Annotated in this window: 65 protein-coding genes; 52 read left to right on the top strand and 13 right to left on the bottom strand. The window is 42.3% G+C overall.

The features are described 5' to 3' along the window. The first annotated feature begins 27 nt into the window (after positions 1 to 27). The 3 genes from ATE34_RS09395 (at position 28) to ATE34_RS09385 (ending at position 4591) form a co-directional block, all read left to right on the top strand. Positions 28 to 750: a pseudouridine synthase gene (locus ATE34_RS09395; RefSeq protein WP_084911857.1), complete on the top strand. Its 723-nt coding sequence runs from the start codon at positions 28 to 30 to the stop codon at positions 748 to 750. Between the two features lie 109 nt (positions 751 to 859). Continuing rightward, the gene (gene pepC, locus ATE34_RS09390; RefSeq protein ID WP_084911855.1) at positions 860 to 2194 is read left to right on the top strand and encodes an aminopeptidase C; all 1335 of its coding nucleotides are present in this window, start codon (positions 860 to 862) and stop codon (positions 2192 to 2194) included. A 168-nt stretch (positions 2195 to 2362) separates the two neighbouring features. Next, complete coding sequence (locus ATE34_RS09385) at positions 2363 to 4591, top strand: HAD-IC family P-type ATPase (RefSeq protein WP_084911853.1); 2229 nt, start codon at positions 2363 to 2365, stop codon at positions 4589 to 4591. Positions 4592 to 4652: 61 nt separating this feature from the next. Here ATE34_RS09385 and ATE34_RS09380 read toward each other — a convergent pair whose 3' ends face one another. The 4 genes from ATE34_RS09380 to ATE34_RS09365 all read right to left on the bottom strand — a co-directional run bounded on the left by ATE34_RS09380 (position 4653) and on the right by ATE34_RS09365 (position 8551). Further along, positions 4653 to 5564, bottom strand: coding sequence for a PTS system mannose/fructose/sorbose family transporter subunit IID (locus ATE34_RS09380; protein WP_038804607.1), 912 nt, complete (start codon positions 5562 to 5564; stop codon positions 4653 to 4655). A 14-nt stretch (positions 5565 to 5578) separates the two neighbouring features. After that, positions 5579 to 6391, bottom strand: coding sequence for a PTS mannose/fructose/sorbose transporter subunit IIC (locus tag ATE34_RS09375; RefSeq protein WP_084911851.1), 813 nt, complete (start codon positions 6389 to 6391; stop codon positions 5579 to 5581). Positions 6392 to 6466: 75 nt separating this feature from the next. Beyond that, positions 6467 to 7456, bottom strand: coding sequence for a PTS sugar transporter subunit IIB (locus ATE34_RS09370; RefSeq protein WP_084911849.1), 990 nt, complete (start codon positions 7454 to 7456; stop codon positions 6467 to 6469). Positions 7457 to 7738: 282 nt separating this feature from the next. Beyond that, positions 7739 to 8551 carry a Cof-type HAD-IIB family hydrolase gene (locus ATE34_RS09365; protein ID WP_084911847.1) on the bottom strand — a complete coding sequence of 271 codons (813 nt, stop codon included), beginning with the start codon at positions 8549 to 8551 and terminating at the stop codon, positions 7739 to 7741. Positions 8552 to 8738: 187 nt separating this feature from the next. Here ATE34_RS09365 and ATE34_RS09360 point away from each other — a divergent pair, with 187 nt between their 5' ends. From ATE34_RS09360 to ATE34_RS09330, 7 genes are all read left to right on the top strand, one after another. After that, complete coding sequence (locus tag ATE34_RS09360) at positions 8739 to 10157, top strand: NCS2 family permease (protein WP_084911845.1); 1419 nt, start codon at positions 8739 to 8741, stop codon at positions 10155 to 10157. Between the two features lie 53 nt (positions 10158 to 10210). Beyond that, positions 10211 to 10918: a CPBP family intramembrane glutamic endopeptidase gene (locus tag ATE34_RS09355; RefSeq protein ID WP_084911843.1), complete on the top strand. Its 708-nt coding sequence runs from the start codon at positions 10211 to 10213 to the stop codon at positions 10916 to 10918. Positions 10919 to 10993: 75 nt separating this feature from the next. Continuing rightward, entirely contained in the window at positions 10994 to 11968 is a 975-nt protein-coding gene (gene folP, locus ATE34_RS09350) for a dihydropteroate synthase (RefSeq protein ID WP_180382697.1), read from the top strand. A gap of 1 nt (position 11969) precedes the next feature. Continuing rightward, positions 11970 to 13292 (top strand): bifunctional folylpolyglutamate synthase/dihydrofolate synthase, encoded by a 1323-nt coding sequence (locus tag ATE34_RS09345; protein WP_084911839.1) that lies wholly within the window; start codon positions 11970 to 11972, stop codon positions 13290 to 13292. Next, entirely contained in the window at positions 13273 to 13827 is a 555-nt protein-coding gene (folE, locus tag ATE34_RS09340; protein ID WP_000380916.1) for a GTP cyclohydrolase I FolE, read from the top strand. The genes ATE34_RS09345 and folE overlap by 20 nt, the downstream gene beginning before the upstream one ends. A gap of 42 nt (positions 13828 to 13869) precedes the next feature. Then, on the top strand, positions 13870 to 14691 hold the full coding sequence (gene folK, locus ATE34_RS09335; RefSeq protein ID WP_084911837.1) for a 2-amino-4-hydroxy-6-hydroxymethyldihydropteridine diphosphokinase: 822 nt from the start codon (positions 13870 to 13872) through the stop codon (positions 14689 to 14691). After that, a complete protein-coding gene (locus ATE34_RS09330) occupies positions 14684 to 15967 on the top strand; it encodes a hypothetical protein (RefSeq protein WP_084911835.1) in 1284 nt (427 codons plus the stop codon). Before folK ends, ATE34_RS09330 begins: the two co-directional genes overlap by 8 nt. Before the next feature lie 50 nt (positions 15968 to 16017). Here ATE34_RS09330 and ATE34_RS09325 read toward each other — a convergent pair whose 3' ends face one another. Further along, positions 16018 to 16335: a DUF960 domain-containing protein gene (locus tag ATE34_RS09325; RefSeq protein ID WP_084911833.1), complete on the bottom strand. Its 318-nt coding sequence runs from the start codon at positions 16333 to 16335 to the stop codon at positions 16018 to 16020. A 203-nt stretch (positions 16336 to 16538) separates the two neighbouring features. Here ATE34_RS09325 and ccpA point away from each other — a divergent pair, with 203 nt between their 5' ends. Then, complete coding sequence (ccpA, locus tag ATE34_RS09320; protein ID WP_001090635.1) at positions 16539 to 17549, top strand: catabolite control protein A; 1011 nt, start codon at positions 16539 to 16541, stop codon at positions 17547 to 17549. 53 nt (positions 17550 to 17602) lie between these two features. Here the strand turns inward: ccpA and ATE34_RS09315 are convergent, their stop codons facing one another. Continuing rightward, on the bottom strand, positions 17603 to 18565 hold the full coding sequence (locus tag ATE34_RS09315; RefSeq protein ID WP_084911831.1) for an asparaginase: 963 nt from the start codon (positions 18563 to 18565) through the stop codon (positions 17603 to 17605). A 65-nt stretch (positions 18566 to 18630) separates the two neighbouring features. Between ATE34_RS09315 and ATE34_RS09310 the strand changes: the two genes are divergently transcribed. Further along, on the top strand, positions 18631 to 20025 hold the full coding sequence (locus tag ATE34_RS09310; RefSeq protein WP_084911829.1) for a Cof-type HAD-IIB family hydrolase: 1395 nt from the start codon (positions 18631 to 18633) through the stop codon (positions 20023 to 20025). Between the two features lie 33 nt (positions 20026 to 20058). On the opposite strand, the gene ATE34_RS09305 is transcribed toward ATE34_RS09310, so the two are convergent. Further along, positions 20059 to 20511: a universal stress protein gene (locus ATE34_RS09305; RefSeq protein ID WP_061598772.1), complete on the bottom strand. Its 453-nt coding sequence runs from the start codon at positions 20509 to 20511 to the stop codon at positions 20059 to 20061. A gap of 246 nt (positions 20512 to 20757) precedes the next feature. On the opposite strand from ATE34_RS09305, the gene ATE34_RS09300 reads away from it, so the two are divergent. Together ATE34_RS09300 and rpmH are read left to right on the top strand one after the other, a co-directional pair. Next, a complete protein-coding gene (locus tag ATE34_RS09300) occupies positions 20758 to 21972 on the top strand; it encodes a pyridoxal phosphate-dependent aminotransferase (protein ID WP_000657745.1) in 1215 nt (404 codons plus the stop codon). A 144-nt stretch (positions 21973 to 22116) separates the two neighbouring features. Further along, a complete protein-coding gene (rpmH, locus tag ATE34_RS09295; RefSeq protein ID WP_000831902.1) occupies positions 22117 to 22251 on the top strand; it encodes a 50S ribosomal protein L34 in 135 nt (44 codons plus the stop codon). Positions 22252 to 22450: 199 nt separating this feature from the next. On the opposite strand, the gene ATE34_RS09290 is transcribed toward rpmH, so the two are convergent. After that, the gene (locus tag ATE34_RS09290; RefSeq protein WP_061598771.1) at positions 22451 to 24295 is read right to left on the bottom strand and encodes an APC family permease; all 1845 of its coding nucleotides are present in this window, start codon (positions 24293 to 24295) and stop codon (positions 22451 to 22453) included. Positions 24296 to 24445: 150 nt separating this feature from the next. On the opposite strand from ATE34_RS09290, the gene ATE34_RS09285 reads away from it, so the two are divergent. From ATE34_RS09285 to pflA, 12 genes are all read left to right on the top strand, one after another. Continuing rightward, on the top strand, positions 24446 to 25219 hold the full coding sequence (locus ATE34_RS09285) for a TatD family hydrolase (protein WP_084911868.1): 774 nt from the start codon (positions 24446 to 24448) through the stop codon (positions 25217 to 25219). Continuing rightward, positions 25219 to 25782: a ribonuclease M5 gene (gene rnmV, locus ATE34_RS09280; protein ID WP_000660016.1), complete on the top strand. Its 564-nt coding sequence runs from the start codon at positions 25219 to 25221 to the stop codon at positions 25780 to 25782. Before ATE34_RS09285 ends, rnmV begins: the two co-directional genes overlap by 1 nt. 203 nt (positions 25783 to 25985) lie before the next feature. Then, the gene (locus ATE34_RS09275; protein WP_061598768.1) at positions 25986 to 26699 is read left to right on the top strand and encodes a hypothetical protein; all 714 of its coding nucleotides are present in this window, start codon (positions 25986 to 25988) and stop codon (positions 26697 to 26699) included. 19 nt (positions 26700 to 26718) lie between these two features. After that, entirely contained in the window at positions 26719 to 27591 is an 873-nt protein-coding gene (rsmA, locus tag ATE34_RS09270) for a 16S rRNA (adenine(1518)-N(6)/adenine(1519)-N(6))-dimethyltransferase RsmA (RefSeq protein ID WP_061598766.1), read from the top strand. A 1-nt stretch (position 27592) separates the two neighbouring features. Next, on the top strand, positions 27593 to 28471 hold the full coding sequence (rsgA, locus tag ATE34_RS09265; RefSeq protein WP_084911866.1) for a ribosome small subunit-dependent GTPase A: 879 nt from the start codon (positions 27593 to 27595) through the stop codon (positions 28469 to 28471). 10 nt (positions 28472 to 28481) lie between these two features. After that, entirely contained in the window at positions 28482 to 29138 is a 657-nt protein-coding gene (gene rpe / locus ATE34_RS09260) for a ribulose-phosphate 3-epimerase (RefSeq protein WP_061598764.1), read from the top strand. Beyond that, a complete protein-coding gene (locus ATE34_RS09255; protein ID WP_061598762.1) occupies positions 29101 to 29763 on the top strand; it encodes a thiamine diphosphokinase in 663 nt (220 codons plus the stop codon). Before rpe ends, ATE34_RS09255 begins: the two co-directional genes overlap by 38 nt. A gap of 1 nt (position 29764) precedes the next feature. Continuing rightward, positions 29765 to 31021: a DNA recombination protein RmuC gene (locus ATE34_RS09250; protein WP_061598760.1), complete on the top strand. Its 1257-nt coding sequence runs from the start codon at positions 29765 to 29767 to the stop codon at positions 31019 to 31021. Next, positions 31011 to 31952: a 3'-5' exoribonuclease YhaM family protein gene (locus ATE34_RS09245; RefSeq protein ID WP_061598758.1), complete on the top strand. Its 942-nt coding sequence runs from the start codon at positions 31011 to 31013 to the stop codon at positions 31950 to 31952. Before ATE34_RS09250 ends, ATE34_RS09245 begins: the two co-directional genes overlap by 11 nt. 104 nt (positions 31953 to 32056) lie before the next feature. Continuing rightward, a complete protein-coding gene (gene purR / locus ATE34_RS09240; protein WP_002874197.1) occupies positions 32057 to 32884 on the top strand; it encodes a pur operon repressor in 828 nt (275 codons plus the stop codon). A gap of 66 nt (positions 32885 to 32950) precedes the next feature. Further along, complete coding sequence (locus ATE34_RS09235; RefSeq protein ID WP_084911827.1) at positions 32951 to 34207, top strand: diaminopimelate decarboxylase; 1257 nt, start codon at positions 32951 to 32953, stop codon at positions 34205 to 34207. 120 nt (positions 34208 to 34327) lie between these two features. Then, positions 34328 to 35122, top strand: a complete 795-nt coding sequence (pflA, locus tag ATE34_RS09230; RefSeq protein ID WP_084911825.1) for a pyruvate formate-lyase-activating protein — start codon at positions 34328 to 34330, stop codon at positions 35120 to 35122. Positions 35123 to 35194: 72 nt separating this feature from the next. Here pflA and yidC read toward each other — a convergent pair whose 3' ends face one another. Together yidC and ATE34_RS09220 are read right to left on the bottom strand one after the other, a co-directional pair. After that, entirely contained in the window at positions 35195 to 36124 is a 930-nt protein-coding gene (gene yidC, locus ATE34_RS09225) for a membrane protein insertase YidC (RefSeq protein ID WP_025172373.1), read from the bottom strand. Positions 36125 to 36201: 77 nt separating this feature from the next. Next, positions 36202 to 36480 (bottom strand): acylphosphatase, encoded by a 279-nt coding sequence (locus ATE34_RS09220; protein ID WP_001174619.1) that lies wholly within the window; start codon positions 36478 to 36480, stop codon positions 36202 to 36204. Between the two features lie 33 nt (positions 36481 to 36513). Here ATE34_RS09220 and ATE34_RS09215 point away from each other — a divergent pair, with 33 nt between their 5' ends. From ATE34_RS09215 to ATE34_RS09165, 11 genes are all read left to right on the top strand, one after another. Next, positions 36514 to 37254, top strand: coding sequence for a TrmH family RNA methyltransferase (locus tag ATE34_RS09215; RefSeq protein WP_084911823.1), 741 nt, complete (start codon positions 36514 to 36516; stop codon positions 37252 to 37254). 55 nt (positions 37255 to 37309) lie between these two features. Further along, positions 37310 to 37993, top strand: coding sequence for a Bax inhibitor-1/YccA family protein (locus ATE34_RS09210; protein WP_084911821.1), 684 nt, complete (start codon positions 37310 to 37312; stop codon positions 37991 to 37993). Positions 37994 to 38102: 109 nt separating this feature from the next. Then, complete coding sequence (gene asnA, locus ATE34_RS09205) at positions 38103 to 39095, top strand: aspartate--ammonia ligase (protein WP_000747987.1); 993 nt, start codon at positions 38103 to 38105, stop codon at positions 39093 to 39095. 64 nt (positions 39096 to 39159) lie between these two features. Beyond that, the gene (rsmD, locus tag ATE34_RS09200; RefSeq protein ID WP_000706949.1) at positions 39160 to 39699 is read left to right on the top strand and encodes a 16S rRNA (guanine(966)-N(2))-methyltransferase RsmD; all 540 of its coding nucleotides are present in this window, start codon (positions 39160 to 39162) and stop codon (positions 39697 to 39699) included. Continuing rightward, positions 39689 to 40177: a pantetheine-phosphate adenylyltransferase gene (coaD, locus tag ATE34_RS09195; protein ID WP_061587983.1), complete on the top strand. Its 489-nt coding sequence runs from the start codon at positions 39689 to 39691 to the stop codon at positions 40175 to 40177. Before rsmD ends, coaD begins: the two co-directional genes overlap by 11 nt. Then, positions 40161 to 41198 carry a SepM family pheromone-processing serine protease gene (locus ATE34_RS09190; protein WP_084911819.1) on the top strand — a complete coding sequence of 346 codons (1038 nt, stop codon included), beginning with the start codon at positions 40161 to 40163 and terminating at the stop codon, positions 41196 to 41198. The genes coaD and ATE34_RS09190 overlap by 17 nt, the downstream gene beginning before the upstream one ends. Before the next feature lie 55 nt (positions 41199 to 41253). Next, positions 41254 to 41484, top strand: a complete 231-nt coding sequence (locus ATE34_RS09185; RefSeq protein WP_084911818.1) for a DUF1146 family protein — start codon at positions 41254 to 41256, stop codon at positions 41482 to 41484. 23 nt (positions 41485 to 41507) lie between these two features. Continuing rightward, on the top strand, positions 41508 to 42791 hold the full coding sequence (gene murA, locus ATE34_RS09180; RefSeq protein WP_084911817.1) for a UDP-N-acetylglucosamine 1-carboxyvinyltransferase: 1284 nt from the start codon (positions 41508 to 41510) through the stop codon (positions 42789 to 42791). Beyond that, positions 42778 to 42972, top strand: coding sequence for a DNA-directed RNA polymerase subunit beta (locus tag ATE34_RS09175; protein WP_049537744.1), 195 nt, complete (start codon positions 42778 to 42780; stop codon positions 42970 to 42972). The genes murA and ATE34_RS09175 overlap by 14 nt, the downstream gene beginning before the upstream one ends. 40 nt (positions 42973 to 43012) lie before the next feature. Continuing rightward, positions 43013 to 43837 (top strand): DNA/RNA non-specific endonuclease, encoded by an 825-nt coding sequence (locus ATE34_RS09170; protein ID WP_084911816.1) that lies wholly within the window; start codon positions 43013 to 43015, stop codon positions 43835 to 43837. Positions 43838 to 43973: 136 nt separating this feature from the next. Next, positions 43974 to 45305, top strand: coding sequence for a hemolysin family protein (locus tag ATE34_RS09165; RefSeq protein WP_084911814.1), 1332 nt, complete (start codon positions 43974 to 43976; stop codon positions 45303 to 45305). A 205-nt stretch (positions 45306 to 45510) separates the two neighbouring features. On the opposite strand, the gene ATE34_RS09160 is transcribed toward ATE34_RS09165, so the two are convergent. Beyond that, entirely contained in the window at positions 45511 to 46578 is a 1068-nt protein-coding gene (locus tag ATE34_RS09160; protein WP_084911812.1) for a site-specific integrase, read from the bottom strand. 360 nt (positions 46579 to 46938) lie between these two features. After that, a complete protein-coding gene (locus ATE34_RS09150) occupies positions 46939 to 47670 on the bottom strand; it encodes a helix-turn-helix domain-containing protein (RefSeq protein WP_084911808.1) in 732 nt (243 codons plus the stop codon). 164 nt (positions 47671 to 47834) lie between these two features. Here ATE34_RS09150 and ATE34_RS09145 point away from each other — a divergent pair, with 164 nt between their 5' ends. Together ATE34_RS09145 and ATE34_RS09140 are read left to right on the top strand one after the other, a co-directional pair. After that, positions 47835 to 48047 (top strand): helix-turn-helix domain-containing protein, encoded by a 213-nt coding sequence (locus tag ATE34_RS09145; protein WP_057595487.1) that lies wholly within the window; start codon positions 47835 to 47837, stop codon positions 48045 to 48047. Positions 48048 to 48098: 51 nt separating this feature from the next. Beyond that, positions 48099 to 48605, top strand: coding sequence for a hypothetical protein (locus ATE34_RS09140; RefSeq protein ID WP_084911807.1), 507 nt, complete (start codon positions 48099 to 48101; stop codon positions 48603 to 48605). Here ATE34_RS09140 and ATE34_RS09135 read toward each other — a convergent pair. Further along, positions 48595 to 48780, bottom strand: coding sequence for a hypothetical protein (locus tag ATE34_RS09135; protein ID WP_084911805.1), 186 nt, complete (start codon positions 48778 to 48780; stop codon positions 48595 to 48597). The genes ATE34_RS09140 and ATE34_RS09135 overlap by 11 nt on opposite strands. A gap of 103 nt (positions 48781 to 48883) precedes the next feature. Between ATE34_RS09135 and ATE34_RS09130 the strand changes: the two genes are divergently transcribed. The 13 genes from ATE34_RS09130 to ATE34_RS09070 form a co-directional block, all read left to right on the top strand. Next, complete coding sequence (locus ATE34_RS09130) at positions 48884 to 49168, top strand: DNA-binding protein (RefSeq protein ID WP_084911803.1); 285 nt, start codon at positions 48884 to 48886, stop codon at positions 49166 to 49168. Between the two features lie 16 nt (positions 49169 to 49184). Continuing rightward, the gene (locus tag ATE34_RS09125) at positions 49185 to 49379 is read left to right on the top strand and encodes a hypothetical protein (RefSeq protein ID WP_084911801.1); all 195 of its coding nucleotides are present in this window, start codon (positions 49185 to 49187) and stop codon (positions 49377 to 49379) included. Further along, positions 49376 to 49573 carry a hypothetical protein gene (locus ATE34_RS09120; protein ID WP_084911799.1) on the top strand — a complete coding sequence of 66 codons (198 nt, stop codon included), beginning with the start codon at positions 49376 to 49378 and terminating at the stop codon, positions 49571 to 49573. Before ATE34_RS09125 ends, ATE34_RS09120 begins: the two co-directional genes overlap by 4 nt. Before the next feature lie 4 nt (positions 49574 to 49577). Beyond that, a complete protein-coding gene (locus tag ATE34_RS09115; RefSeq protein WP_084911797.1) occupies positions 49578 to 49919 on the top strand; it encodes a hypothetical protein in 342 nt (113 codons plus the stop codon). Beyond that, the gene (locus ATE34_RS09110; protein WP_084911795.1) at positions 49920 to 50150 is read left to right on the top strand and encodes a hypothetical protein; all 231 of its coding nucleotides are present in this window, start codon (positions 49920 to 49922) and stop codon (positions 50148 to 50150) included. A 13-nt stretch (positions 50151 to 50163) separates the two neighbouring features. Beyond that, a complete protein-coding gene (locus tag ATE34_RS09105; protein WP_084911793.1) occupies positions 50164 to 50886 on the top strand; it encodes an HNH endonuclease signature motif containing protein in 723 nt (240 codons plus the stop codon). Beyond that, the gene (locus tag ATE34_RS09100) at positions 50879 to 51358 is read left to right on the top strand and encodes a siphovirus Gp157 family protein (protein ID WP_084911791.1); all 480 of its coding nucleotides are present in this window, start codon (positions 50879 to 50881) and stop codon (positions 51356 to 51358) included. The genes ATE34_RS09105 and ATE34_RS09100 overlap by 8 nt, the downstream gene beginning before the upstream one ends. Next, on the top strand, positions 51358 to 51717 hold the full coding sequence (locus ATE34_RS09095) for a hypothetical protein (RefSeq protein WP_084911790.1): 360 nt from the start codon (positions 51358 to 51360) through the stop codon (positions 51715 to 51717). The genes ATE34_RS09100 and ATE34_RS09095 overlap by 1 nt, the downstream gene beginning before the upstream one ends. After that, on the top strand, positions 51717 to 52181 hold the full coding sequence (locus ATE34_RS09090; protein ID WP_049479651.1) for a hypothetical protein: 465 nt from the start codon (positions 51717 to 51719) through the stop codon (positions 52179 to 52181). Before ATE34_RS09095 ends, ATE34_RS09090 begins: the two co-directional genes overlap by 1 nt. Beyond that, positions 52150 to 53325 (top strand): DEAD/DEAH box helicase family protein, encoded by a 1176-nt coding sequence (locus tag ATE34_RS09085; RefSeq protein WP_084911788.1) that lies wholly within the window; start codon positions 52150 to 52152, stop codon positions 53323 to 53325. The genes ATE34_RS09090 and ATE34_RS09085 overlap by 32 nt, the downstream gene beginning before the upstream one ends. Positions 53326 to 53335: 10 nt before the next feature. Continuing rightward, positions 53336 to 53551, top strand: a complete 216-nt coding sequence (locus ATE34_RS09080; protein ID WP_084911786.1) for a hypothetical protein — start codon at positions 53336 to 53338, stop codon at positions 53549 to 53551. Between the two features lie 11 nt (positions 53552 to 53562). Beyond that, complete coding sequence (locus tag ATE34_RS09075; protein WP_084911785.1) at positions 53563 to 53877, top strand: hypothetical protein; 315 nt, start codon at positions 53563 to 53565, stop codon at positions 53875 to 53877. Between the two features lie 11 nt (positions 53878 to 53888). After that, on the top strand, positions 53889 to 54220 hold a 332-nt coding region (locus tag ATE34_RS09070), incomplete at its 3' end, for an ERF family protein (RefSeq protein ID WP_180382696.1).

Here is a 54220-nt window from a genome sequence, read left to right as displayed (position 1 = left end):
TCCTTTTGAGTATGATATAATAGTTTTATGAGATTAGATAAATTTTTAGTTGCCTGCGCTGTGGGAAGCCGGACAGAGGTCAAAAACTTGCTCAAGTCTGGGCGCGTGACGGTAAATGGTAAAAAAGAAAAATCAGCAAAGCTACAAATAAATGAAGAAAAAGATGAGATTCACTTTGATGGTCAAGTGCTAGAGTACGAGGAGTTTGTTTACTACATGATGAACAAGCCCCAAGGAGTCATTTCGGCGACTGAAGATCCCAAGCATAGAACTGTTTTAGACTTGTTAGATGACTATGCTCGCGCCAAGGAAGTCTTTCCAGTGGGGCGCTTGGATATTGATACCCATGGTCTTTTGCTTTTGACTAATGATGGTCAACTGGCTCATGCCCTTCTTTCACCCAAACGTCATGTGGATAAAACTTACTTGGCTCAGGTCAAGGGGATTATGACCCAAGAAGATGTGGAAACATTTGCCAAGGGCATTTCTATCAAAGACTTTACCTGCCAGCCTGCTAGACTGGAGCTTGTTTCTACAGATACAGAAAAGAATCAAAGTTTGGTTCGTGTAACCATTGCAGAAGGGAAGTTCCATCAGGTCAAGCGTATGGTATCCTACTGTGGCAAGGAAGTAGTGGACCTACAACGTTTGACGATGGGAACTTTAGCTTTGGACGAGAATTTAGAACGAGGAGAATGGCGTCGTCTGACCAAGGAGGAGTTAGAGGTTCTCCTTGCGAGTATTGTTTAATTTGATTTATTTTAGAAAAGGCGAGGAGAATGTCCTTGCCTTTTTATGTTTTCAGTTGCTTCCTTTGTGAAAAGAGTTATAATAGACAGTAGAATAAAAGGAGGAATCTATGAACGCGATTCAAGAATCATTTACTGATAAACTATTTGCTAACTATGAAGCAAATATCAAATACCAAGCGATTGAAAATGCTGCCAGCCACAACGGAATTTTTGCAGCCCTAGAACGTCGCCAAAGTCATGTAGACAATGCACCTGTTTTCTCATTAGATTTGACCAAGGACAAGGTTACTAACCAGAAAGCGTCTGGTCGTTGTTGGATGTTTGCAGCTCTCAACACTTTCCGTCACAAACTCATCTCTCAATACAAATTGGAAAACTTTGAATTGTCACAAGCCCACACTTTCTTCTGGGACAAGTATGAAAAATCTAACTGGTTCTTGGAGCAAGTCATTGCGACTGCAGACCAAGAATTGACGAGCCGCAAGGTTAGCTTCCTACTCCAAACACCTCAACAAGACGGTGGACAGTGGGATATGGTCGTTGCCCTCTTTGAGAAATATGGTGTCGTTCCTAAGTCTGTTTATCCTGAGTCTGTTTCATCTAGCAGCAGCCGTGAGCTAAATGCTATTCTCAACAAATTGCTTCGCCAAGATGCTCAAATCTTGCGTGACTTGATCACTTCTGGTGCAGACCAAGCGACTGTTCAAGCTAAGAAAGAAGACCTCTTGCAAGAAATCTTTAACTTCCTTGCTATGTCACTAGGGCTTCCACCACGTAAATTTGACTTTGCTTATCGTGACAAGGATGATAACTACCAAAGTGAAAAGGGCATTACACCACAAGAATTTTACAAAAAATATGTTGACCTTCCTCTAGAAGACTACGTTTCTGTTATCAATGCTCCGACTGCTGATAAACCTTATGGCAAATCTTACACAGTTGAGATGTTAGGAAATGTGGTTGGTAGCCGTGCAGTTCGCTACATCAACGTTCCAATGGAACGCTTGAAGAAATTGGCGATTGCCCAAATGCAAACAGGAGAAACTGTTTGGTTTGGTTCAGATGTAGGCCAGCTCAGCAACCGCAAAGCAGGAATCCTTGCGACAGATGTTTATGACTTTGAATCAAGCATGGACATTCAACTCACTCAAGACAAAGCTGGACGTTTGGACTATAGCGAAAGCTTGATGACCCACGCCATGGTCTTGACAGGTGTGGACTTGGACGAAAATGGCAAGTCAACCAAGTGGAAGGTTGAAAACTCATGGGGAGACAAGGTCGGTACCGATGGGTACTTTGTTGCTTCAGACGCTTGGATGGACGAATACACTTACCAAATCGTTGTTCGCAAAGAATTGCTGACAGCAGAAGAACAAGCTGCTTATGAAGCAGAACCAATCGTGCTCGCACCTTGGGATCCAATGGGTGCCTTGGCGGAATAAAGCATAAAGAAAAAAGGTTAGGGGAATCCTAGCCTCTTTTTTTCAAGCAATTTCTTAAAGTGGTGATAGATAATGCTTGCCAAGTAACTCCTTCTTAGTTTAAGTCTTTAAGTGACAGAGGAAAAGATATGTATTATTATAGTAGTACAAAAGTATATTGGAGTAGAAATGAAGTATTTAAGCAGCCAAGACATCAAGGATCGTCAACGAAACATCAGTGATATTAAACCTTATAAAACAACCAAGGAAATCGTCGTTTCAAATATCTTTACCTTCTTTAATGCCATGAACTTGGCTCTGGCAGTTCTGGTAGCCACAACCTTGCGATTTGAGAACATGCTCTTTTTAGGTGTGATTGCTATCAATACAGCCATTGGGATTTTCCAAGAAGTGCGTTCAAAAAATGCCTTGGAAAAGCTAAGTTTGCTCGGTAAAAGTAAGTACAGAGTCAATCGAGATGGTCAAACGATTGAGGTTGCTCCAGAGGACATCGTACTGGGCGAGTATCTGCATCTCAATCTGGGGGATCAGGTGCCTGTCGATGCAGAAGTTCTTGAAGGGAATATTGAAGTGGATGAGTCCTTGCTGACGGGTGAGAGTGATTCGGTCTTTAAAACAGTTGGTGACAAGCTGATGAGCGGAAGCAATGTTGTCAGCGGTACTTGTCTGGTCCTTGCTACAGCTGTGGGTCCCGATAGTTATATCAACAAACTTGCAAAATCCAGCAAGGAATTCAAAAAATACCCTTCTCAACTACGCGATTACATGGATAAGATTTTAAAAATCGTTTCCATCTTGCTGGTGCCAGTTGCCATTCTGCTCTATGTCAGAGGTTTTAGTCTAGGACGATCTTATGTTGAAATTGTCTTGGGAAGTTCAGGCGCTTTGGTCGGCATGATTCCAGAGGGGTTGATTCTCCTGGTCAGTGTATCTCTGGCGGTAGCGGCCATGAAGCTGGCTAAAAAGAAGGTTCTGGTGCAGGAGCTATACTGTGTGGAGACCTTGGCGCGTGTAGATGTTCTTTGTTTTGATAAGACTGGAACCATCACGACTGGTAATATGAAGGTCCAAGAAATAGATGATAAGCTAGCAGAGAAACTGTCTTCGTATCTGGCTTATTTTGAGGACGAAAATGCGACGTCGCGGGCTCTGAAGACTTACTTAACCTGTGAGAAAAAGTGGGACGTTCAAGAAGTTGGTGCCTTTTCAAGTAAAAACAAGTATTCCTTTGTTCAAGTAAAAGACGGTGGAACCTATTTCTTCGGGGCTTATGAGTTTCTCGGCTTTACCCAAGCGATGGATCCTTACTATGAACATCTAAAACAGCAAGGTTTTCGAATCTTATCGCTTGCTCATAGCAAGGACCAGATTACAAGCCCAGACGATATGGAACTATTAGGGCATGTCGTTCTGTCAGATGAGATCACGGATAATACCAAGGAAACCTTTGACTATTTCGAGTCACAAGGTGTTGAAGTGAAGATTATCAGTGGGGATAATCATGTGGCTGTATATGGGGTTGCTCGTAAGGCAGGATTTAAAGAATCAGCGCGAGCAATTGATATGACCAAGGTGAGTGATGAGGACTTTGAAAGAGTGGTCTTGGAACATGACATCTTTGGACGCGTGACTCCTGAGCAGAAAGAAAAGATGGTGACCGTTTTGCAAAATGCTGGTAAAACAGTTGCCATGAGCGGTGATGGAGTCAATGATGTTCTGGCCCTCAAGAAAGCAGACATCAGTTTCGCTATGAATGGTGCTACCAGCGCAGCCAAAAGCGTCTCCAACATCGTCTTTCTCACTGATGATTTTGCAGTATTTTATGATATCTTGATGGAAGGACGCCGTGTCATCAATAACATCCAAAAGGTCGCCTCTCTCTTTCTAACAAAGACCTTCTTCTCTATCGTGTTTGCGATTTTGAGTGTGATATTTGGTTTGGAATTTGCCTTTATCCCCATTCAGTTTACAATCATTTCAGCCATTACGATTGGGATTCCATCCTTCTTCCTAACCTTTGAGTCCAATAATGAAAAGGTCAGCACACATTTTATGCGAGATATTTTGACCAATGCTGCGATTGGTGGAGGCATTCTAGTTGCTAGTGTTCTCCTGACTAACTTCTTTATCACTGTCCCAGGTCAGGTCAAATTTATTTGCTTCCTCCTTGCTTTGATCAATGGTCTATGTCTGGTTGCCAAGGTCAGCCTGCCCTTTAATCGATATAAACTGGTCTTGCTCGCGTTTTTGAGCCTTGCAGCCCTTTTAGGAGCGCTTGCCAATACTTTTATCCTGCAAGGAGCTTTTGTGCCTTTAGAAACCAGCCAAGTCGTCTATGTAGCCATCCTAGCAGTGGTGATTGGGGGCTTGCATTATCTGACTAGGAGAAAAAGTTGATACACAAAAAGAATCAGGTTTAATCCTGATTCTTTTTTATCTATATTCTCGATGGCTTGGATTACATGATACCGAAGAAACGAGCTGCGATACCTACTGCAAAGAGCGCAAGAATGATTGTGATTGGTGATACTTTTTTCTTAAGCAACCACATGCAGAGGAAAGTAAGGAGAAGTCCCATCAATCCTGGGATCAATGAGTTCAACTGGCCTTGAAGAGTTTGTGGTTGAATCTTATCTAAGCTCAATCCACCAAGTGCTTGACCAAGGATACCTTTCAATTCAGCACCTGATACAGGACCTTCTGGGAAGTTGATGTAGGCACCTTCAGCCAATTGTTTACCTGGAAGGTTCACAGTAAAGTTGATAGACACCCAACGTTGTACAAGAACGGCAAGGATGAACATACCAAGGATAGATGCTCCTTTAGTGATGTCTTTCAAGATACCACCAGACATGTCTTTAGTGATTTCAGATCCAGCTTTGTAACCGAACTCTTGTGTGTACCATAGGAAGGCCATACGGATAGCATTCCATCCGAAGAAGAAGAGAAGGGGACCAACAAGGTTACCAGATGCAGCAAGTGATGCACCAAGGGCTCCAAGGATAGGACGAACTGTAAACCAGAAAACTGGGTCACCGATACCAGCAAGAGGTCCCATCATACCAATCTTAACCCCTTGGATAGCCGCGTCGTCGATTTCAACACCGTTAGCGCGTTCTTCTTCAAGTGCAAGAGTAACTCCCATGATTGGAGCAGCGACGTATGGGTGAGTGTTGAAGAACTCAAGGTGACGCTCAAGAGCAGCCGCTTGGTCTTCTTTTTTAGTGTACAATTTTTTGATAGCTGGGATCAATGAGTAAGCCCAACCCAAGTTTTGCATACGTTCGTAGTTCCAAGAACCTTGAAGGAATTGTGAACGCCACCAAACTTTTTGACGATCTGATTTTGATAATTGAATTTTTTCAGCCATGATTGTTCCCCTTTCTAGTAGTCTTCTAGGATATCACCGATTGGGTCGTTAGAAGTCGCAGCTCCGCCGCCACCGTTTCCACCTTGTTTTGAAAGGTTAAGGTAGATGAAGGCAAGGGCAACACCGATGACACCAAGGGCAATCAAAGTCAATTGTGAAATCGCTGCAAGAGCAAAACCGATGGCGAAGAATGGCCATACTTCACGAGTTGCCATCATGTTGATAACCATAGCGTAACCAACGGCAACGACCATAGCACCACCGACAGCCATACCACCATTCAACCAGTCTGGCATCAATTTAAGAGCATCTTGAACGGCAGAAGCTGGGATAGCGATAAGGAAGGCAGCAGGGATTGCAATACGAAGACCTTGAAGAAGAAGGGCGATAAAGTGAGCACGTTCAACAGCCGCAATATTTCCGTCTTTAGCAGCAGCATCAGCAGTGTGAACCAAAGCAACTGAGATTGTACGAACAATCATAGTCAAGAAAAGTCCAGCTACGGCAAGAGGGATAGCTGTTGCTGTTGCAACGGCGATACCTTCAGTAGTAAAGTTACCACCTTTGATTAAGATGATTGCTGCGGCAACAGAGGCAAGAGCAGCGTCAGGAGCTACGGCAGCTCCGATGTTTGCCCAACCAAGGGCGATCATTTGAAGAGATCCACCAAGCATAACACCTGCTTCGAGGTTACCAGTTGCAAGTCCGATAAGGGTACATGCGACGATTGGTTGATGGAATTGGAATTGGTCGAGGATACCTTCAAGACCTGCAAGGAAGGCAACAACTACAACCAAGATAGCAGAAATGATTGAAATATCTGACATGGTTTTATTCCTTTTCTATTTAGTTTTAATAAAGTATTTAATCCTGTTTTCAAAAATGATAGAAACAGATTAAAATTATTGAACGTTTGCTTTCTTAATCAAGTCAAACAAATCTTTTTTCGTGTCGTTTGGTACTTTACGTACGTCAAATTCAACACCGAGGTCACGCATTTTTTCAAAGGTTGCAACGTCTTCTTTGTCCATAGACAAAACGTTGTTGATCATTGTTTTACCTGTTGAGTGAGCCATAGAACCAACGTTAAGGGTCTTGATTGGCACGCCACCTTCGATAGCACGAAGTGCATCTTGTGGAGTTTCAAACAAGATAAGGGCATGAGTTTCGCCGAAACGTGGGTCTTTTGCAACGTCGATCAATTTCTGGATTGGGACAACGTTAGCTTTTACTCCGTTTGGAGCTGCTTGTTTAATCAATTCTTTACGCAATTCGTCGTTTGCAACGTTGTCTGAAGCAACGATGATACGGTCTGCTTTTGAATCAGGAGTCCAAGCAGTGGCAACCTGACCGTGAAGGAGACGAGTGTCTAGACGAGCAAGGTTGATTTTCAGTTTACCGTCACCGATAACTGTTCCTTCTGGAATAGCAGCTTGGGCAACTGGAGTAGCTGCAGCAGTTGCAACTTCCTCAACTGGGTTAAGCTCTTCTGGAAGAGCCTTGATGCCATCTTTGGCTTCTTTAATGATATTCGCAGCGACTTTATCCACACCTGCATTCGCGTCCATAAGGCGCTCTGTGTAGGCTTGGATCAACATCGGCAAGTTCAGTCCTGTGATGATGGCAAACTTACGTTCTGGATTTTCTCCCATTACGCGGCTAGCTTGGTTGAATGGAGATCCACTCCAAAGGTCAGCCAATACTAGAACCTCATCTTCTGCGTCAAATGCAGCCACAGCGTTGTTGAATTTAGCGTAAAGGTCATCTGGACCTTCATTTGGCATAAAGGTTACAACTTGAACCTTTTCTTGTTCACCAAAGATCATAGATCCTGACTGATGAATACCCGCAGCAAATTCGCCGTGGCTCGCAATAATGATTCCGATACTCATTATTGTCATTCCTCCTTATAAAATGTTTGACTATATGTTTAAGAAAACTTTAAGCCTAACTTTAAGTATAAACCGTTTTCATATAAAAATCAACTACTTTTTCGAAAATTGTAAAAGTTTTCAATGAAAATAGGCTTACAAAATGTTAATATATAGATAATTTTAAAAAATATATGAAAATAGCAATAGAAAATTTAATATAAAAATACTGAAAATGAGTTACCTTTATGAAAATAGAATGAAAATAAAAAAGAAAAGATTGCAGGGCAGCAATCCTCCTTTTTATAGGAATAAAGTTTGTAAAGCGTGGGCTACCCCGTCTTCTTCGTTGGTCAGAGGAAGTTGCTCGTCTGCATATGGAAGGAGAGCAGGATTGGCGTTTTTCATAGCATATCCCTTGCCTGCAAATGCCAACATTTCCGTATCATTATGCTCATCACCAAAGGCGATTAAGTCTTTTTTATCACGATTCATAACATTGAGCAAGTACTCTAGAGCAAAGGCTTTGTTTACCCCCTTGGGTGTACATTCGAGGATGTTGAGAGGGCCACCCCAGGTATTGATAGCTAGTTGATGCTGATAAAAACGATTCATCTCGTCTGCTAGAGCGTATTTGTCCTCAACCCCTGTTTGCAAGAGAATGCAGTTAGGATTCTTGGTTACTCGTTCGGGTTTGAATTGATTTTCCGGTTGGAAGTTCTCTACACCAAATAGTTTAGGGTCCGCAATTTCTTCATTCGGAGCTGTAATGTAAAATTTCTTACGGTATTCTCCTGCAATAAAGTCGGCCTGAATATCCTCTTTACGTTTGACCATATCTAGGAGATATTTTTTGTCCAAGGTTAAGCATCTTTCGTGCTCCCAAGTCTGTCCTGGTAGATGGGTGAGGGAACCATTAAAGTTAATCATAGGAGTATGTAGCTCTAGTTCGCGGTAGAAGTCTTTTGCCATGCGATACGGACGCCCTGTCGTGATGATGACATGGTGTCCTTTTTCTGAAATTTTTTTGATTGTCTCTTTGGTGAAATCGGAGAGCTTGCTTTCGCTATTAAGCAGGGTTCCGTCCAAATCGACTGCAATAATTTTTTTAGTCATATAAACCTTCCTAGTCGTTTCCAGATAAGATGTCTACTATTATATCAAAAAGAAAGAAGAAAAGCAGACAAGAACAAAAAACTCAGTCGCTTTGATTTATTAAATAAATCAAACAAACATATTGAAAAGGTGAATGATAAATGATATAATACTCATATTGTTCGTAAAAAATAAAAGGAGATTAAAGATGGACAAACTATTTAAACTAAAAGAGAACGGGACGGACGTTCGTACGGAGGTTCTCGCTGGTTTAACAACTTTCTTTGCAATGAGTTACATTCTCTTTGTAAACCCACAAATGCTTGCGCAGACAGGGATGCCTGCTCAAGGTGTCTTCCTAGCAACGATTATTGGTGCAGTAGCTGGTACCCTGATGATGGCCTTCTATGCGAACCTGCCATACGCTCAAGCACCAGGTATGGGACTCAATGCCTTCTTTACCTTTACAGTCGTATTTGGGCTTGGTTATTCATGGCAAGAAGCCTTGGCTATGGTCTTTATCTGTGGGATTATTTCGCTAATCATTACCTTAACAAATGTTCGTAAAATGATTATTGAATCCATTCCCAATGCGCTTCGTTCGGCTATTTCAGCAGGTATCGGTGTCTTCCTTGCCTATGTAGGGATTAAGAATGCTGGCCTTTTGAAATTCTCTATTGATCCAGGAAGTTATACAGTTGCTGGTGAGGGTGCTGATAAGGCCCAAGCAGCCATTACAGCAAACTCTTCAGCAGTTCCAGGTCTGGTTAGCTTTAATAATCCGGCTGTTTTAGTAGCTATTGCAGGTTTGGCTATTACGATTTTCTTTGTTATTAAGGGCATCAAGGGAGGAATCATTCTTTCTATCTTAACAACGACAGTTCTTGCTATCGCTGTTGGTTTGGTTGATGTATCAAGCATTGATTTTTCTAATAACCATGTAGGTGCAGCCTTTGAAGATTTGAAGACAATCTTTGGTGCAGCACTTGGCTCACAAGGATTGGGTGCTATAATCTCAGACACTGCTCGTCTACCGGAAACACTTATGGCTATTCTGGCCTTCTCGTTGACAGATATTTTTGACACAATTGGTACCTTGATTGGTACAGGTGAAAAAGTCGGTATCGTAGCGACAAATGGTGAAAATCACCAATCAGATAAGTTGGATAAGGCTCTTTACTCTGACTTGATTGGTACTTCGATTGGTGCCATCGCAGGTACTTCAAACGTGACAACCTATGTTGAGTCTGCAGCGGGTATCGGTGCGGGTGGACGTACTGGTTTGACTGCCTTGGTAGTTGCGGTTTGTTTTGCAATTTCAAGTTTCTTTAGTCCACTTTTGGCAATTGTTCCATCAGCTGCGACGGCTCCAATTTTGATTATCGTTGGGATTATGATGCTCGGTAGCTTGAAAAACATCCATTGGGATGATATGGCTGAAGCTGTCCCTGCCTTCTTTACGTCTATCTTCATGGGATTCAGCTACTCTATCACACAAGGGATTGCAGTTGGTTTCTTGACTTATACGTTAACAAAAGTTGTCAAAGGTCAAGCCAAGGATGTGCACGCGATGATTTGGATTTTGGATGCCTTGTTTATCCTTAACTATATCAGTATGGCGCTTTAAATGATATAATAATAAGAAAGGGGATCCCCCTTCTTACTATAAGGAGGTATATCATGAAAGAAAAGACGATCTGGCGAGAGGTTTGGGACAGAGGGAAGTGGATCCTCATCCTTTTAGCAGCTTTTGTCCTATCACAATTTCCCATAGGACTTGCTTTGTTTTTAGCAGACAAACAGTTTCCGATTTTACAGTCAGGGCTCTTAGTAGGTTCCCTATCCATAGTCGTTTTGATTGTATTCATTATTGGTGCACGAAAAACACAGCTGGCTACTTTTAATCTATCCTTTTTTAAGGCAAAAGACTTGGCTCGCTTGGTGTTGAGTTATCTGGTGATTCTTGCGACAAATCTCTTGGGTTCACTCCTGCTTCGACTAACAAATGAGGTGACAACCAATAACCAATCAATACTGAATGGTATAGTTCAGAATAGCTCCTTGATTTCAACTTTCTTCCTGCTAGTCTTGATTGCACCGATTTGTGAAGAAATTTTGTGTCGTGGAATTATTCCAAAAAAGATCTTCCGTGGAAAAGAAAAACTTGGTTTTGTTGTTGGTGCAATCGTCTTTGCCTTGCTCCATACGCCAACCAATCTACCTTCTGTGATTATTTATGGAGGAATGTCAACGGTTTTGACTTGGACAGCCTATAAGACTGAGCGTTTGGAGATGTCCATTTTGCTTCATATGATTCTCAATGGTATTGCATTTTGTTTGTTGGCCTTATTGGTATTGATTAGCAGAAATCTAGGCCTATCATTCTAAGCCATTGACCTACTTGGAAAAGATGAATACTAGCGTGTCCATCTTTTTCTTTTTATGGTAAAATAGAGAGATAATATGGTAAAGAACCTTAAGGAAGTGACCGTTATGTCCAATAAAGTCAACCACGTAAAAACAGCCATTTGCGGCATTATCAATGTAACCCCAGATTCTTTTTCAGATGGTGGTCAATTTTTTGCTGTTGACCAGGCGCTCCAGCAAGCTCGTAAATTGATAGCTGAAGGAGCGAGCATGCTAGATATCGGTGGGGAATCGACTCGCCCGGGTAGTACCTATGTTGAGATAGAAGAGGAAATCCAGCGTGTTGTTCCAGTTATCAAAGCTATTCGCAAGGAAAGTGATGTCCTCATTTCCGTCGATACATGGAAAAGTCGGGTGGCAGAGGCTGCTTTGGCTGCTGGCGCCAATCTGGTCAATGATATCACTGGTCTCATGGGAGATGGGAAAATGGCGGATGTGGTTGCTAAGGCTGGAGCGAAAGTGGTTATCATGTTTAATCCAGTCATGGCTCGACCTCAGCATCCTAGCTCGCTCATCTTTCCTCATTTTGGTTTTGGACAAGCTTTTACAGAGGAAGAGTTAGCTGACTTTGAAAAAATACCAATCGAAGACTTGATGGAGGCTTTCTTTGAACGAGCTCTAGAGAGAGCGGAGGAAGCTGGGATTGCACAAGAAAATATTCTGCTGGATCCAGGAATTGGCTTTGGTCTGACCAAGAAAGAAAATCTACTCCTTCTACGTGATTTGGACAAGTTACACCAGCAAGGCTATCCAATCTTTCTTGGAGTTTCGCGCAAGCGGTTTGTCGTCAATATCCTGGAAGAAAATGGTTTTGAAGTCAATCCTGAGACAGAACTTGGTTTCCGCAATCGGGACACGGCCTCTGCTCATGTAACCAGTATCGCTGCTAGACAGGGTGTGGAAGTGGTGCGCGTGCATGACGTAGCCAGTCACAAGATGGCGGTTGAAATTGCCTCCGCTATTCGTTTGGCAGATGATGCAGAAAATCTAGATTTAAAACAATATAAGTAAGATGAACGAAATTCAAAACAATCAGTGGATTGCCCACTATCGGACGGACCAACCACATTTTGGTTTGGAGCGAATGGTAGAACTCCTAGCTTTACGTGGCAATCCCCATCTCAAACTCAAGGTTATCCATATCGGCGGAACAAATGGTAAAGGTTCGACCATTGCTTTTTTGAAAAAGATGCTGGAAGGGCTAAGCCTGAGAGTTGGGGTGTTCAGCTCGCCCTATCTCATTCATTATACGGATCAGATTAGCATTAATGGGGAATCCATTCCCGAGGCTAGGCTAGAAAACCTCATGGCAGACTATCAGTCTTTGCTTGAGGGGGAATCTGCTGACAATTTGCAGGGAACAACCGAGTTTGAGATTATCACAGCTCTAGCTTATGATTACTTTGCCTCAGAACAAGTAGATGTGGCTATCATGGAAGTCGGCATGGGTGGTCTTTTAGATAGTACTAATGTCTGTCAGCCAATTTTGACAGGGATTACGACCATTGGACTGGACCATGTAGCCCTACTTGGGGATACCTTGGGGGCCATAGCAGAGCAGAAGGCTGGTATTGTCAAACAAGGTATTCCCTTGGTGACAGGTCATATTGTTCCTGAAGCCTTGACTGTGATAGACCCTATTGCAGAAGCTAAAAATGCGCCTAGACTTGCCTATGGGAAAGATTACCAGGTCAGTCACCAAAAGAGTGTGGTGACAGGCGAAATCTTTGATTATACCAGTTCTGTCAGACAAGGTCGCTTTCAAACAGGTCTGCTTGGTTTGCACCAGATAGAAAATGCGGGGATGGCGCTTGCTCTCTTAGACACTTATTGTCAGGAGACTGGGCGAGAATTAGCAAGTAATGACTTGGTTGCTCAAGCTTTGAAAGAAACCAGATGGCCAGGGCGTTTGGAGGTCGTGTCTAGCGACCCCTTGATGATTTTGGATGGGGCCCACAATCCCCATGCTATCAAGGCTTTACTAGCAACCTTGCAAGAACGCTTTGCGGATTATCATAAGGAAATCCTCTTTACCTGCATCAAAACCAAGGCCTTGGATGATATGCTGGACTTGCTAGGGGAAATGCCAGATACCGAGCTTACCCTGACACATTTTGACGATAGTCGAGCGACGGATGAAAGCGTGCTGAAAGAGACAGTCAAGTCTAGAAATCTCAATTACCAAGGTTGGCAGGATTTTCTAGAGCAGAAATTGACAGATAAAAATGAAGAGAAACAAACAGTTAGGATTATCACAGGTTCCTTGTATTTCTTGAGCCAAGTGAGAGCCTATCTGATGGAGAGGAAGAACGAGAATGGATACACAAAAGATTGAAGCAGCTGTAAAAATGATTATTGAGGCTGTTGGTGAGGACGCTAACCGCGAGGGCTTGCAGGAAACACCTGCTCGTGTAGCCCGTATGTACCAAGAGATTTTTTCAGGTCTTGGCCAAACTGCTGAGGAACACCTGTCAAAATCCTTTGAGATTATTGATGACAATATGGTAGTGGAAAAGGATATTTTTTTCCATACTATGTGTGAGCACCACTTCTTGCCATTTTATGGGAGAGCGCACATTGCCTACATTCCAGATGGACGTGTAGCAGGCTTGTCCAAGCTAGCTCGTACGGTTGAAGTTTATTCTAAAAAACCACAGATTCAAGAACGGCTGAATATCGAAGTGGCCGATGCCTTGATGGACTATCTGGGGGCTAAGGGAGCCTTTGTTGTCATTGAGGCTGAGCATATGTGTATGAGCATGCGTGGTGTCAGAAAACCAGGTACTGCGACTTTGACAACAGTAGCTCGTGGTCTATTTGAAACAGATAAGGACCTCCGAGATCAGGCTTATCGTTTAATGGGACTATAAAAAGAATCCGCTTTAAGCGGATTTTTCTAGAAAGGACTAGTTATGGATCAACTGCAGATTAAAGATTTGGAAATTTTTGCCTATCATGGTCTTTTCCCTAGTGAGAAAGAATTGGGGCAGAAGTTTGTTATTTCCGCAAGATTATCCTATGATATGACCAGGGCGGCTACAGAATTGGATTTAACAGCCTCTGTCCATTACGGAGAACTGTGTCAGCAGTGGACGACTTGGTTTCAGGAAAGCACTGAGGACTTGATTGAAACGGTAGCCTACAAACTAGTTGAACGTACCTTTGAGACCTATCCTCTTGTCCAAGAGATTGAGTTGGAACTAAAAAAACCTTGGGCGCCAGTGCATTTACCGCTAGATACCTGCTCGGTGACCATTCACCGTCGTAAGCAACGGGCCTTTATCGCTCTAGGAAGCAATATGGGAGACAAGCAAGCAAACTTGGAACAAGCCATTGACAAACTTCGAGCTCGAGGTATCCATATTCTCAAAGAGTCCAGTGTCTTGATGACGGATCCTTGGGGTGGCGTGGAGCAGGATAGTTTTGCCAATCAGGTGATTGAAGTGGAAACCTGGCTACCAGTACCAGACTTGTTAGAGACCTTGTTAAGTATTGAATCAGAAATGGGACGGGTTCGAGAAGTGCATTGGGGGCCTCGTTTGATTGATTTGGACTTGCTCTTTGTGGAGGACCAGATCATTTATACAGACGAACTCATCTTGCCTCATCCTTATATAGCAGAACGCCTCTTTGTCCTTGAACCGTTAGTGGAAATAGCTCCCCATTTTATCCATCCAATCTTAAAGCAACCAATTCGATACTTGGTTGACCAGTTGGAGCAAGGAAATGCCTAAGCTTTCTGAGACCTATAGCAAGTGGAAGAGCACTGGGGAGGGACTTCTTGCTATTACTTTAGGGCTTCTCCTGATTCGCTTTGGACAGGTTATTCCGCGGATGGGGTACCAGTTGCTGATGGGCTACTTTTCCTTGTCAGCAGTTTGGCACTTGTTGACTCGCTGGTTTCAGGATAAAAATCGTCGGGAAAATATCTTTGTAACCTTGGGCAAGCTGGTGGTTGCGGCTCTGGTGTTTGACTCTATCATCTTGCAAGACCTTGCCCTCTATCTCCTGGTTTTTATCATTGCGAGCTACCAGCTGTTTACGGGCATCATTAGTCTTGTGACCTGGTCTCTCTATCGAAAAAATGCTATTCATCCTCGGTTCCATCATCTCTTCGATGCTGTATGGATGATAGGATTCGGGCTTTATAGCATCTCTCCTTTTCACGATGCAGCGAATTTTGAATTGCTCTTGCTTGGATTTTACTTGCTCATGCTAGGAGCCAGCAGTCTTCGGGACGGTTTCTTTTTTGAGAGGATAGAAAGCAATCCCAAGCTGAAACGGCGAATGCGAATGACCTTGCCAATCTTTGTGACGGCTCTGATCCCTATCAGCACCTTGCGTAAACTGAATGAGTGGTTATCAAATCATGAAATCCAAGAAGGGGAAGTTCATTCAGAAAGAAAAAACGACCAGACGGTTGATTTAGAAATTTTTGTCCATACTTCTGAAACCTCTTTTTTCCTCGCCATGGGGCATGTGGATATTTGTTATCAGGGGAGGGTTATTTCCTATGGTTCGTATGATCCCCAATCGGAGCGTTTATTCGGTATGGTTGGAGACGGTGTTTTATTTAAAGCCAATCGGGAAAAATACATCGAACTTTGTAAGAGGGAGAGTCAGAAGACCTTGTTTGCTTATGGTCTGAGTTTGACAGAACAACAGAAAGCTGCTATCCAAGCTCGTTTGGCAGAGATAGAAGACCTGTTAATTCCTTGGGAGCCAAGCTCGCAGTTGATGAAAAGAAGAGAGGGCGAGGTCAAGCATACCTACTCCTACCAACTGAAACAGGAAGCAGATGCGACCCTCTATAAATTTAGCTCATCTGAGTTTAAGACCTACTTTGTTCTCAGTACCAATTGTGTTTTGCTGGCAGACTCTATCGTAGGAAAAGCTGGGACTGATATATTGAGTCCCCAAGGTTTCATTGTGCCAGGGACCTATCAGGATTATCTTGACTTAGAATATACAAAACCAAACGGTCTAGTTGTCAGTCGCTCCATTTATTAGAAAAAGAAAGCTCTAGTTCCTCAGCAGTTTGCGCCGAGAAGCTAGAGCTTTTAAAATAGGTCATTTTCTTCTGGAAGGAGGATGGTTTCCCTGCCGTCAATGTCTAAAACAAGTACCCTAGGAGGGTAAAGCGGATCGAAAGGATGATTGAAATCAAAATCGATCCTAGTCGGAAGGTGCTGGCTAGAAAAATGGAAGGTGATGGCCCCCTTATTGTTGAGCAGTTGAAACTCAAGCTCTTCTTCTAATTCAAAGACATTTTTCAGGAAATGATCAATAATATACCATAAAGAGTCAATGACATCGTCAGGCAGGCTGGTAACGACACCAAAACTAGCGGAACGTCTCTGTGTATTTGTAAAAGCCATGTTTTCATCCCCCTTTTTTTTCCTTATCATACAGCAAAATGTCTTAAAAATCAAGAAATCGTAATTGCTTTTTCAAAATGGGAATAAACTGTGAAATTTTTTCAAAGTTTCTCCTAAAAATACTTGAAAGTGTTTACAATAAGTGATAAAATGAAGTAAGTAGATGCGTGAAAGCGAAATTTTCAATATAGAAAGGAAACGGAATGAACACAGATGATACAGTAACGATTTATGACGTTGCCCGTGAAGCAGGAGTTTCGATGGCAACAGTTAGCCGTGTCGTTAATGGCAACAAGAATGTTAAAGAGAACACTCGAAAAAAAGTCCTCGAAGTGATTGATCGCTTGGATTATCGTCCAAATGCGGTCGCTCGTGGTTTGGCTAGCAAGAAGACAACGACAGTCGGAGTTGTGATTCCTAACATTACCAATGGTTATTTCTCAACACTTGCTAAGGGGATTGACGACATTGCTGAAATGTACAAGTATAACATTGTCCTAGCAAATAGTGATGAGGATGATGAAAAGGAAGTTTCAGTGGTTAACACGCTCTTTTCAAAACAAGTCGATGGGATTATCTTTATGGGCTATCACCTGACTGAAAAGATTCGTTCAGAGTTTTCTCGCTCACGGACACCGGTTGTTCTTGCTGGTACTGTGGATGTAGAACACCAACTTCCAAGTGTGAATATCGACTACAAACAAGCAACGATTGATGCTGTGAGCTACCTTCTCAAAGAAAATGAGAAAATTGCTTTTGTGAGCGGACCACTCGTCGATGATATCAATGGCAAGGTTCGTTTGATTGGTTATAAGGAAGCCTTGAAAAAAGCTGGACATTCTTATAGCGAGGGCTTGGTCTTCGAATCAAAATATAGCTATGACGATGGCTATGCCTTGGCAGAACGCTTGATTTCATCACAAGCTACAGCCGCAGTTGTAACAGGTGATGAATTGGCAGCAGGTGTCCTAAATGGTTTGGCTGACCACGGTGTGTCTGTACCAGAAGAGTTTGAAATCATTACGACAGATGACTCTCAGATTGCACGATTCACTCGTCCAAACTTGACGACTATTGCCCAACCTCTTTATGACTTAGGTGCTATCAGCATGCGTATGTTGACTAAGATTATGCATAAGGAAGAGTTGGAAGAACGTGAAGTTCTCTTGCCTCACGGTTTGACAGAACGTCGCTCTACACGAAAACGTAAATAGAAAAAATCAGGAAATCTTCACGATTTCCTGATTTTGTGTTCTAGAGAAGAGGATTAGCCTTCCATATAGTCTTTTAAGGCTTGTCCTTTTAGTCCAGCATTAAGGGCAATTAATAATTTGAGGCGAGCTTTTTGAGCGTTGAGTTCTTTGACAAAGAGAACACCAGACTCTTGCAACTGAACCCCCCCACCTTGGTAGGCGTAAACAGGTTCAGCAATGCCATTAAAACAACGTGAGACCAAGGCAACTGGGATTCCTTTTTGGAGGAGATTTTCCAACTTTTGAGCTGTTTCTTTGGGGATATTACCTGCTCCGAAGGCCTGAATGACTAAACCATCCAGCTGTTTCAAGTCTAACATATCGATCAGCTCGTCTGTCATACCGGCATAGGCTGAGATGATGGGAACCAGACCCTGAATATGTTCGAGATCAAAACGGACACGAGGCTCAGCTGTTTTGAAGTAGAGGATTTCTTGCTTCATGATGAGGCCAAGTGGTCCATGTGTTGGGGTTTGAAAGGTGCTGACGTTGGTTGTATGAGTTTTGGTAACATACTTGGCTGCATGAATTTCATCGTTCATGACGACCAAAACGCCCTTGTCGGCTGCTTTATCATCGCTGGCAACTCGTAAAGCGCTCAGATAGTTGTATACACCGTCACTACCAAGTTCGTTGGAACTACGCATAGCTCCTGTTAGAACGATGGGCTTGTGTGGGATTTTCATGGTATCAAGGAAGTAAGCTGTTTCTTCTAAGGTATCTGTACCATGTGTGATGACAACTCCATCGTAGTTATTAGCTTCCTCTTTGATTTTATGATAGAGTGCAAGCATATGCTTGGGTTTGATATGGGGACTTGGCAGATTAAAAAAGTCTAGGGCATGAACCTCAATCCCTTCAAGCGGATTGGGAACATGGTTCATGGGATTGTCCTGACTAGTTACAACGGCACCAGTGGCGTCTGCTTGCATGGAAATGGTCCCACCTGTATGCAAAACAAGGATTTTCTTAGGCATGATTTAGTCACTCTTTCTGAAATGTGGTATAATCATTGTAACACAAAAGGGGAGAATGGGATAGGATGGAAGTCAAGGCTGTTTTTTTTGATATCGATGGAACGCTAGTCAACGATCGCAAGAGTGTTTTGAAATCCACTAAGGACGCGATTAAGATTGTTAAAGAGCAAGGGGTACTTGTTGGAGTAGCGACAGGACGAGGGCCGTTTTTTGTCAAGGAATTGATGGAAGACTTGGACCTAGACTTTGCAGTGACCTACAATGGCCAATACATTTTTAATAAAGAAAAGGTACTCTTTGCAAGTCCGATTGCTAAATCAAGCCTGCGTCAACTGATTGCTTATGCTAAAAAGGAGCGTAAAGAAATCGCTCTTGGAACCGAGCATGCCGTTGTTGGTTCGAAAATTATGTCATTTGGTCTCGGATCCTTTTCCCAACTGGTTAGTCGTTTTATCCCGACAGTGCTGACAAGAACCGTTAGCCGCTCTTTTAATCGGATGGTCAGCAAGGCAGTTCCTCAAAAAGAAGACGACCTACTTAACTTGATTAACCAACCCATTTATCAAGTTTTGATGCTGATGACGCCAGAAGAATCTGAGAAGGCAGCAGCTGATTTTCAAGACTTGAAATTGACTCGAAGCAATCCTTTTGCCGCAGATATCATTAACCAAGGAAATTCCAAACTAGAAGGCATTTGTCGGGTCGGGAAAGAATATGGCTTTGCTCTCAACCAAGTCATGGCCTTTGGTGATTCCGACAACGACCTGGAGATGTTAGCAGGTGTCGGTATGTCAGTCGCTATGGGAAATGGCAGTAGCAGTGCCAAAGAGGTTGCTAAACATATTACGGCAAGTAATCAACAAGATGGCATCCACAAGGCGCTTGAGCACTTTGGTGTTTTGGCTTCAGAAAAAGTGTTTGTCAGTCGGGACTACCACTTTAATAAAGTCAAGACCTTCCACCACATGATGGATGAACGAACTCAAGAAGAACCACAAGCATGGGATGTTGAAGGTGCAACCCACCGCGCAGACTTTAAAATTGAAGAATTAGTAGAGTTTGTTCGCGCGGCAAGTTCTTCGGAGGAAGAATTCCAAGAGTCCCTTGCAAGCATGCATGAAGCACTTGATAAGGCAGCAGAGAAAGTGGCGAAAAAGACACCTGCTAAGCAAAACTTGGTCGGTCAAGTGGATGCTTTGATCGACACACTGTATTTCACATACGGTAGTTTTGTTTTGATGGGAGTAGATCCAGAACGTATTTTTGATATTGTCCATGAAGCGAATATGGGGAAGGTCTTCCCTGATGGAAAAGCTCATTTTGACCCAGTTACACACAAGATTTTAAAACCAGATGACTGGGAAGAAAAATATGCTCCAGAACCTGCCATTAAACAGGAGCTACAACGTCAGCTTAAGGCTTATGAGCGACATAAAGAAAGAAACAGAAATAATAAGTAATAAAAAGGAGCTCTAGGCTCCTTTTCTTACTATTTACAATGTTTTTTCACTTTCTCTCACGACCAGCAAATCGACTTTTGCATGGCGGAGAATATATTCAGATGAAGAACCGACTAAGAGGCGTTCAAAGGCATTGAGACCTGTAGCACCAACTAAAATCAAGTCAACATTTTCTGCGTCCGGAATCGTCCGAGCGAGGAGAGTTTTGGGATTTCCCATTTCGATGACGATGTGGATATCCGTTAAACCAGCATCTTTTGCACGCTTTTCGTACTCTTTCATCATACTTTCAGCATCGGCTTGGAGTTCTTCGTAAACTTCAGCATCAAAGGTAGATACGCTTTGAAGAGCGCGTGTGTCAATAACATGGGCAATGGTGAGCCTGGATTCATTGCGTAGAGCAGTGTAAACACCTTTGACGAAAGCCAAGTCCGCTTCTTTAGAACCATCAATTGCGACCATAACATTTTGGTAACGTTGTGCCATAATGAAACCTCCTGAAATTTTCTTGCTTTTATTGTAACCCTTTTCACTAAAGAAGTAAAGTAAAAATCATATTTTAAACCATATTGTTGGTCATAGACTTAGTGCGTATATAGAAATAAAAGAAAAGAGAATTAGTGAGGATTCTCTTTGTCAATGTTTTTTCTTTTGTTTCCTTGTTTATGGAAGCTTGTCGCAGCGACTTTCTAGTGGTATAATGTTACTATCTCGATGAATTGAGGAAAAAAGATGAAAGAATTTAACAAGTCTAGCAAGCTAGAGCATGTTGCTTATGATATCCGTGGTCCTGTTTTGGAAGAAGCCATGCGTATGCGAGCAAACGGAGAAAAGATTTTGCGCCTGAACACAGGGAATCCAGCCGAATTTGGTTTTACAGCGCCAGATGAGGTCATTCATGACTTGATTATGAATGCGCGTGATAGTGAAGGTTACTCTGATTCTAAAGGGATTTTCTCAGCTCGTAAGGCTATCATGCAGTATTGCCAACTGAAGAAATTTCCAAATGTGGATATTGATGATATTTACCTTGGAAATGGTGTCAGTGAGTTGATTGTCATGTCCATGCAGGGGCTTTTGGACAATGGTGATGAGGTCTTGGTACCGATGCCAGACTATCCTCTCTGGACAGCAGCTGTCAGCCTAGCTGGAGGAAATGCCGTTCACTATATCTGTGATGAAGCTGCAGAATGGTACCCTGATATTGACGATATCAAGTCAAAAATCACTTCAAATACCAAGGCTATTATTCTCATCAATCCAAATAATCCGACAGGAGCTCTTTATCCCAAGGAACTCTTGTTAGAGATTATCGAGATTGCACGTCAAAACGACTTGATCATCTTTGCGGATGAAATTTACGACCGTATGGTCATGGATGGTCATGAGCATGTCTCAGTAGCTAGTCTGGCTCCAGATGTCTTCTGTGTCAGCATGAATGGTCTTTCAAAATCTCACCGTATCGCTGGTTTCCGTATAGGATGGATGGTCTTATCTGGACCTAAGACACATGTCAAGGGCTATATTGAAGGTCTCAATATGCTGTCCAACATGCGCCTTTGCTCTAACGTTTTGGCCCAGCAAGTCGTACAAACCTCGCTAGGTGGGCACCAGTCAGTGGACGAATTGCTCCTTCCTGGTGGACGGATCTACGAGCAAAGAAACTTCATTTACAATGCCATTCAAGATATTCCTGGTTTATCTGCTGTTAAACCCAAAGCCGGACTTTATATTTTCCCTAAAATTGACCGCAATATGTATCGCATCGATGATGATGAACAGTTCGTTCTTGATTTCTTGAAGCAGGAAAAGGTTCTCTTGGTTCATGGTCGCGGTTTTAACTGGCAAGAACCAGACCATTTCCGTATTGTTTACCTCCCTCGTGTAGATGAGTTAGCACAAATCCAAGAAAAGATGACTCGTTTCTTGAAACAGTATCGTAGATAGAGCTTACATGAGAAAAAGCTGGAAACATTTGCCTAGAGCTATTGACAAAAGTATCAGAATCAGATAGAATAGTAAAGTATGTTTAGTAACTGATCACTTTATAGCCGGCTAAACGAATACAAAATCTATGAGGAGGTATTCATCGTGAAACGTACTTATCAACCAAGTAAAATTCGTCGTGCGCGCAAACACGGATTCCGTAACCGTATGTCAACTAAAAACGGTCGTCGCGTATTGGCAGCTCGTCGTCGTAAAGGACGCAAAGTTTTGGCTGCATAATCCAAACAAATTTAGCAAAGAAGCCAGTAGGAACTCGAGTCTACTGGCTTTTGTTTTGCTCAACAAGTATAGATAGTGAAAGATTCATACATTTCCGTATGAGTTTTGTATCATGGAATAAGTCTCTGATCTATGAGAAAATTTGAGAAGTTCAGATAAAAAAGCTCAAAATCAAAAACAAATGATTTTGAGCTTTTGTTTATTCTTTTAAGTGATAAGAGTAGCTAGCGACAACGACGTCTTCATGCCATCTGAGAGCGTATTTTAGTTTGAGGCTCATTTGATTGTGCAGGATATTTTGCCAAGGCTTGTTTGGGATGAACTGTGGTACAAGGACAGTAACGGTATAGTTTTTTTGCTTAGCTTCTTGGGCGATTCGTTTGACATACTTAACGCTAGGGGTGATGATGTCGCGGTAGCTGGTATTGATATTCTTCAGAGTGATATTTGGGAAGTAGTCGGTAAATTCCTGAAGAATTTCTTGGTCTTTCTCTTCCGTTTCTTTAGTAGAAATGTGCATGGCCAACACTTCGTCACCGATACTTTGAGCGTAGTTAATGGCTCCCACGCTTACCCGAGTGACATTTCCTACTAGGACAAGGACAAGGTTGCCGTCATAAGTGCGTTTTTGGATTCCTTCGTAGAGTCGTAGTTGTTTTGCTACTTTTTGATAATGGCTGTGAATGGACAAAAAGAGGAAAGTTAAAACTAGGATAATTGGGAAGAATGGCCAGATATCACCTAGTCTGAAGAGGAGTAAAATGAGGACAATGGCATAACAAATGATGGCCCCAAGGATATTAGCGAAGGCAGATTTTAAGAAGTTTGCTCCTTTTTCCTTTTTCCAATGATGAATCATCCCAGTTTGAGATAGGGCAAAGGGAACGAAGACCCCGATAGTATAAAGGGGAATCAAGCGTTCAGTATTCCCATTAAAAATGAGAAGAAGGATCATAGCCCCAAAAGCCAGAGTTAAGATACCATTGGAGTAGCCAAGACGATCCCCTTTTTCCATAAAGAGATGGGGCATGTACTTGTTTTTTGCCATATTGTAGGCCAGCATAGGGAAGGCTGAAAAGCCAGTATTTGCAGCTACAGCTAGAATCAAGGCTGTCGAGAACTGGAAGAGATAGTAGCTAGCATGACCAAAGAATGAATCACCAAGAATGCCCTTGGCCATTTGCGAGAGGATGGTTTCTCCGTGTTGAGGCGTGATACCCATCCAGTAGTTTAGGAAGGTAATGCCTGCAAAAAGAAATCCTAAAATCAGCGACATGATGGTCAAAGTCTGAGCAGCATTCTTTTCTTTTGGAGTTTTGAAAAATGGGACTGCATTTGAAATAGCCTCAACCCCAGTTAGAGAGGCAGAACCGCTGGTAAAGGCTCTCAATAGGAGAATGATGGAAAGGCTCGGAACAGTTTGTCCAATGGTTGAAGTTGCCTGATAGTTTAGGGAACCTGTAAACAGTTGAAAGACCCCATAAAGCAAGAGAAAGACGGTACTGAAGATAAAGAGGTAGACGGGAATCATCAGAGAGCTGGCAGATTCTTTCAATCCTCTTAAATTCAAGAGCATGAGCAGGCAGACTAGGAAAATAGAGATATGAAGATTGTAGGGATGGAGGGCAGGTATGGCTGCTGTAATAGCATCAGCTCCAGAAGCGACGGATACGGCTACTGTCAGCATATAGTCAACAAGGAGACTGCCTCCTGCAATCAAGCCCAGTTCAGGGGAGAGGTTTTCCCGAGTGACCATATAAGCCCCTCCACCTTGAGGATAGGCATGAATGATCTGACGATAAGAAATGGTCAAACTAGCGAGCAGTAAGAGGACAAAAATACCAATAGGGAGGCTCCACCAAATAGCGAGAGGAGACAGACTGACTAATACGAGAATGACTTGTTCAGGTCCATAGGCGATGGAAGACAGGGCATCACTGGATAACATTGCAAGTGCCTGCATTTTTCCTAATAAGCCCCCTTCGCTGTCTGTGAGAGACTTGAGTGGCCGACCGATAAAGGTATATTTTAATTTTCTAAACATTTTTTTTCCTTTACTAAAAATTTCAATAAGTGTTATTATACTGCTTTGAAAAAAGGCAGTCAAGGGAGAACGATTGATATTAGAATATTTTTACAAGCCGAGGGATGCTATTTTTGGTATAATAGAGGGAAGAAAATGAGGTTAGAAGAGATGATTTTTGATACACACACACATTTGAATGTAGAGGAATTTGCAGGACGTGAGGCAGAAGAAATCTCCTTGGCTGCTGAGATGGGTGTGACACAGATGAATATTGTTGGTTTTGATAAACCGACTATTGAACGTGCCCTAGAGTTAGCAGATGAGTATGAGCAACTCTACGCAACTATTGGCTGGCATCCGACTGAAGCAGGTACATATACTGATGAGGTCGAAGCTTACTTGCTTGAAAAGCTCAAACATCCCAAGGTTGTTGCTTTGGGCGAGATTGGTCTGGACTACCATTGGATGACAGCACCTAAGGAAGTGCAGGAACAGGTTTTTCGTCGTCAGATTCAGTTATCCAAGGACTTGAATTTACCTTTTGTGGTCCATACCCGTGATGCGCTAGAAGATACTTATGAGATTGTCAAGAGCGAGAGCGTTGGTCCACGAGGTGGGATTATGCATTCATTTTCAGGCTCTTTGGAGTGGGCTGAGAAGTTTGTCGAACTTGGCATGACCATTTCTTTCTCAGGAGTGGTGACCTTTAAAAAAGCGACGGATATTCAAGAGGTTGCTAGGGAACTTCCTTTGGATAAGATTTTGGTAGAAACGGATGCACCTTACCTGGCTCCTGTTCCTAAACGTGGTCGTGAAAACAAAACAGCCTATACTCGCTATGTGGTAGATTTTATCGCGGATTTGCGTGGGATGACGACTGAGGAGTTAGCCGCAGTAACAACTGCAAATGCAGAGCGTATCTTTGGATTGGACAGCAAGTGATGAAAGAAAAAATTTCCCAAGTTATCGTGGTCGAAGGTCGCGATGATACGGTCAATCTCAAACGCTACTTTGATGTAGAGACCTACGAAACAAGAGGTTCCGCAATAAATGACCAAGATATAGAGCGCATTCGTCGTTTGCATGAACTGCATGGAGTCATTGTTTTTACAGATCCAGATTTTAATGGGGAGCGGATTCGGCGCATGATTATGACGGCCATTCCAACTGTGCAGCATGCCTTTCTCAAGCGAGATGAGGCTGTTCCCAAATCCAAGTCCAAGGGACGTTCTCTGGGAATTGAACACGCCAACTATGAAGACCTAAAAACAGCGCTGGCCCAGGTGACAGAGCAATTTGAAAACGAGAACGAGTTTGACATCAGTCGTGGTGACTTGATTCGCCTCGGTTTCTTAGCGGGAGCAGACAGTCGTAGGCGTAGAGAGTATCTAGGCGAACAGCTCCGCCTCGGCTATTCCAACGGCAAGCAACTCCTTAAGCGCTTAGAGTTGTTTGGCATTAGTCTAGCTGAAGTTGAAGATGCTATGACCAGTTATGAGGATTGAGAAACCGTCCCAAAATGTAGGCGGAATGTGTTACAATAGAAGTGAATAGATTGAGATGCTGGCTGTATGGGAACTGGTGTCCTACCTCATAAGATAGAACTTGAAATTTCTGAAGATATGTTGAAAGTCTATATAGATTTATCTACGGAAGAGGGATGAGTAGAATTCCATATCTTACTTTTAAAAAATTGAAAGGAAACAACATGGCCAATAGAAGCCACATTTACTTAAAAAACGGAGATGAAGCCCGTATTCTAACAGAGGGAATTTACATAATACCTTATTTTTGGCAATTGTTTTGGGATGAAGCAGATTTAAAAGCTCCTATTGCTCTCTGGGAAACAGCAGAAAAACTCGAAGAAGATGAAGAGGAAGCAGAAAAGTTTTACCAAGAGCAGAATGTAGATATCTTACTTTCTATTGAAAAATTCCAGCAAAATGCCCTCCAAAATCGGTCTTTTTTAGAAGAAAATGCCCCGCAAGCCTTGCAACTATATGATGCCTTTGTTCGTTATATTCTTGCAAATGTCAAAGACGGTGATGTGCTTGGATTTGATGTTTTGGATGTAGTTTTTATGAATCAAGTGTCTGTAGTTTCTGATAAACTGTTAAAAAATATCCGAGCTATTCAGGAAAATCAACCAGAAGATTTGGATTTTTCTCTAACGGATAAGAATCTAATTGGCCTTGCTATGGGTTTTCCTGATTATTATGCTTCAGAATTATTGCCAGAAGATAATATTCTAGATTCGGTTGCCTATCATGATGAGTTGAAGAAAATGGATCCCCAAGAAAATAAAAAAGCACTTGATATGACTGGAGCTGATTCAAAAGGGAACAAACATCGTGTTCTTTTTGTATTTTGGATTTTGTTGGTACTAGGAATTGTGTGGCTTCTATATATTATTTTTAGCTAATAATTAGAAAAGAGAATAAATGAGAATTGCAGATTATAGCGTGACTAAGGCAGTGCTGGAGCGTCACGGTTTTACCTTTAAAAAGTCCTTTGGGCAAAATTTCCTGACGGATACTAATATCCTTCAAAAAATCGTGGATACGGCTGAAATTGACGACCAGGTCAATGTCATTGAAATTGGACCAGGAATTGGTGCCTTAACGGAGTTCCTAGCGGAGCGTGCAGCAGAAGTCATGGCTTTTGAGATTGATCACCGTTTGGTGCCAATCCTAGCTGATACCTTGCGTGATTTTGATAATGTAACAGTGGTCAACGAGGACATTCTCAAGGTTGATTTGGCGCAACATATCCAGAATTTTAAAAATCCTGATCTGCCAATCAAGGTAGTAGCCAACTTGCCTTATTACATCACGACACCTATTCTCATGCACTTGATTGAAAGTGGCATTCCTTTTAGTGAGTTTGTGGTCATGATGCAAAAAGAAGTGGCAGATCGTATCTCCGCACAGCCAAATACTAAGGCTTACGGTAGTTTGTCGATTGCTGTCCAGTATTACATGACAGCCAAGGTTGCCTTTATCGTGCCTCGTACGGTCTTTGTACCAGCACCAAACGTGGACTCAGCTATCCTGAAAATGGTGCGCCGTCCAGAGCCAGCTGTAGCAGTGAAAGATGAACAGTTCTTCTTTAAGGTTTCTAAGGCTAGTTTCACTCATCGTCGCAAGACCTTGTGGAACAACTTAACAGGCTACTTTGGCAAGACCGAAGAAGTCAAGGATAAGCTGACCAAGGCTTTGGACCAAGCAGGCTTGTCACCAAGTGTGCGTGGGGAATCACTAGGCTTGGAAGAATTTTCTAGCCTTTCAGATGCGCTTAAAGGACAAGGATTCTAAGATGCAGGGACAAATCATTAAAGCCTTGGCAGGATTCTACTATGTGGAGAGTGAGGGTCAGGTCTATCAAACACGCGCGCGTGGGAATTTCCGTAAAAAAGGTCATACACCCTATGTTGGGGATTGGGTAGATTTTTCTGCGGAGGAAAATTCTGAAGGTTATATTCTCAAGATTCACGAACGGAAAAACAGTCTGGTCCGTCCACCTATTGTCAATATTGACCAAGCTGTGGTGATCATGTCCGTCAAGGAACCGGACTTCAACAGCAATTTGCTGGATCGTTTCTTGGTTCTTTTGGAGCACAAGGGTATCCATCCTATCGTCTATATTTCTAAAATGGACTTGCTGGAAGATAGAGGAGAACTGGATTTTTACCAGCAGACTTACGGTGCCATTGGCTATGACTTTGTGACCGGTAAGGAGGAACTCCTGCCTTTGTTGACAGGAAGAGTGACGGTCTTTATGGGGCAGACAGGTGTTGGAAAATCAACCCTTCTCAATAAAATCGCACCGGACCTCAATCTTGAAACAGGAGAAATTTCAGATAGTCTAGGTCGCGGTCGTCATACCACTCGGGCTGTTAGTTTTTACAACCTCAATGGAGGTAAAATCGCAGACACGCCAGGATTTTCATCGCTGGATTATGAAGTGTCAAGTGCTGAAGAGCTGAACCAGGCCTTTCCAGAGATTGCTAGTGTCAGTCGCGACTGTAAATTCCGTACCTGTACCCATACCCATGAGCCGTCCTGTGCCGTCAAGCCAGTTGTAGAAGAGGGCATCATTGCCAGCTTCCGTTTTAACAACTACCTACAATTCCTCAGCGAAATTGAAAATCGCAGAGAAACCTATAAAAAAGTCAGCAAAAAAATTCCAAAATAAGGAGAAACCCATGTCTCAATACAAGATTGCTCCGTCAATTCTGGCAGCAGATTATGCCAACTTTGAACGTGAAATCAAACGCCTAGAAGCAACTGGTGCAGAATATGCCCATATCGATATTATGGATGGTCACTTTGTACCTCAGATCAGCTTTGGTGCAGGTGTAGTCGAAAGTCTTCGACCTCATAGTAAGATGGTCTTTGACTGCCACTTGATGGTAGCAAATCCTGAGCACCATTTAGAAGACTTTGCGCGTGCAGGTGCAGATATTATCAGCATTCATGTCGAAGCAACGCCTCATATCCATGGTGCTCTTCAAAAGATTCGTTCGCTCGGTGTTAAACCTTCGGTGGTTATCAATCCTGGTACGCCGGTTGAAGCTGTCAAACACGTACTTCACCTAGTTGACCAAGTCTTAGTCATGACGGTTAACCCTGGCTTCGGCGGGCAAGCTTTCCTACCTGAAACCATGGATAAGATTCGCGAGTTGGTTGCCCTTCGTCAGGAAAAAGGCTTGAACTTTGAGATCGAAGTCGATGGCGGTATTGATGACCAGACCATTTCTCAGGCTAAAAAAGCTGGAGCGACCGTTTTTGTAGCAGGATCCTATGTCTTTAAGGGAGATGTCAATGAACGAGTGCAAACTCTCAGAAAACAATTGGACTAGGGTTGCCGTTTTTGCAGGCGGAGATCGCGGTCATTATCGGACAAATTTTGATTGCTTTGTCGGTGTGGATCGCGGCTCGCTCTGGGTCTTGGAAGAAGGCCTTCCTCTCAGACTAGCCGTCGGAGATTTTGATTCTGTGACTGTAGAAGAGCGTCAGTTGATTCAAAAACGTGCTCTGCGCTTTGTCCAAGCCCAGCCAGAAAAAGATGATACCGATCTGGAACTAGCTCTCTTAACCATCTTTTCGCAGAATCCCCAAGCTCAGGTCACTATTTTTGGTGCTCTTGGCGGCCGCATTGATCATATGCTGGCTAATGTTTTTCTACCTAGCAATCCTAAGTTGGCACCCTATATGCGCCAGATAGAAATTGAGGACGGGCAAAATTTGATTGCCTATTGTCCAGAAGGGACCGGTCAGCTAGAACCCCGTTCGGACTATGATTATCTAGCCTTTATGCCGGTTCGGGATAGTCAGCTGACCATTCTTGGTGCCAAGTATGAGTTGACAGAGGAGAATTTTTTCTTTAAAAAAGTTTATGCTTCTAACGAATATATAGATAGGGAAGTTTCGGTAACTTGCCCAGATGGCTATGTAGTCGTACTGCATAGCAAGGACAGGAGATAGGATGGAAAGTTTACTTGTTCTATTATTGATTGCTAACCTAGCTGGCCTCTTTCTCATTTGGCAAAGGCAGGATAAGCAGGAAAAACACCTAAGCAAGAGCTTGGAAGATCAAGCAGATCAGCTGTCTGACCAGTTGGATTATCGCTTTGAACAAGCTCGACAAGCCAGTCAGCTGGACCAAAAAGACTTGGAAGTAGCTGTCAGCGACCGTTTGCAAGAAGTGCGAATGGAGTTGCACCAAGGCCTGACGCAAGTCCGTCAAGAAATGACGGATAATCTCATCCAAACCAGAGACAAGACCGACCAACGTCTTCAAGCCTTGCAGGAATCAAATGAGCAACGCCTAGAGCAAATGCGTCAGACGGTCGAGGAAAAGTTGGAAAAGACCTTGCAGACGCGCTTGCAGGCTTCCTTCGAGACAGTTTCCAAGCAACTAGAATCTGTCAATCGTGGCCTTGGAGAAATGCAGACAGTTGCCCGTGATGTCGGTGCCCTCAATAAGGTTCTATCAGGTACTAAAACGCGAGGAATTCTGGGTGAATTGCAACTGGGCCAAATCATCGAGGACATCATGACACCTGCCCAGTACGAACGAGAATACGCAACGGTTGAAAACTCCAATGAACGAGTGGAGTACGCCATTAAGTTGCCTGGGCAAGGTGACCAGGAATATGTCTACCTGCCGATTGACTCCAAGTTTCCACTGGCAGATTATTACCGCTTGGAAGAAGCCTATGAAGCAGGTGATAAGGACGAGATTGAACGCTGTCGCAAGTCACTCTTGGCAAGCGTTAAGCGCTTTGCCAAGGATATCAAGAGCAAGTACTTGGCGCCACCTCGGACGACCAATTTTGGGGTCTTGTTTGTTCCGACAGAAGGTCTCTACTCAGAAATCGTTCGAAATCCGGCCTTCTTTGATGATTTGAGACGGGAGGAACAGATTATTGTTGCTGGTCCAAGTACCCTATCAGCCCTGCTTAACTCTCTATCAGTTGGCTTCAAAACTCTCAATATCCAAAAGAGTGCTGACCATATCAGCAAGACTCTTGCCAGCGTTAAGACCGAGTTTGGCAAGTTCGGAGGCATTCTGGTCAAGGCACAAAAACATCTCCAACATGCCTCTGGCAATATTGATGAATTATTAAACCGTCGTACTACAGCTATCGAGCGGACGCTCCGTCACATTGAGTTGTCAGAAGGTGAGCCTGCGCTTGATTTACTCCATTTCCAAGAAGATGAGGAAGAATATGAAGATTAGTCACATGAAAAAAGATGAGCTGTTTGAAGGCTTTTACCTGATCAAATCAGCTGACCTGAGACAGACAAGAGCTGGAAAAAACTACCTGGCCTTTACCTTCCAAGATGATAGTGGCGAGATTGAAGGAAAACTCTGGGATGCCCAACCTCATAACGTTGAGGCCTTTACAGCAGGTAAGGTTGTTCACATGAAAGGGCGCCGAGAAGTTTATAACAACACTCCTCAAGTCAATCAAATTAATCTCCGCCTGCCTCAGCCTGGCGAACCCAACGATCCAGCTGATTTCAAGGTCAAATCTCCAGTTGATGTCAAGGAAATCCGTGACTACATGTCGCAAATGATTTTCAAAATTGAAAATCCTGTCTGGCAGCGTATCGTTCGCAGTCTCTACACCAAGTATGATAAGGAATTCTACTCCTATCCAGCTGCTAAGACTAACCACCATGCCTTTGAAACGGGTTTGGCCTATCATACAGCAACCATGGTGCGCTTGGCAGATGCCATTAGCGACATCTATCCTCAGCTCAACAAGAGCTTGCTCTATGCCGGGATTATGTTGCATGACTTGGCCAAGGTTTTAGAACTCAGCGGTCCTGATCAGACGGAGTACACAGTGCGAGGCAATCTCATCGGTCATATAGCCCTCATCGATAGTGAAATCACCAAGACAGTTATGGAACTCGGTATCGATGATACCAGAGAAGAAGTGGTGCTACTGCGCCATGTGATTCTCAGTCATCATGGCTTGCTGGAGTATGGAAGTCCGGTCCGACCACGCATTATGGAGGCAGAGATTATTCATATGATTGATAATCTGGATGCCAGCATGATGATGATGTCAACGGCTCTAGCTTTGGTGGACAAAGGAGAGATGACCAATAAAATCTTCGCTATGGACAATCGTTCCTTCTATAAACCAGATTTAGATTAATAATTTAAGAAAAACGAGCATTTTTTACGCAATAATGTTCGTTTTTTTATGTGAATGTGGTATAATGGATAAAATATCAAAATTAAATGGAATGGTAAATAAAAATGAAATTAAGAAGAAGTGATCGGATGGTTGTCATTTCCAACTATTTGATTAATAATCCATACAAACTAACAAGTCTCAACACCTTTGCAGAAAAGTACGAATCTGCTAAATCATCGATTTCGGAGGATATCGTGATTATCAAGCGTGCCTTTGAGGAAATTGAAATCGGCCATATTCAGACTGTGACTGGAGCAGGTGGTGGCGTTATCTTTACACCATCAATTTCGAGTCATGAAGCCAAAGAAATGATCGCAGACTTGCGTGACAAACTTTCAGAAAGCGATCGTATCTTGCCAGGCGGCTATATCTACCTGTCTGATCTGCTTAGTACGCCTGCCATTTTGAAAAATATTGGTCGTATCATTGCCAAGAGCTTTATGGACCAAAAAATCGATGCGGTTATGACAGTAGCAACAAAAGGTGTGCCACTTGCAAATGCAGTTGCCAATGTCCTCAATGTTCCATTTGTCATTGTGCGCCGTGACTTGAAAATTACCGAAGGTTCAACGGTCAGCGTCAACTATGTTTCAGGTTCAAGCGGTGACCGCATAGAGAAAATGTTCCTTTCAAAACGTAGCCTCAAGGCAGGAAGCCGTGTCTTGATCGTGGATGACTTCTTGAAAGGTGGAGGAACTGTCAACGGGATGATCAGTCTCTTGCGTGAGTTTGATTCAGAATTGGCTGGTGTTGCAGTCTTTGCAGACAATGCTCAAGAAGAACGTGAAAAGCAGTTTGACTACAAATCACTCTTGAAAGTAACCAATATTGATGTCAAGAACCAATCCATCGATGTCGAGATTGGAAATATCTTTGACGAAGACAAATAAGAGATAGAACTAAAGGTTGGAACGATTGTCCCAGCCTTTCTTTGCAAATAGAATAGAAGGACGCTTATGAAAACACCATTTATCAACCGTGAAGATTTAGAAACGATTGTTGCAGAGTTCCCGACTCCTTTTCACTTATATGATGAGAAGGGAATTCGCGAAAAAGCGCGAGCAGTCAACAAAGCTTTTTCCTGGAACAAGGGATTTAAGGAATATTTTGCAGTCAAGGCCACCCCAACCCCAGCCATCTTGAAAATCCTCAAAGAGGAAGGCTGTGGTGTGGACTGTTCTAGTTATGTGGAGCTTTTGATGAGTCATAAACTGGATTTTCCCGGTTCTGAGATCATGTTCTCTTCTAACAATACCCCGGACCAAGAGTACGCCTATGCGCGTAAATTAGGTGCGACCATTAATTTGGATGCCTTTGAAGATATTGAACATCTAGAGAGAGCTGCAGGTATCCCAGAAATCATTTCTTGTCGTTACAATCCAGGTGGAGTCTTTGAATTAGGAACAGACATCATGGACAATCCTGGAGAGGCCAAGTTTGGGATGACCAAGGATCAGCTTTTTGAAGCCTTTGCGATTTTGAAGGAAAAAGGAGCCAAGACATTTGGGATTCATTCCTTCCTAGCATCCAATACCGTCACCCATCTCTACTACCCAGAGTTGGCGCGTCAGCTCTTTGAATTGGCTGTTGAAATCAAAGAAAAGTTAGGCATTTCACTAGACTTCATCAATCTTTCTGGTGGAATCGGAGTCAACTATCGTCCTGAGCAGGAGCCAAATGATATCGCCTTGATTGGTGAAGGGGTGCGTAAGGTGTATGAAGAAGTCCTTACGCCGGCAGGTCTTGGTCAGGTCAAGATTTTCACTGAATTGGGCCGTTTTATGCTGGCACCTCACGGAGTTCTTGTCACCAAAGTCACTCATAAAAAGAAAACCTACCGTACCTATCTGGGCGTGGATGCCTCAGCAGTTAACCTCATGCGCCCAGCCATGTATGGAGCCTACCACCATATCACCAATCTGACCCATCCAGATGGACCTAATGAGGTGGTAGACGTGGTCGGTTCACTCTGCGAAAACAATGATAAATTTGCCATTAATCGCGAACTACCTCATACAGAAATCGGTGATTTGCTGGTTATTCATGATACAGGTGCACATGGATTCTCCATGGGTTACCAGTACAATGCCAAGCTGCGTTCTGCAGAAATCCTCTATACCGAAGAAGGCAAAGCCCGTCAAATCCGCCGTGCAGAGCGTCCTGAGGATTATTTCGCAACCTTGTATGGTTTTGATTTTGAATCAGATCACTAAGAGGGAATGAAAATGAAAGTGAAAAACAGATTGCTTTCTAAAAAATAGACAAAAAACCTTGTTTTTCATCTCACTCGTGATATAATAAAACTATAAAACGGTTTCAAGGAAGGTGACGATATGTCTGAAGAAACAATTGACTATGGACAAGTGACAGGAATGGTGCATTCGACAGAGAGTTTTGGGGCGGTAGATGGCCCCGGGATTCGTTTCATTGTCTTTTTGCAGGGTTGTCACATGCGTTGCCAGTACTGCCATAACCCTGATACATGGGCTATGGAGACCAATAAATCACGCGAACGGACAGTAGACGATGTCTTGACAGAAGCCCTTCGCTACCGTGGTTTCTGGGGAGACAAGGGGGGAATTACTGTTAGTGGAGGAGAAGCCCTCTTACAGATTGATTTCCTAATTGCCCTCTTTACCAAGGCCAAGGAAAAAGGAATCCACTGTACCTTGGATACCTGTGCCCTTCCATTCCGTAACACACCACGTTATCTCGAAAAGTTTAATAAACTCATGGCGGTGACAGATTTGATTCTCTTGGATATCAAGGAAATCAACGATGAACAACACAGGATCGTTACCAGCCAAACTAATAAAAATATCTTGGCTTGTGCAAAATATCTATCAGATATTGGGAAGCCTGTGTGGATTCGCCATGTGCTGGTTCCAGGCTTGACAGATAGAGATGAGGACTTGATCGAACTTGGTAAATTCGTCAAAACCCTCAAAAACGTTGATAAGTTTGAAATTCTACCTTATCACACTATGGGAGAATTCAAGTGGCGTGAACTTGGAATTCCATACTCACTTGAAGGGGTAAAACCACCAACAGCAGACCGTGTCAAGAATGCCAAAAAACTCATGGATACAGAAAGCTATCAAGACTATATGAAACGTGTACATGGATAAAAAAGAAGCCTGATGGAAACATCAGGCTTTTGTGATGCAAAAAAGGCCTAGCCTTTCAGCTAAGCCGTTACTTTATTTTCTAGAATGTTGTTTACCAGCATTACGTTTTTTATGTTTCTTAGTAGTCGTAATTGCAGTTACTTGGTTAGGAGTGATATCTTTTCGCCCGCCTGTAGTTGATGCTGAACTTGCTTTTGGTGGATTTTTGGCAAATTCTTCACGTACTTTTTGACGAAGTTTTGGACGAACAACATAGTTAACGATGAACTGTTGGAGAATCATCATGAAACCACCGACAACCCAGTAAAGTGTCACACTGGCTGGTGCGAAGAGGGAGAAGACGACAATCATGAGTGGGCTCATGTAAATCATTTTCTTGAGTTGATCTCTTTGCATCTCGTCTTCTACTCCGTGAAGTGAAAGGAGTGATTGGAGATAGTAGAGGATACCAGCGAAGGCGACAAGGATCATACTTGGGGAACCGAGATTGATACCCAAGAAGGTAGAGCTAGATACTCCATCAGTATACTGGGCTGCAAAGTAGATAGCAGAGAAGAAAGGCATCTGAATGAGGATAGGGAAGCATCCTACACCACCGAACATGCTGATGCCGTTTTCTTTTTGTGCAGCAAAGAGAGCCTGTTGTGCTTCTAGTTTTTCTTCCTGAGTTGTTGCCTCTTTAAGGCGTGTTTGATGTGGTTCGAGCACATGTTTGAGAGCATTCATCTTTTCAGAGTGAAGCGTTGCCTTCCATGATTGGTAGATACCAAGTGGCAAAATAATCAAACGTACGATAATGGTTACGATAATGATAGCCACACCAAAGCCTAGACCTTTATCAGTAGCGAAGTATTTGATAGCCTCTGCCATAGGCGATCCGATAGTGTTCCAGATAAAACCAGTAGGTTGTCCTGTTGCTTTGTCTACTTGGACACAGCCTGTCAAGACGAGTAGCATAGCCACTCCCATAGCAGAGAGGGCAAAACGTTTAATAGATTTCAATGTTTTCATTCCTTCTTTAAAAATTATACCTTTCTATTCTACTGTTTTTTTGTAAAATATACAATAGTTCTAGAGACCTAATTTGCGACTTTGAAGTCTGGATAGGATGAAAAGTTGCTCATTTGTACATCTAGATAGGTAACTTTTGAAAAGGGTGTCGGACCTTTTCGGATTTCTTGTATAAATTTTGCCATGGTGGCAGAAGAGTCTGCCTGAGCGAGAATTTCCACTGTGCCATCGTCATTATTCCAGACACGACCGGTGATGCCACCAATTTCAAGCGCTAAAGTATAAACGCCCCAGCGAAAACCAACACCCTGCACCCTACCTTGGGCAATCATTCTAACCTTTTGCATACCAAACCCCTTTGATTGTGTTATAATACTTCTATGACTATTATAACCTCAAAAGCCAATTCTGTGGTAAAAAATGCCAAGAAATTGCATCAAAAAAAATATCGAAAGTCTACCTATTTGATTGAAGGCTGGCACTTGTTTGAAGAATCTGTTCAAGCAGGAGTGACGATTGAGAAGATTTTTGCCTTAGAAAGTTACCGAGATCAGCTAGCCACTTTTCCTCAAACTGTCTGGGTTTCAGAGGAGATTTTGCTGGATTTGGCAGACTCTCAAACACCACAGGGAATCGTAGCAATCGTCCAAAAAGAAGAAGTGGGTCTGCCCGATCTCCATCAGGGCAAGTTTCTATTTTTAGAAGATGTCCAAGATCCAGGTAATGTTGGCACCATGATTCGGACGGCAGATGCGGCAGGTTTTACAGGGGTTATTGTTTCAGATAAGTCAGCAGATATCTACAGTCTTAAGACCCTGCGTTCCATGCAAGGAAGTCATTTTCACTTGCCCATCTATCGTATGCCCGTTGCCGCTTTTGTAGAAGGGGCAAAGAAGAGTAACTTGCCCATTCTGGCAACGACTTTATCGAGAGATTCCAAGGATTATCGTGATCTTTCTCCCCTAGAAAACTTTGCTTTAGTTATGGGAAATGAAGGACAGGGGATTAGTTCTGTCATGGTTGAGAGTGCTGAACAGCTGGTTCATATTGGCATGAAAGGTCGAGCAGAAAGTCTCAACGTGGCAGTTGCCGCAGGTATATTGATGTTTTATTTTAGCTGATTTATAAAATCTTTGTTATAATCAAGACATATTTATAGAGAAAAGGAGAATCAGAATGAATCAAACGATTATTCAAGAACGTTCAGGTCTCAATCAATTTTACGCTAAGGTTTATGCCTTTGTGGGACTTGGGATTGGTCTATCGGCTCTCGTGTCAGCTTTGATGTTGACAGTCTTTCAGTCCCAATTGGTCTACTTTTTAATGCATGGCCGTCTCTGGCTGATGATTGCAACTTTTGCAGAACTTGCTCTGGTCTTTGTTGCAAGTAGCATGGCTGCGAAGAACAGCCCAGCAGCTCTCCCAGTATTTTTAGTTTATTCTGTTTTAAATGGATTTACGCTTAGTTTTGTCGTAGCCTTCTATACACCTGGGACCGTCTTATCAGCCTTTGTATCTAGTGCCCTTCTCTTCTTTGTCATGGCGGTAATCGGAATTTTCACCAAGAAAGATTTGAGTGGAATGGGACGAGCTTTGATGGCGGCGCTTGTTGGCCTCATCATTGCCATGATTGTGAATATTTTCTTAGCTAGTGGTTTTTTTGACTACATGATTAGTATTGCCATGATCTTGGTCTTCTCAGGTTTGATTGCTTGGGACAACCAAAAGATTCGCTATGTTTATGAGCAGTCACGAGGACAAGTAGCGACAGGTTGGGTCATCTCAATGGCACTCAGCATCTACCTAGACTTTATCAACCTCTTCCTTAGCATCTTACGAATCTTTGGTCGAAACGATTAATGAATGACAGAGTCAGTGTTCGAGAGAGCACTGACTTTTTCTTATTTACTCTTTTCTTTTCTTGGAAATAGGTGTATAATGCTTTTAACTAATTTTTGAGGAGCCGTTTATGAAGAAAAGTTTTATCCATCAGCAAGAAGAGATTTCCTTTGTCAAAAACACCTTTACCCAGTATTTGAAAGATAAGTTAGAAGTTGTTGAAGTTCAAGGTCCTATCTTGAGCAAGGTTGGTGATGGGATGCAGGACAACTTGTCCGGTGTCGAACATCCAGTATCCGTAAAGGTCTTGCAGATTCCAGATGAAACTTATGAAGTCGTTCACTCACTAGCCAAATGGAAACGCCACACCTTAGCTCGTTTTGGTTTTGGAGAAGGTGAAGGCCTATTTGTTCATATGAAGGCCCTTCGTCCAGACGAAGATTCACTTGATGCGACTCACTCAGTTTATGTGGACCAGTGGGACTGGGAAAAAGTGATTCCAAATGGTCAACGCAATATCGCTTATCTCAAAGAAACCGTCGAGAAGATTTACAAGGCTATTCGTCTGACAGAGCTAGCCGTAGAAGCACGCTACGATATTGAATCCATCTTGCCAAAACAAATCACCTTTATCCATACAGAAGAGTTGGTGGAACGTTATCCAGACCTAACACCGAAAGAGCGTGAAAATGCGATCTGTAAAGAGTTCGGGGCAGTCTTCTTGATTGGTATCGGTGGCGAGTTGCCTGACGGGAAACCTCATGACGGCCGTGCACCTGACTACGATGACTGGACAACAGAGTCTGAAAATGGCTACAAAGGGTTGAATGGCGATATTCTCGTTTGGAACGAATCTCTTGGTTGTGCCTTTGAACTTTCTTCTATGGGGATTCGGGTAGATGAAGACACCCTTCGTCGCCAAGTGGCTCTTACCGGAGACGAAGATCGTCTCGAGCTGGAATGGCATAAAGCCCTGCTTAACGGCCTTTTCCCATTGACAATCGGTGGAGGTATCGGACAGTCTCGGATGGCCATGTTCTTACTTCGTAAGAAACACATTGGAGAAGTTCAGACCAGTGTCTGGCCTCAAGAAGTCCGCGATACGTACGAAAATATTTTGTAGAGAATCGAACCGCAAGGTTCGGTTTTCTTTCTCTTTTTGCCTATAATTTGGTATAATAAACGGTATGAAAATCGTATCAGGAATCTACGGAGGGCGCCCCCTCAAGACGCTAGAAGGCAAGACGACGAGGCCGACATCAGATAAGGTGCGTGGAGCTATCTTTAACATGATAGGCCCCTATTTTGAGGGCGGTCGTGTCTTGGATCTCTATGCTGGCAGTGGTGGTCTGTCTATTGAAGCTGTGTCAAGAGGGATGTCCCATGCTGTCTTAGTGGAACGGGATAGAAGGGCACAAGCTATCGTCGCTGCAAATATCCAAATGACCAAGGAAGTTTCCAAATTTCAGCTCTTAAAGATGGAGGCTGAACGGGCCTTGGAGCAGGTGACAGGTCCCTTTGACCTGGTCTTTTTAGACCCTCCCTATGCCAAGGAACAAATCGTTGCAGATATCGAAAAAATGGCAGAAAGAAACCTATTTTCCGAAGAAATCATGGTTGTCTGCGAAACCGATAAGTCTGTAGAACTTCCAGAAGAAATCGCCTGCTTAGGCATCTGGAAGGAAAAAATATATGGGATTAGTAAGGTGACAGTCTATGTCAGATAAAATTGGATTATTTACCGGTTCATTTGATCCGATGACAAATGGACATCTGGATATCATTGAACGTGCCAGCAGACTCTTTGATAAGCTCTATGTCGGGGTGTTCTACAATCCCCACAAACAAGGTTTTTTCCCTGTTGAAAACCGCAAACGGGCAGTCAAAAAAGCTGTGGCGCATTTAGATAATGTAGAGGTCCTAGCTTCTCATGACCAGCTAGTCGTCGATGTTGCAAGAAGACTGGGTGCTAAGACCCTTGTTCGTGGCTTGCGGAATGCCACAGACTTGCAATACGAGTCTAGTTTTGATTACTACAATCATCAACTGGCTCCAGAAATCGAAACCATTTACTTATATAGTCGCCCAGAGCATCTTTATATCAGCTCTTCAGCCGTGAGAGAACTTCTGAAGTTTGGTCAGGAGATTCAGCAATATGTCCCAAACAGTGTTGTGGAGGAATTAGAACATGAAGAAAAAAACTAGATGGCCCTTATATGTCATCCTAGCACTAGTATTGACTTTTTTAGCCTTTGTAGTACCTTTACCTTACTACATAGAAGTTCCGGGTGGAGCGGAAGATATTCGTCGCGTTTTGAAAGTCAATGAAACAGAAGACACAGAAGCAGGAGCTTACCAGTTTGTAACAGTCGGTATTCGACACGCAACCCTATCGCATCTTGTCTATGCTTGGTTAACACCTTTCACAGATATAAGAAGTGCCAAGGAGACTACGGGTGGCTCTACTGATGCGGAGTTTATGCGGATCAATCAGTTCTACATGCAAACGTCCCAAAACATGGCCAAGTATCAAGGATTGAAGACGGCTGGGAAAGATATTGAACTCAAGTATCTGGGGGTTTATGTCTTGACCGTGACGGACAATTCAACTTTTAAGGGCGTTCTGAACATTGCAGATACCGTGACGGCTGTTAATGACAAAACATTTGACAGTTCAAAAGACTTGGTCGACTATGTCAATTCTCAACAATTAGGGGATACGGTCAAGGTAACCTATGAAGAAGACGGAAAAGTCAAGTCTGCAGAAGGTAAAATTATCACTCTCGAAAACGGAAAAAACGGGATTGGAATTGGTTTGATTGACCGTACAGAAGTGACCAGTGATGTTCCCATTCGCTTTTCAACAGCTGGTATCGGGGGACCAAGTGCCGGTCTTATGTTTAGTCTAGCTATTTACACCCAGATAGCAGATCCAGAACTTCGTAATGGCCGTATCGTTGCGGGAACGGGAACCATTGATCGGGACGGAAATGTTGGCGACATTGGTGGAATTGACAAAAAAGTAGTTGCAGCCTCTCGTCAGGGAGCCAACGTCTTTTTTGCCCCTGACAATCCAGTCACCGAGGAAGCAAAAAAAGCAGATCCCAATGCGAAAAGCAACTATGAAACAGCCCTAGAAGCTGCCAAAACGATCAAAACAGAGATGAAAATCGTTCCCGTTAAAACCTTGCAGGATGCGATTGATTACCTTAAAAACAACCCCTAATTCGTAGAAAAATCGAAAACTAGCGCGCAAGCGGATAAGATGGTATAATAGTCAAATGGTTCAATTATTATTCACTCTAAGTAGTCATATACTCTTTATTTATTTGAGTTTTTACCTTTTGAAAGATCTTGTGAGATGGGAAAAGGTTTTAAAAGTGACCTCTACTAACACAAAAAAAGTTCGTTTGTTGGTAGGTTTCTTTAGTATTGTAATGGGCTACATCTTGAGTTCATTCTTTATCAGTTTATACCAACTGTGGCAAGAAGCGCTTAGAGGACTATTATAAAATCAAAAGTAAAGGAAACAACTATGGAAAAAATTGTGGTTCAAGGCGGGGATAATCGTCTGGTCGGGAGTGTGACGATCGAGGGAGCAAAGAATGCAGTCTTGCCCTTGTTGGCAGCGACTATTCTAGCAAGCAAGGGTAAGACAGTCTTGCAGAACGTTCCAATCTTGTCAGATGTTTTCACCATGAATCAAGTAGTTCGTGGTCTGAATGCCAAGGTGGACTTTGATGAGGAAGCTCATGTTGTCGAGGTTGATGCGACTGGTGATATCACTGAGGAAGCTCCATACAAGTATGTCAGCAAGATGCGTGCATCCATCGTTGTCTTGGGACCAATCCTTGCTCGTGTAGGCCATGCCAAAGTTTCTATGCCAGGGGGATGTACCATCGGGAGTCGTCCAATCGACCTCCACCTCAAAGGTTTGGAAGCTATGGGGGCAAAAATCACTCAGGCAGCTGGTTACATCGAAGCCAAGGCAGACCACTTGCATGGCGCTCATATCTATATGGACTTCCCTAGTGTCGGCGCAACACAAAACCTCATGATGGCAGCAACTCTAGCTGATGGTGTGACGGTCATTGAAAATGCTGCGCGTGAGCCGGAAATTGTTGACCTCGCTATCCTTCTTAATGAAATGGGAGCCAAGGTCAAGGGAGCTGGTACAGAAACAATCACAGTGACTGGTGTTGAGGAACTCCATGGTACGACCCACAATGTGGTACAGGACCGTATCGAAGCCGGAACCTTTATGGTGGCTGCAGCTATGACTGGCGGAGATGTCCTCGTTCGTGATGCAGTCTGGGAACACAATCGCCCCTTGATCTCAAAACTACTTGAAATGGGTGTTGAAGTGACAGAGGAATCAGAAGGCATTCGTGTTCGTTCTCGACTTGAAAATCTCAAGGCTGTTCATGTAAAAACCTTACCACATCCAGGATTCCCAACAGATATGCAGGCGCAATTTACAGCTCTGATGACAGTCGCAAAAGGGGAATCCACCATGGTGGAAACGGTGTTTGAGAATCGCTTCCAACACTTAGAGGAAATGCGCCGTATGGGCTTGCATTCAGAGATTATCCGTGATACGGCTCGTATTGTAGGGGGACAGGCTTTACAAGGGGCAGAAGTTCTATCAACGGACCTTCGCGCTAGTGCTGCTTTGATTTTGACAGGTCTGGTGGCGCAGGGAGAAACAGTTGTTGGTAAGTTAGTCCACCTTGATAGAGGTTACTACCGTTTCCATGAGAAATTGGCTCAGCTAGGAGCGAAGATTCAGCGAATCGAGGCAAATGATGAAGAAGAATAAAAACTTACGTTATGTACTCCGTCGCTTACTGTTGATTTTTATTGTACTCTTGCTGGGATTCCTTGCCTTAGGAATCGGTTTGATGATTGGCTACGGGATTCTAGGAAAGGGACAGGATCCATGGGCGATTTTGTCTCCAGCAAAGTGGCAGGAATTGATTAGCAAATTTACAGGAAATTAGACTGGGAGACCAGTCTTTTTCTAAAGAAATAAGGAGAAAAATGGACAAAAAAACAAGACAAGCTCTGATAGGGTTGCTTATATTCTTACTATTGGCTGCTGGTAGCTACTACATTAAGCAGATGCAGACGGCGCAAAACGCCCCTAGAACAAAGGTTAGCCAGAAAAGACAAGCCTCAGAAGCTCCTAGTCAGGAGTTGGCAGAAAGTGTCTTAACTGAGTCAATCAAGAATCAAATCAAGGGGGGGCTGGAGTGGAATGGAGCAGGGGCCTTCATTGTCAATGGCAATAAGACCAATCTAGATGCCAAGGTTTCTAGCAAACCCTATGCGGATAATAAGACAAAGACAGTGGGAAAAGAAACAGTTCCAACTGTTGCCAATGCCATCTTATCCAAAGCGACTCGGCAGTATAAGAATCGTGAAGAAACAGGAAATGGATCCACCTCTTGGACGCCACCAGGATGGCATCAGGTTAAGAATCTAAAGGGAGCCTACACACATGCAGTTGATAGAGGACACCTGCTGGGCTATGCCTTGATAGGTGGATTGGATGGTTTTGATGCCTCTACCAGCAATCCCAAGAACATTGCAGTCCAGACAGCTTGGGCGAACCAAGCACAGGCTGAGGATTCGACAGGTCAGAACTACTATGAGAGTTTGGTCAGAAAAACCTTAGACCAAAACAAGAGGGTCCGTTATCGGGTGACGCTCCACTATGCGACAAATGAGGACTTAGTTCCATCCGCTTCACAAATCGAAGCCAAGTCTTCAGATGGCGAATTGGAATTCAATGTCCTAATCCCCAATGTTCAAAAGGGAATCCAGCTTGATTACCGAACAGGGCAAGTAACAGTGACAGATTAGAAACAATAGATACAATAAAAATAGCTCCTTTGTCTTCTAGAGACGGGGGGAGCTGTTGTTTAAATGAAAAATAATGTGAATCCTGATGGATTTTATGATATAATGGGACACAAGATACTATTTTAGGAGAAGGACTATGGAAGACCCGAGCAGTCAGAATTTGTTGCTACAGTTTGTATTATTATTTATCTTGACCTTGTTAAATGCTTTTTTCTCAGCCACTGAGATGGCAATGGTGTCACTAAACCGTTCCCGAGTAGAACAAAAGGCAGAAGAGGGAGACAAACGTTACATTCGTTTGTTAAAGGTACTTGAAAATCCTAACCACTTTTTATCAACAATTCAAGTCGGTATCACCTTGATCACGATCTTGTCAGGGGCAAAATTGGCAGATACACTTGGACAAGTAATTGCCTCTTGGATGGGGAACGGAGAAACAGCTTATGCCATTGCAAGTTTCCTCTCTTTGGCATTCTTGACCTACATCTCTATTGTTTTTGGTGAACTATATCCTAAACGGATTGCCCTCAATCTGAAAGATGCTTTGGCAATTCGAACAGCGCCAGTCATTATTGGTTTGGGAAAAATTGTCAGTCCCTTTGTCTGGCTGTTATCTGCTTCAACCAATTTGTTAAGTCGTTTAACACCAATGACCTTTGATGATGCGGATGAAAAGATGACTCGAGATGAAATAGAGTACATGCTCACCAATAGTGAAGAAACACTGGATGCAGATGAGATTGAAATGCTACAGGGAGTCTTTTCTTTAGATGAACTAATGGCTCGTGAGCTAATGGTGCCCCGAACAGATGCCTTTATGGTAGATATTCAGGATGACAGTCAAACGATTATCGAGAGTATTTTAAAGCAAAATTTCTCACGTATCCCTGTTTATGATGGGGATAAGGACAATGTGATTGGTTTGATTCACACCAAGCGCTTGTTGAATGCCGCTTTTGTGGATGGCTTTGACAATATTGTCTGGAAACGAATTCTCCAAACGCCACTGTTTGTTCCTGAGACTATCTTTGTGGACGATCTCCTTAAAGAACTTCGAAATACCCAAAATCAAATGGCCATCTTACTAGATGAATACGGTGGAATGGCTGGTTTGGTAACTCTGGAGGACCTCTTAGAAGAAATTGTTGGTGAGATTGATGATGAGACTGACAAGGCTGAAATTGAAGTCCATCAAATAGGAGAAGACACCTATATCGTTCAAGGCACCATGAATCTTAATGATTTTAATGACTACTTTGATGTAGAATTGGAAAGTGATGATGTTGATACCATCGCCGGTTATTATTTGACGGGTGTGGGAATGATTCCAACGACTGAAAAACTCAGTTATGAATTGGTCAGCCAAAACAAACAAATCATCCTAACCAATGACAAGGTGAAAAACGGACGTGTTACCAAGGTAAAAGTCCAAATCACTGAAATAGAGACTGAAGAAGAAACAGAATAAAGCAGTGACTTGAGTCACTGCTTTTTGTAAATCTATATTGTAGATACAGTTATCCCTATCTATTTGGAATAACAAAAAAGCCCGATTGTCCGGGCTTTTTATTCGGTTAATTCCTGTTAATTCAGGTACTGAAAGGCGGTAGACGGATTAAAAGCTATTGATTTATCGGGCTTTGTGGGTGTTTCGCCCCAAATCCGCCCCAAATTTAAGCAGTTAGGAATATTTCTTTTATTTGCTCAAAGTTTTTATCCGCTAGTGCTTCCATCTGGTGTGAGTAGACCTTTAAGGTTATATCTGGACTTTCGTGACCTAGTAGCTTTGATATGGTCACGATGTCAATTCCTTTGAATATCAGGTAAGAAGCGTAAGTGTGTCGCAAGCTATGATTTCTTACTGGACGGCCCACAAGCTTTTTTATCAGCTTGTTACACGCTGAGTTTGAAACTCCAAAACATACCCTATTTTTAATGTTTGCTTGCCAGTGTTGCTTTCTATAAGCTTTTAAAGTTTCAATCGTGATCTTATCAATTGGGATTTTTCTTTTTGAGCTTTCGTTTTTCAAATCTCCAAAATCTTGAGCCTTTGAATAGTCAAAGCTCTTGTTTATGTCAATGATTCCATTTTTGAAATCGATATCATCCCAGGTAAGCCCCAGAGCCTCAGAGAAGCGCATACCAGTCACTGAAAGGATGTAGAGGGTGAAATAGGACACGTAGTGTATATTCGAGCGTGTGGACGAAATTAGAGCCTTATACTCGCTTTCCTCTAAAAAGTCGTTATCCTCTGACCTGGTTTCTATTTGAGACTTAACCTTGGCATCTTCAGCAAAGTTGTAGCTGATCACTTGCTCTCTGACTGCAACTTTTAGAGCGCCTTTTATCTGATAGTGGAATTTCTCAAGTGTTTCCTGGGCATATTTCTCACCAAACTCATTGAGTCGTTTTTGGTAATACAAGGGAGTAATATCCTTTACTTTCAAATCTCCAAAATAAGTTTTGATATGCTTTAGATTTTTTGTATAAGTGTCCCAGGTCTTATCCTTGACGTGCGGTCGCTTGTATACATCTGACCATGTTTTAACAAAATCATAGAGCGTGACGTCTTTGTCTGTCAGTATATTCTCGGATAGATTATCCTCTATCTCTCTTGCTGCAGCTTGAGCTAGTTTCTTGGTCTTAAATCCGCTTTTTGATTTCTGCTTATATTTGCCGGCTGTATCTTTGTAAGATATTCGGTATTCCCAACCGTTATCCCTTTTTCTAAAGTATGCCATTGATTTTTCCCCTTTATTTTGGTAAAATGGGCATAGTAAAGAGGGCTTTTTAATGCCTCTTACTACACCAATCGCCTCACGCTCGTAGTCGCCAAACTTTGAGAGCGTGGGGCTTTTTTTATTTCTTGGACTTAAAGACACAGCCACAGTTTCGACAGTGCCAGTTGTGTTTCCCTTTTTTCCCCACAAATCCAAGTAGAACGAATGGCCAAGCGATAAGCCACCCAATACATCCTACACAACCGTTGAAACTTTTACGTTCCTGCATCATGTATTCAATTTGATCACTGCCACATTTTGGACAACGTCTTACATATTTAGCCATTATTATATATTCCTTTCTTAATTCCGCTAAATTTTTTAAACCTTATAAATATCTACGACTTCCCCGATTGTTCGGATGTCGTCGTTTTTTGACAAGTGGATTTCTTCGTATCCGCTATTTAGACTCTGCAAGTACCAGGAACCGTCATAATCTCTTTTCAGTTTCTTGACGAAATTCTTACCATTTACCTGGAAGATGCCGATTGAGTTGACATCAATTTGACTAGCTACTCTGATAAATAATAAGTCATTATCTTCTATGAGTGGCTCCATGCTATCACCTGCCACCTTAGCTATCGTGTCATATTCCTCTGGTACGTCTTCAGCTCTGAGCTTGACTTCCATGTGTAAATTATCTTCCTGAAACGTTCCATGACCTGCTGCAACCAGCCCCTCTACATAATCAGTAATGTAGTTCTCGTCATCTTGAGGCTTATTGAAAATAGAAATATTATTAGAGCTTTCTTGCTCCTCAAGTTGGTCTTTAGCATAGCTAAGGACTTTTTCTTGTCTAGGTTTCTCTAACTTATTGTAGATAGGTAAGATTTCAACCTCATTGCCGTTGAAATAATCTAAAGGTACATCGAAATAATCAGCAAGGATTTTAACAGAAGAAAGTCTTGGCTCCTCTTTGTCATTTTCCCATTTAGAAATCTTCCCTTTATTAAAGTTCATAGTATCAGGATACCTATTATTTAAATTGTTAGCTAACTCATCAAGAGTTAAGCCATGTTTCTTTCTAAGTTCTCTGATTTTGTTTCCAATCATTTTTCTACTTCCTCATTTCTTAATAATCATTATACTACAAAAGTTTCGTTTTCGCAAATATTTTTTAAAAAAATAAAAAAAGTTATTGACAACGAAACAAAGTTAGTATATACTAGAACCATAAAACAAAGTTGCGAAATCGACAACTTGGAAAGGAGAGACCTATGAGCGGTGTGATGGTGCTAGATAAGCCATATCTAAATTTAAAAAGCATTATTGTTTCAAAAGGAATGAAACAAAAAGAAATTGCTGAACAGCTGGATATGGACAAGTCAACTTTTAACATGAAAGTCAATCGTTACCGTGGACGTGATTTCACATTTTCGGAAGCTAGCAAACTTTCAAAACTACTAGACATCAAAATGGAGGATTTCTAGTATTTTTTTAGAAAAAAAGTTGCGAAAACAATAACTTGGAAAGGAGCAAACATGAAGCAATTAAAACTAAGTATTAAGCCTAAGCAAGAACCTACTGAGGGTCAATCTCTTAATTCTTCAGGATATTCAGTAAAAATCAATGACTGGGAGCTTGGTAGGAGGGTAACTGATTTTAAATTAGAAATGTCAGCAGACAAAAAACCAAAAGCCACAGTCACATTTACACCAGATATCCTTGAAGTCGACAATGTAGCAGTGGATCTTCAAATTTTAGAAGCGTTTGACCGAGCCTACTCAGACTTTATTGCCAAAACTCAAAACGAGAAAGAAAAATCTGAGCAGAGGCTGCAGGATATTGCAAAATCACTGACTATTATCGAACGCTATATTAGCTTAAGACAGTCTTTAACTCGAGAAGGATGGGAAGAGCTAAACAGCCTTTACGATTACCAACTGAACGAAAAAGAGCGTAATTTGTCAAAAGACATAACACTGGATGACAGTGAAACCAATGTCTTTCACAAACACGCTCAGATGGTTCTGGGGCTTATCGAATAATCCCCTGCATTCTATCTGCAAGTCTATTCTGCTCATTGATAGACTTAGACAGATTGCTAGCTACACGGCTATCTCTTGAAAATTCATCTAGGACTTTGGCGAGTGCTTTAGACAAATTTTCAGAGTTATCAATGCCGTACTCATCAAGAATCATCTTGATAACTAGATCATGCATAACATCACCTCCTTTCTAGCTTTATTATAGCAGAAAAGGGGGTAGCAAAAAAGCACCTGACGGCAATCAGGCGCTCAACAAAATTATTCAAGGAAATTATAACATGAATGACTTAATGAATCAACTATTAGATCAGTTTGAAGCTGGCTTGATGGATAGGACTTTAAAAGTGATGAACGTCATTACAGATGAAAAGAAACGTTATCCAATGGAACTGAATAAGTCGCAATGTTCCGAGATGCTCCTGGGAACAAAGGATACGACGACATTCGACGAGCGCTTCAATCGACACGCAGACTTTCCACGAATTGAGGGCAAGCGTGAGAAATATCCAAGGGATGCTGTTATTGAATGGTATCACGAACATTGGCAGAAAACAACTATATAAATCAAAAGGAGAAAATATGAAACTATTTACTCAAATCAAACTCAAACTTGAAGGAGTTATAAAATCGGTCAATCTCAACTGGAAAGAGGTCGCTCTGGACCTCAATCAATCACTGATTGAAACACAAGAAAAACTTCAAGAAGCGAATCAAGAAATCGCAGACTTGGAGAAAATCGTAGCAATCTATAAAGAAAAGGAAAATACAAAATGATGGAATACATTTACCTGGCAACAATCGTAGGGATTGGACTATGGTCGCTAGTAAATAAACTGGATGACCACGCTGAAATGAAACAAAAAGAGCGTCAGCAAATAGCGAGTAATGTCGCACGGATGAACCTGAGAAATTCAGACAAACAATTTACTTATGATGTAGAACCGCCTGTAGGGCTAGTTAAGGAGTAGAAACATGACTCAAGCTGAACGAATCAGGGAATATTATAGAGAGCACCCTGCTGCCTCATATGATGAAGTGGCCGAGGTTGTTGGTACAACAAATAGTAATGTGAGAGCGAACTTAGCCAAAGACATCAAGGCAGGTAGATGCGTTCGCTTGGAAGATAAGTCATACGACTACTCGCCTTACTATAACCATACACAGGCACTCACTGAGTTGGTTGATTGGAAGAATGATACTAGACGTGAGTGGGTGGATATGTTGACAAGAGCAGCAGAAAAAGAAACGGATAGCAACGTTATGCGTTTGCTAATCAAAGAAGCTAATAAATTGATGAAAGTGGTGACTAAGTAGATGGTACGAAATAAATTGACAGATTTAACCAATACTCTTTTTGCCCAACTAGAAACGTTGGACGACAGGGATCTTACAGCAGATGAATTAAAGGTAGAATTACAGCGCTCGAAACAAATGGTCGCTATCTCAGGTCAAATCCTACAAGCTGGCCAGTTGGCGTTAGATGCTGAAAAATTCAAAGACAAGGTAGGTGAAGTCAATGCCCCGATCGCTATGCTGGAAGGATGAGTACACGGAGTACATGCATGAAATATGCCCTGGTCGATTAACTCCCGAAGTAACTAGGTTACTAAATGAGAAATTTGGGACAAACTATACCAAGACTCAAATAGGCGGCGTACGCAAACGCCTTGGATTACCAGTTGGGAAAATCTATCAAGGCCGATTGCTGACGAGGGAGCAACATGATTATCTTGTGTCAATTCAAAAAAATAAGATTTCTCGTGATGTCGCAAATAAAATGAACCAAAAATTTGGCTTATCACTAACTGAGAAACAGATTAAGAGTTATCGGAGAAATAATAATCTACATAGTGGTTTGACGGGAAGATTCGAGAAAGGTCAGACTCCCCACAATAAGGGGAAGAAATACCCCAATATGCCAAAAAACAGCGGGCAGTTCAAAAAAGGTAATCGACCTCCGAATTATGTTCCTGTCGGTACTATCAACTACACAACAGATGGGTACCCAAAAGAGAAAATTGGAGAACCTAATCAATGGGTTTTGAAGCATCGCAAGGTCTGGGAGGACCATCACGGACCAATACCAAAAGGGTACTCAATCGTTTTTCTGGACGGTGATAAAACAAACTATGATATTTCTAACCTGGCATGTTTATCTAAGAACGAAATTGCTAGAATGAATCAAAATCATTTATTTACGTCCAACGCTGATTTGACTAAATCTGGTATTGGACTAACAAAACTTACAAATAAAATTAGAGAGGTAGAAAAAAATGGCTAGTTTATACGAACTAACAGGGATTTTTAAACAAATCAATGATATGGAAGGGCTGGACGAAGAAACAAAAGTTGACACTCTGGATTCGATTGATTGGACTGATCAGTTCGAGGAGAAAGTCGAAAATACGGTCAAGGTTATCAAAAATAAAGAAGCTGATAAGAAACAGCTCAAAGAAGAGATTGACCGTCTGACTGCACGATACAAGTCGATTGATAATGACATCATACGGCTTAAAACTGGCTTGCAAGGTGCTTTTGAAATCACCGGACATGACAAGGTTAAGGGGTTACTTTTTACTGTTTATCTGGCAAAAAATCAACCTTCAGTCATTGTGGATGAGGATCTGCTGCCTAAGAAATATTTTGTAATTGCAAAAAAACCTGACAAAAATGCTATCAAGGAATTGCTGAATGCAGGTAAGAAAGTCAAGGGTGCTACCTTGCAAGAAAGTAGAAGTTTGAGGATTAAGTAATGGAATTGATGAATAAAACACGAGTAACAGATTCACTAGCAGTTGTGATTGGACCGGAATCAATTGAAGTACTTGTTACTGAAGGTTTTCTATTCGATGTTGCGATTCGTTTTGTGAAAGTGGATGAAGCAAATCTTGATCAGGGAAATGAAAAGCAAGTATTCACTCCGGAATACAAGCTTGTCACAGTCGCTAAATATAAGGAAAAACCTATCTTTGAATCGGAGGAAGATATTCGAAAATTTGAGAAGCAAGCAAAAGAAGTTAAATCGCTATTTGCTTTTGCAAAAGTGAATAAACAAAATTGGTTTAACACGGCCCTTTATCCAGGAGTGCTAACAGAGAAAGTTGGTGTTTGATGAAGATTTTAGCTATTGATCCAAGTAGTAATAAAATCGAAACTAGTACAACAGGAATTGTACTCTTGGATAATGCGAAACTGGTCGATTATTGGGTAGTCCCTTATGGCGCTCAAAACTTCAAAGCCTGGTTTAAAGAGATTGGTCGCAGTCTTGAATTTGACATAGTGGTCGTTGAAAAATTTGAGGTTAGGGACAATGATTATTCCAGGGACAACTCGGTTGTAGAAACTATTGCAGCCATTGAGCTATGCTATCCGAATTTGGTTCTGCAAAGAAATGCTGGCTATCAGACAGATATACCTAACGACTTACTAAAAGCCTTAGGACTGTGGACCTTTGACAAGAGCCATCACAACGATGTGAGGGCAGCTGCAAGGCTCGGGCTCTTCTATGCCCAACGGAATGACATCGAGGAGGTGATTGTGGACATTGGCAATCGAATTACGCAAATGGCAAGCTGAAGCAGTTAAACGAAGCGACCGTAATTGCCCTGGTATTTTCCTTGAGGCATACGGTGGACGTGGTAAAACCATCTGTGCTTTTGAAATAGCAAAGCACAAAGGAGCAAAAAAGGTCCTGGTTATCAATAATCGGTTGGCCATTCTAGATGGCTGGAGTAGTACCTATCAAAATTTAGGCTATAATACTGATTTTGAATTAGAAACCATGACGGACCGCAGATTGCAGAACAGACTTGCAAGCGGTGAGTCTATTGAGTGCGATGTGTTCATTATTGACGAGTGGCAGAATATGTCTAGCGATTCCAACGTGAAGGCCTATCGCAAGGTCAAACGTGGCTATACAGTTGGACTATCTGCAACCCCGATCAGGAAGAAGGGGCAAAACTTCTATCCGCTTGAAAAAACATTTTTTGGAATGGCTGATCCTAATCAAAGGGAAAACTGGCAACTAGCTCACGGCAAGATGAAGTATTCCAAGTTCAGCTATTCTAAGCAAGAGTGGGATGACTTCCGAGATTATGAAAGCTATGTAAGTAATCTGCCCAACTTCTTCCGCTGGGAAGAAGTAGAAACTATTGAGGAAGCCGAAGAAAACAACGGATTTGAGGTTGTCTTTGAACCTATCTGGTGTCTAACAGCTAACCCGAACGAATTGGAACAATTTAGGAAATTGAATATTGTTGGAAAAGATGGTAAGTACGCCATGGCCAAACAAACATTTGGTCGAAAGACTTTTGAACGATATTTAATCCAGACAGGATTTGAGGTTGACTTTCCGAAGTTGAAGGCTGTCAATGCAGATACTCCAATGCTACTTCAATTGGATCTTCTACTAGCAAGTAGGACAGAAATGTTGATAGTTAGCAAATCAAAGCAGATTGTAGAGGTCATCAGAGAGCGGCACCCGGAAATTGGTATTTGGACTGGAGACAAGAAGGACTCTCTTGAACAGACAAATGTGGTTGCTACAAGCCAGGTTTTGGGTGTAGGAGTTGATGGCCTTCAGCATAAATTTAAAACTATTGTGGTCTTAGACCCCGTTAATCCATCTGATGGAGATTATGACGATTATCGCCAACTTTTATGGCGAGTAACAGGCAGCCGTCAACAACATGATGTGCGTGTCATTGAATTTTATTTTTAAGGAGAAACAAATGCGAATTAAAAAAATTATCAGTCAATACCGAAGAGATTTCACAGCAGAATATGAATGTGAACATTGTGGCTTCATGAAAACTAATAGCGGATATGATGACGCAAACTTTCATAATAACGTGGTCCCAAATATGGAATGCGAGAAATGTGGAAAGAAAGCAGATTCTAATTACAGACCTCTTGCTCCAAAATACCCAGAAGATTATCAAATTTAAGGAGAATCAAAATGAAACTTTCAAGTGATTATATTGTAATGCGTGACAAACAAAGCGGGCACTTTTTAAATGAACTCAAGAACAATCGTTCTTCATTAGCTACCAAGGCCAGTTTTGTAGACGATATTCGAGGTGCTCTTACAATGCCATACAATTCTTATCTCGAACAGAAAACAGCGGTAAAATCATTGGCCAAAGTACACGGATTGGAGATTATTCGGGTTAAGGCTACATTTGAACTTACTTATCCAAATGGTGGCGATGTTCAAAAAATCGAGCGTCAAAATACTAAGCCTGATTTGTTTGATCTATTGAGAAGTTTATAAAGGGGAACTGTATGGTAACAAAACAACAATCCCCAATCTTTGTCACTTTACAGAGCATCCAGCAGAGTTTAGTTGCTCCCAAAGGACAGTATAACAGTTTTGGTAAGTACAGCTATCGAAGCGCAGAGGACATCTTAGAAGCGCTGAAGCCAATACTGAAGGAACATGATGCGGTATTGGTTTTACAAGATGGAATTGTACAAATCGGTGACAGGTACTATGTTGAAGCAACTGCGACTCTTTATGCGGTTGGTGAAACTATTGGGACTACAGCCTATGCTAGAGAAGATGATAGCAAAAAAGGGATGGATGGTAGTCAAGTTACAGGTGCTGCATCCAGCTA

The sequence above is a fragment of the Streptococcus oralis subsp. tigurinus genome (assembly GCF_002093545.1).
Taxonomy (GTDB): Bacteria; Bacillota; Bacilli; order Lactobacillales; family Streptococcaceae; genus Streptococcus; species Streptococcus oralis_C.
This window is presented reverse-complemented; position numbering and strand designations above follow the sequence as displayed.

What these genes read in the sequence shown, in the direction of transcription:
- ATE34_RS09090 (WP_049479651.1), top strand. Translation starts at nt 51,717, where the DNA reads ATGAAGATTTTAGCTATTGATCCAAGTAGTAATAAAATCGAAACTAGT.
- ATE34_RS09075 (WP_084911785.1), top strand. Translation starts at nt 53,563, where the DNA reads ATGAAACTTTCAAGTGATTATATTGTAATGCGTGACAAACAAAGCGGG.
- ATE34_RS09185 (WP_084911818.1), top strand. Translation starts at nt 41,254, where the DNA reads ATGGTTCAATTATTATTCACTCTAAGTAGTCATATACTCTTTATTTAT.
- ATE34_RS09095 (WP_084911790.1), top strand. Translation starts at nt 51,358, where the DNA reads ATGGAATTGATGAATAAAACACGAGTAACAGATTCACTAGCAGTTGTG.
- ccpA (WP_001090635.1), top strand. Translation starts at nt 16,539, where the DNA reads ATGAACACAGATGATACAGTAACGATTTATGACGTTGCCCGTGAAGCA.
- ATE34_RS09315 (WP_084911831.1), bottom strand. Translation starts at nt 18,565, where the DNA reads ATGCCTAAGAAAATCCTTGTTTTGCATACAGGTGGGACCATTTCCATG.
- ATE34_RS09330 (WP_084911835.1), top strand. Translation starts at nt 14,684, where the DNA reads ATGCCTAAGCTTTCTGAGACCTATAGCAAGTGGAAGAGCACTGGGGAG.
- ATE34_RS09125 (WP_084911801.1), top strand. Translation starts at nt 49,185, where the DNA reads ATGAAACTATTTACTCAAATCAAACTCAAACTTGAAGGAGTTATAAAA.
- ATE34_RS09290 (WP_061598771.1), bottom strand. Translation starts at nt 24,295, where the DNA reads ATGTTTAGAAAATTAAAATATACCTTTATCGGTCGGCCACTCAAGTCT.
- rsmA (WP_061598766.1), top strand. Translation starts at nt 26,719, where the DNA reads ATGAGAATTGCAGATTATAGCGTGACTAAGGCAGTGCTGGAGCGTCAC.
- ATE34_RS09100 (WP_084911791.1), top strand. Translation starts at nt 50,879, where the DNA reads ATGGCTAGTTTATACGAACTAACAGGGATTTTTAAACAAATCAATGAT.
- ATE34_RS09255 (WP_061598762.1), top strand. Translation starts at nt 29,101, where the DNA reads ATGAACGAGTGCAAACTCTCAGAAAACAATTGGACTAGGGTTGCCGTT.
- ATE34_RS09135 (WP_084911805.1), bottom strand. Translation starts at nt 48,780, where the DNA reads ATGCATGATCTAGTTATCAAGATGATTCTTGATGAGTACGGCATTGAT.
- ATE34_RS09310 (WP_084911829.1), top strand. Translation starts at nt 18,631, where the DNA reads ATGGAAGTCAAGGCTGTTTTTTTTGATATCGATGGAACGCTAGTCAAC.
- ATE34_RS09375 (WP_084911851.1), bottom strand. Translation starts at nt 6,391, where the DNA reads ATGTCAGATATTTCAATCATTTCTGCTATCTTGGTTGTAGTTGTTGCC.
- ATE34_RS09150 (WP_084911808.1), bottom strand. Translation starts at nt 47,670, where the DNA reads ATGATTGGAAACAAAATCAGAGAACTTAGAAAGAAACATGGCTTAACT.
- ATE34_RS09160 (WP_084911812.1), bottom strand. Translation starts at nt 46,578, where the DNA reads ATGGCATACTTTAGAAAAAGGGATAACGGTTGGGAATACCGAATATCT.
- folE (WP_000380916.1), top strand. Translation starts at nt 13,273, where the DNA reads ATGGATACACAAAAGATTGAAGCAGCTGTAAAAATGATTATTGAGGCT.
- folP (WP_180382697.1), top strand. Translation starts at nt 10,994, where the DNA reads ATGGTAAAGAACCTTAAGGAAGTGACCGTTATGTCCAATAAAGTCAAC.
- murA (WP_084911817.1), top strand. Translation starts at nt 41,508, where the DNA reads ATGGAAAAAATTGTGGTTCAAGGCGGGGATAATCGTCTGGTCGGGAGT.
- ATE34_RS09215 (WP_084911823.1), top strand. Translation starts at nt 36,514, where the DNA reads ATGACTATTATAACCTCAAAAGCCAATTCTGTGGTAAAAAATGCCAAG.
- rsmD (WP_000706949.1), top strand. Translation starts at nt 39,160, where the DNA reads ATGAAAATCGTATCAGGAATCTACGGAGGGCGCCCCCTCAAGACGCTA.
- pepC (WP_084911855.1), top strand. Translation starts at nt 860, where the DNA reads ATGAACGCGATTCAAGAATCATTTACTGATAAACTATTTGCTAACTAT.
- ATE34_RS09285 (WP_084911868.1), top strand. Translation starts at nt 24,446, where the DNA reads ATGATTTTTGATACACACACACATTTGAATGTAGAGGAATTTGCAGGA.
- ATE34_RS09130 (WP_084911803.1), top strand. Translation starts at nt 48,884, where the DNA reads ATGAATGACTTAATGAATCAACTATTAGATCAGTTTGAAGCTGGCTTG.
- folK (WP_084911837.1), top strand. Translation starts at nt 13,870, where the DNA reads ATGGATCAACTGCAGATTAAAGATTTGGAAATTTTTGCCTATCATGGT.
- ATE34_RS09370 (WP_084911849.1), bottom strand. Translation starts at nt 7,456, where the DNA reads ATGAGTATCGGAATCATTATTGCGAGCCACGGCGAATTTGCTGCGGGT.
- ATE34_RS09245 (WP_061598758.1), top strand. Translation starts at nt 31,011, where the DNA reads ATGAAGATTAGTCACATGAAAAAAGATGAGCTGTTTGAAGGCTTTTAC.
- ATE34_RS09275 (WP_061598768.1), top strand. Translation starts at nt 25,986, where the DNA reads ATGGCCAATAGAAGCCACATTTACTTAAAAAACGGAGATGAAGCCCGT.
- ATE34_RS09175 (WP_049537744.1), top strand. Translation starts at nt 42,778, where the DNA reads ATGAAGAAGAATAAAAACTTACGTTATGTACTCCGTCGCTTACTGTTG.
- ATE34_RS09380 (WP_038804607.1), bottom strand. Translation starts at nt 5,564, where the DNA reads ATGGCTGAAAAAATTCAATTATCAAAATCAGATCGTCAAAAAGTTTGG.
- ATE34_RS09210 (WP_084911821.1), top strand. Translation starts at nt 37,310, where the DNA reads ATGAATCAAACGATTATTCAAGAACGTTCAGGTCTCAATCAATTTTAC.
- ATE34_RS09165 (WP_084911814.1), top strand. Translation starts at nt 43,974, where the DNA reads ATGGAAGACCCGAGCAGTCAGAATTTGTTGCTACAGTTTGTATTATTA.
- ATE34_RS09395 (WP_084911857.1), top strand. Translation starts at nt 28, where the DNA reads ATGAGATTAGATAAATTTTTAGTTGCCTGCGCTGTGGGAAGCCGGACA.
- ATE34_RS09360 (WP_084911845.1), top strand. Translation starts at nt 8,739, where the DNA reads ATGGACAAACTATTTAAACTAAAAGAGAACGGGACGGACGTTCGTACG.
- ATE34_RS09170 (WP_084911816.1), top strand. Translation starts at nt 43,013, where the DNA reads ATGGACAAAAAAACAAGACAAGCTCTGATAGGGTTGCTTATATTCTTA.
- ATE34_RS09190 (WP_084911819.1), top strand. Translation starts at nt 40,161, where the DNA reads ATGAAGAAAAAAACTAGATGGCCCTTATATGTCATCCTAGCACTAGTA.
- ATE34_RS09080 (WP_084911786.1), top strand. Translation starts at nt 53,336, where the DNA reads ATGCGAATTAAAAAAATTATCAGTCAATACCGAAGAGATTTCACAGCA.
- ATE34_RS09120 (WP_084911799.1), top strand. Translation starts at nt 49,376, where the DNA reads ATGATGGAATACATTTACCTGGCAACAATCGTAGGGATTGGACTATGG.
- pflA (WP_084911825.1), top strand. Translation starts at nt 34,328, where the DNA reads ATGTCTGAAGAAACAATTGACTATGGACAAGTGACAGGAATGGTGCAT.
- ATE34_RS09305 (WP_061598772.1), bottom strand. Translation starts at nt 20,511, where the DNA reads ATGGCACAACGTTACCAAAATGTTATGGTCGCAATTGATGGTTCTAAA.
- ATE34_RS09115 (WP_084911797.1), top strand. Translation starts at nt 49,578, where the DNA reads ATGACTCAAGCTGAACGAATCAGGGAATATTATAGAGAGCACCCTGCT.
- purR (WP_002874197.1), top strand. Translation starts at nt 32,057, where the DNA reads ATGAAATTAAGAAGAAGTGATCGGATGGTTGTCATTTCCAACTATTTG.
- ATE34_RS09220 (WP_001174619.1), bottom strand. Translation starts at nt 36,480, where the DNA reads ATGCAAAAGGTTAGAATGATTGCCCAAGGTAGGGTGCAGGGTGTTGGT.
- asnA (WP_000747987.1), top strand. Translation starts at nt 38,103, where the DNA reads ATGAAGAAAAGTTTTATCCATCAGCAAGAAGAGATTTCCTTTGTCAAA.
- rpe (WP_061598764.1), top strand. Translation starts at nt 28,482, where the DNA reads ATGTCTCAATACAAGATTGCTCCGTCAATTCTGGCAGCAGATTATGCC.
- coaD (WP_061587983.1), top strand. Translation starts at nt 39,689, where the DNA reads ATGTCAGATAAAATTGGATTATTTACCGGTTCATTTGATCCGATGACA.
- ATE34_RS09105 (WP_084911793.1), top strand. Translation starts at nt 50,164, where the DNA reads ATGCATGAAATATGCCCTGGTCGATTAACTCCCGAAGTAACTAGGTTA.
- ATE34_RS09365 (WP_084911847.1), bottom strand. Translation starts at nt 8,551, where the DNA reads ATGACTAAAAAAATTATTGCAGTCGATTTGGACGGAACCCTGCTTAAT.
- ATE34_RS09140 (WP_084911807.1), top strand. Translation starts at nt 48,099, where the DNA reads ATGAAGCAATTAAAACTAAGTATTAAGCCTAAGCAAGAACCTACTGAG.
- rnmV (WP_000660016.1), top strand. Translation starts at nt 25,219, where the DNA reads ATGAAAGAAAAAATTTCCCAAGTTATCGTGGTCGAAGGTCGCGATGAT.
- ATE34_RS09355 (WP_084911843.1), top strand. Translation starts at nt 10,211, where the DNA reads ATGAAAGAAAAGACGATCTGGCGAGAGGTTTGGGACAGAGGGAAGTGG.
- ATE34_RS09110 (WP_084911795.1), top strand. Translation starts at nt 49,920, where the DNA reads ATGGTACGAAATAAATTGACAGATTTAACCAATACTCTTTTTGCCCAA.
- ATE34_RS09235 (WP_084911827.1), top strand. Translation starts at nt 32,951, where the DNA reads ATGAAAACACCATTTATCAACCGTGAAGATTTAGAAACGATTGTTGCA.
- ATE34_RS09325 (WP_084911833.1), bottom strand. Translation starts at nt 16,335, where the DNA reads ATGGCTTTTACAAATACACAGAGACGTTCCGCTAGTTTTGGTGTCGTT.
- ATE34_RS09345 (WP_084911839.1), top strand. Translation starts at nt 11,970, where the DNA reads ATGAACGAAATTCAAAACAATCAGTGGATTGCCCACTATCGGACGGAC.
- rsgA (WP_084911866.1), top strand. Translation starts at nt 27,593, where the DNA reads ATGCAGGGACAAATCATTAAAGCCTTGGCAGGATTCTACTATGTGGAG.
- ATE34_RS09385 (WP_084911853.1), top strand. Translation starts at nt 2,363, where the DNA reads ATGAAGTATTTAAGCAGCCAAGACATCAAGGATCGTCAACGAAACATC.
- ATE34_RS09300 (WP_000657745.1), top strand. Translation starts at nt 20,758, where the DNA reads ATGAAAGAATTTAACAAGTCTAGCAAGCTAGAGCATGTTGCTTATGAT.
- ATE34_RS09250 (WP_061598760.1), top strand. Translation starts at nt 29,765, where the DNA reads ATGGAAAGTTTACTTGTTCTATTATTGATTGCTAACCTAGCTGGCCTC.
- ATE34_RS09145 (WP_057595487.1), top strand. Translation starts at nt 47,835, where the DNA reads ATGAGCGGTGTGATGGTGCTAGATAAGCCATATCTAAATTTAAAAAGC.